Here is a 57,671-nt window from a genome sequence, read left to right as displayed (position 1 = left end):
ATGTCCAGGAATTCATCGGGCACGTCGGCAGGGAAGGACAGCACATTGGTCGCGTAATCTTTCTGACGCCAGGTGTGATTGAGTTCACGGCCTTCGGCTTCATCTACCAGACGAATGGTCATTTCCGAGTCGGCAGTACGCTGGCGCAAAGCCAGCTCGCACCACTGGCGGAACCGGGCTTCGGAGGGGGCTGCAGCCTCGGTGGCCAGTTGCAGGTCAAGCTCAAGCATCGTGGCGGTAATCCTTGGCAGCGGGCAGGGCGGCCAGCTTGTCAGCGGCTTCCTGTTCATAACGCCCGTAGGCTTCAACAATGCGCTGTACCAGCGGATGACGCACGACGTCTTTGGACTGGAAATGCGTGAAGCTGATGCCCGGCACATCCTTGAGCACTTCGATGACATGGTTCAGCCCGGACTTGGTGCCTTTCGGCAGGTCGATCTGGGTGATGTCACCGGTGATGACGGCAGTGGAGCCGAAGCCGATGCGGGTCAGGAACATCTTCATTTGCTCAACGGTGGTGTTCTGGCTTTCGTCGAGAATAATGAAGCTGTTGTTCAGGGTGCGACCGCGCATATAGGCCAGCGGAGCCACTTCGATGACCTGGCGTTCGATCAGCTTGGCCACGTACTCGAAGCCCAGCATCTCGTACAGCGCGTCGTAAAGCGGGCGCAGGTACGGGTCGATCTTCTGTGACAGGTCGCCGGGCAGGAAGCCGAGTTTTTCACCCGCTTCGACCGCCGGACGCACCAGCAGGATGCGGCGAATCTGCTCGCGTTCCAGGGCATCAACAGCGCACGCCACGGCCAGATAGGTTTTACCCGTACCGGCGGGGCCAATACCGAAGTTGATGTCGTTGCCCAGAATCTCTTTGACGTAGCGTTGCTGGTTGATACCGCGAGGGCGAATCATGCCCTTTTTGGTGCGCAACGAGACGCTGGCCTCAGCCACCGGATTGCTGGCGAGTTCTTCGACGGCAGATTCTTGCAGGAACAGGTGCACCATGTCCGGCGAAAGCTCAGTGGCTTTGGTTTCGCGGTACAGGCGACGCAGCAGGTTTTCTGCGGAGGTGGTGATTTTTGGGTCGCCGATCAGCTCGAATTGATTGCCGCGATTGCGGATTTCGATCGTCAGGCGCTGTTCGATCAAGCGCAAATGCTCGTCGAATTGCCCGCACAGATTGGCGAAACGGCGAGCCTCAAAGGGCTCGAGGAGAAAACGATGTGGTTCTATGGGTGCGTTCAAGGTCGTATTTAGCCGCCCTTAGGCAATTAAGATGAGTTGAAGGATAACGCTAGCAGACCATGCGTGAAAGGACTTACTGATACGTCATAAAACCTGTAGCCGCTGCCGCAGGCTGCGACCGCCCATGACGTGGGCGCACGCTGCAAGGCGCGTCAGATCCTGAGGATCTTATCGCAGCCTTCGGCAGCGGCTACAGGTTCTGCTCAATTCAGCAACGAGCCCCGCAGTGAATGGGGTTGTGCGGCATCGATATGCACATCGGAAAACTGTCCGATCAGCTGCGGGTTGTCGCAGCGGAAGTTAACAATCCGGTTGTTTTCGGTACGGCCTTGCAGCTCGCCGGGGTCTTTCTTCGAGTAGTCCGTGACCAGAATCCGCTGGGTGGAACCCACCATTTGACGGCTGATCTCGAAACCCTGCTGGTTGAGGCGATGTTGCAGCGCGTTCAGGCGTTCCTTCTTGCGCTCCTCGGGGGTGTCGTCGACCAGATCGGCTGCTGGTGTGCCCGGGCGCTGGCTGTAGACGAAGGAATACGAAAAGTCGAACCCGACGTCTTCGATCAGCTTCATGGTCTGCTCGAAGTCTTTTTCAGTTTCACCGGGGAAGCCGACGATAAAGTCCGAACTGATGCAGATTCCCGGAACGGCGGCGCGCAACTTGCGCAGCTTGGACTTGTACTCCAGTGCGGTGTGGTTGCGCTTCATCGCGGACAGAATGCGGTCCGAACCCGATTGCACCGGCAGGTGCAGGTGTTTCACCAGCTCAGGGACTTCAGCATGAGCCTGGATCAGGCTGTCGGAGAACTCCAGCGGGTGCGAAGTGGTGTAGCGGATACGCTCGATGCCATCTATCGCGGCCACTACCCGGATCAGCTCTGCCAGATCGGCCAGGCGCCCACCTTCAGTGAGACCTCGATAACCGTTCACGTTCTGGCCGAGCAAGGTCACTTCACGCACGCCGTTTTCGGCCAGGTGGATGATTTCTGCCAGCACGTCATCGAACGGACGGCTGACTTCTTCGCCGCGGGTATAAGGTACGACGCAGAACGTGCAGTACTTGCTGCAGCCTTCCATGACCGAGACGTAGGCGCTCGGGCCGTCGATGCGGGGTTCAGGCAGGTGATCGAATTTTTCGATCTCGGGGAACGACACGTCCACCTGCGGCAGCTTGGTGATGCGCGCGGCATCGATCATTTCAGGCAGGCGATGCAAGGTTTGCGGGCCGAACACCACGTCGACGTAAGGGGCGCGATCACGGATCGCCGCCCCTTCCTGGCTGGCAACACAACCCCCGACAGCAATCACCATCTCCGGGTTGGCCAGCTTCAGCTCGCGCCAGCGGCCCAGTTGCGAGTACACGCGATCCTGGGCACGTTCACGAATCGAGCAGGTGTTAAGCAGGATGACATCAGCGTCTTCAGCGCGCGCTGTGACCTCCAGGGCCTGATGTTCACCCAGCAGGTCGACCATGCGCGAGCTGTCGTACTCATTCATCTGGCAACCGTGGGTTTCGATGTAAAGCTTCTTGGCCATGGGTGTTCATCAAGTGATTCAAAGAACCGCGCATTATAGGGGGCATAGCCTTTGCTTCCTAGCGTTGTGCGCCTGACGGCTATGCTATAGTTCGCGCCCTCTTTTATATCTTCAGATGTTTACTCGCCCACCATGACCAAACGTGAAGCTCCAATCTACAAGGTGATTTTCCTTAATCAGGGCCAGGTGTTCGAAATGTACGCCAAGCAGATCTATCAAAGCGATCTGTGGGGCTTCCTGGAAGTGGAGGAATTCGTCTTCGGTGAGCGGACGCAAATGGTCGTTGATCCGAGCGAAGAAAAGCTCAAGGCGCAATTCGAAGGTGTGGTGCGCAGCTTTGTGCCGATGCATTCGATTGTGCGTATCGACGAAGTCGAGCGTCTGGGCACCCCGAAAATCAGCGAAGCCCGCGGCGTCAGCAATGTGATGCCGTTTCCGTTCCCGATGCCGGAGAAGTAAGGGCGCTGCCGATGTCAGTGCGCTCGCGCACTTGGCTGTCGAAGGATTAAGGGCGTTTTAAGACCGTTGGCTGCCGGCTTTGCTCAAGGCAGCGGCGAAAACGGCGAGCGTCCGTCCGCTGATTGAAGCTCCAGCAGGTATTTGCGGAAAATCTGCCCCAGGATCTGGGTAGCAGTTTCCAGCTGGTCGCGAGGCATTTGTTCGGCCACCAGGTCGGCGGTGTCGAGCGCGTCTTCGGCGCCATTGACGGCGGCCATCTTCAGCACGATATACGCCTGGATGTTGTTGGCCGGTACGCCTTCGCCCTTGAAGAACATGGTGCCGAGCTGGTACTGGGCCATGGCGTGGCCTTGCAGCGAAGCCTGCTCGAAATAGCTCAGGGCCAGATTGAGGTCGCGCGGGGTGTTTTTACCGTCGTAATAGAACTCGCCTAACTCGTATTCGGCTTCCGCATCCCCGGCTTTTGCAGCCTGCTCGCACAAGGCTAGCGCCTCTGCAAGGTTTTCTGGCTGAGTATTGAGGGTGCAGCGACCCATCGCTGGGATCAACAACGAGTTACCGCCTGCCTGGACAAGCAGCGGTTGTAGGAGCAACAGGCAGCCCAGAGCAAGGGCGCGGCCGGTGCGGTTCATGGGAATCGACGTACCTCTGAAAGGCGGGCAAGCCCGACCAAGGGATGTATAGGCGCGCATTATGAAATAAGCAGAGGCCACCTTACAAAGTCTTTACTCGTTTTTCTGCTGCGTGACCCGGATATCGATTGATTTAAGACGATTTTGGACGAGTCGTGTGGAGCAAGCGTGCATTCCGGGCATAAAAAACGGCAAGGGGCTTAATCCTTGCCGTTTTCAGGGATCACTTCAGGGCAGCAAAAGCGCGCTCTGCGGCATCCAGGGTCAGTTGCAACTCGGTTTCGCCATGGGCGATCGAGGTGAAACCGGCCTCAAATGCACTCGGTGCCAGATACACCCCGCCTTCCAGCATCAGGTGGAAGAAGCGCTTGAACAGGTCCGCATCGCTGGCCATCACGTCGTCAAAGGTGACGATGTCATCGGCACCGCTGAAATACAGGCCGAACATGCCGCCGGCCTGGGTGGTCACGAAGGGGATGCCAGCCGCATCCGCGCGCTGCTGCAGGCCATCCAGCAGGCGAGTGGTGTAATCGCTCAGCTCGGCATGGAAGCCCGGGCGGCTGATCAGGCGCAAGGTGGTCAGGCCGGCGGCCATCGCCAGCGGGTTACCGGACAGGGTGCCTGCCTGATAGACCGGGCCCAGTGGTGCGATGTGCTGCATGATTTCGCGCTTGCCGCCGAAACAGCCCACAGGCATGCCGCCGCCAATGATCTTGCCGAAGGTGCTCAGGTCTGGCGTAACGCCGTAGTGGGCTTGAGCGCCACCCAGGGCCACGCGGAAACCGGTCATCACTTCATCAAAAATCAATACCGCGCCATGTTTGTCGCACAGGCTGCGCAGGCCCTGGAGGAAGCCCGGTGCCGGGGGGACGCAGTTCATGTTGCCGGCGACCGGCTCAACGATGATGCAGGCGACGGTGTCACCCACTTCACTCAGCAGTTTTTCTACCGCCTCGAGGTCGTTGAAGGTGGTGGTCAGGGTGTGCTTGGCGAAGTCTGCCGGAACGCCGCCCGAGCTGGGTACGCCCTGGGTCAGTGCGCCAGAGCCGGCCTTGACCAGCAAGCTGTCGGAGTGACCGTGGTAGCAACCTTCAAACTTGAGGATGTTGTCGCGGCCAGTAAAGCCGCGGGCCAGACGAATGGCACTCATGGTGGCTTCGGTACCGGAGCTGACCATCCGCACCATCTCCATGGACGGCACGATGGCGCACACCAGGTCGGCCATCTCGGTTTCCATGGCTGTCGGCGCACCGTACGACAGGCCGTGTTCCAGCTGGGCCCGCACGGCGTCGAGCACGTCCGGGTGGCTGTGGCCCAGAATCATTGGCCCCCAGGAACCGACGTAATCGACGTAACGCTTGTCGTCTTCGTCCGTGACGTAGGCGCCTTCAGCGTGTTTGAAGAACAGTGGGGTGCCGCCGACGCTCTTGAACGCACGAACGGGGGAGTTCACACCGCCGGGGATGTGTTTTTGGGCATTGGCAAACAGGGTTTCGGAACGAGACATGATGGGCTCTCTCTGAATCAGGATTCGGTATTAAATGGACAGCAAGTCGTTGAAGGCACGGGCGCGGCGGGTGACTTCCTGGGAGCTCTCAGCGCCAAACAGGCCATGCACCACCGCCAGTAGATCGGCACCGTGGGCGACCAGTGGCGCGGCGTTCTCCAGCGTGATACCGCCAATCACACAAATGGGCAGGTTGAGGCGGGCCCGGGCCTGGTCGAGGATGTCGAGGGTCGCGGTAGGGGCGCCGGGTTTGGTGCTGGAGTTGAAAAAACGACCAAAGGCGACATAACTGGCACCTTCCCGGGCGGCCTGCTCGGCCAGGTCAATCTGGCTATGACACGTGGAGCCAATGATCGCCTGGCGGCCCAGCAGGGCGCGGGCCGGGGTCAGGGGGCCGTCGGTTTGCCCAAGGTGCAGCCCGACACCCAGGCGGGCTGCAAGCTCAGCATCATCGTTGATGATCAGGTGCGCCTTGTATCGCTCGCACAGACCGCGCAAAGCCTCAGCCTCGCGCAGCCGGCGGGCGTCGTCAGTGCTTTTGTCGCGGTATTGCAAAAGCGCCAGGCCGCCATCGAGGGCAGCCTCCACAAACGGAAGCAGTTTGCCGGCAAGCAGTTGGCTGTCAGTGATGGCATACAGGCCACGCAGCTTCATAGGTCGAACCTCATTCGTTACGAGCAGAAGTCCAGCGGCAATCGGCGGGGCACAAATTGTCCCTGACCCAGTTGCTCGGCATCCCGCAAGGTGCGCCACGTGTAATTAAGCGCGGTTTCTACAGCACTGACCAGACCTTCGCCGATGGCCAGGCGTCCGGCGAGGGTGCTCGCCAGTGTGCAGCCCGAACCGTGATAGCTGCCGGGCAAGCGATAGCAGGTGAAAGTGTGGCGGCTGCCGTCGCGGCTGTACAAGCGGTTGTGGACTTCGTGTTCATCGCCGTGACCGCCAGTAATGAGCAAGTGTTTGCAAAAGGGCAGGAGTTTTTCTGCGCATTCATCGGCGCTGCCTTCGGGCAGCTCGGCCAGGATTCGGGCTTCAGGCAGGTTGGGAGTGGCAATGGTGGCCAGAGGCAGCAGGCGCTCGCGCATGGCAAAGCCGACTTCGTCCTTGCCCAGTCGCCCGCCACCGCCCGCGCGCAGTACCGGGTCGCAGACCATCGGCAGGTGCGGGTGGGCTTGCAGCAGCTCGACCACGGTGTCGACCATTTCCAGCGAGCCAAGCATGCCCAGCTTGACGGCCGCAACGGTGGAATCGCTGAGTACGGCGTCGGCTTGAGCCAGCACCCAGTCTCGATCCAGGACGCGGAAATCGATGACATTGACAGTGTTCTGCACGGTCAAGGCGGTCACGACCGGGGCGGCGTGACAACCTTGAGCCAGCAGGGCTTCGATATCTGCCTGCAAGCCGGCACCCCCACTGGGGTCATGGCCGGAGAGACAGAGGACAACGGGGCGAGAACTGTAGATATTCATGGTGCGCGAGCTTACCACCAAACGGTTTTTTCGGGCGGTCTGCGCCATGTTGAGTTGCAGGTCGCTGATGCACCTGTGGCAAGTCCCGTGTTCCAAGGGTCTAGGAAACTAAAAATACCTTCTGTAATGCCCGATCTAGAGCCTTCCAAGAGAATATTTTGGTGGTGCTCATTTGCCATCAATGGCTATGCTAGAGTGACTTCAAATTAATAACGGGCAATCCGGTCGGCGCGGTCTCAAAGGGAATGGGGGATTGCGAACGTTATCGGCGGGGCCATGTTGGGGCTGTATGCGCTATTTGCTGATGTTTTTTTTGGGTTGGCTACCGATGCTGGCCAGCGCAGTGGCTTTCGATGAAACCACACAAAGTCTGCCCTTGGGCCGCGTGATGCAGGTTTACGAAGACGTAGGTGGGCAGGCGGTTCTGGCCGATGTCAGGGCGAACGATGAACTGTTTGTTCCGCACGATAAAGCCACGCTGAATGAGGGGTACTCGCACTCGGCATTCTGGCTCAAAATGGATTTGCGCTATCAGCCCAAACATCCCGAGGTCCATCGAACCTGGCTGCTGGAACTGGCCTACCCGCCACTGGACCATATCGAGTTGTACCTGGCAGACACGGCCGGCAACTATCGGTTGGTGCAGCGCACGGGGGATGCGCTGCCTTTTGACAGCCGGCAGATCAAAGAAAACAACTACCTCTTTGAACTCAATTTCAGCCCCGGCCAACAGCAAACGGTGTACCTGCGCCTGGCGAGCCAGGGCTCGATTCAGGCGCCGTTAACGCTGTGGTCTGCCCAGTCATACCTGGAGGCCCAGCCGGAACGCATTTATATCCTGGGCCTGATTTATGGCGTGTTGCTGGGGATGCTGGTTTACAACCTGTTCATCTACATCAGCGTCCGTGATACCAGCTACCTCTATTACATCTTCTACATCGCCTCGTTCGGGCTGTACCAACTGTCCGTCAATGGCGCCGCCGTGCAGTACTTCTGGCCAAACAACCCGTGGTGGGCAAATGCCGCCACCCCGTTCCTGATCGGTTCGGCGGCCTTTTTCGGTTGCCAGTTTGCCCGCACCTTTCTGCACATCGCGACCCACAGCCGCTGGTTGAACCGTGCCTTGATATTCCTGATGGCTGTCGGTGCGCTGGTGATGGTGCTGGCGTTGACCACCAGCTATGCGGTGTCGTTGCGCCTGGCCACGGGGCTGGCGCTAGCGTTTATCGTGACCATTTTTGTGGCGGGTATCGTGGCCTGGGTCCGGGGCCTGCGAGTGGCGCGCTATTTCGTGATCGCCTGGTCGGCCTTCTTGCTGGGCGGCCTGGTGAACACCCTGATGGTGCTGGGCTATCTGCCTAACGTGTTCTTGACCATGTACGCCAGCCAGATCGGCTCGGCCCTTGAAGTGGGGTTGCTGTCGCTGGCCCTGGCTGACCGGATCAACGCCATGCGTGACCTGCAGGCGCGGACGTTGCAGGAGTCCGGGCAAAAGCTGGCGGCGATGAACCAGCAACTGGCCCGCACCAATCAGCTCAAGGATGAGTTCCTGGCAACCGTTACCCATGAGTTGCGTACTCCGATGAACGGTGTGATTGGCTCCCTTGAGTTGATCAAGACCCTCGACATGAGCCCTGAGCTTGAGCAATACACTCAAACGGCAGAAGGCTCGGCCCGAGAAATGATGCATATGGTCAATGGCATCCTGACCCTGACAGAGTTGCAAGCCGGTCGCCTTCAAGCCCGTCCGCAACCGTTCAGCCTGAATGCCTTGATGGGTGATCTGGAGCGCCAGTTCGGACCCCGTGCACGCGCTCAGGGGCTTGAGTTTTCCTATGCAGTGGCCCACGACTTACCTGATCAGTGGATCGGCGATGTCGAAAAAATTCGCCAGTGCCTTGAGTGCCTGCTGGATAACGCGATCAAATTCACCCGCGTAGGCGGGGTGATTCTACGGGTCACCGGAAAGGTCGCAGGTTCCGGCCGCTGGGCGCTGGCCTTTAATGTCATCGACAGCGGGATTGGCTTTGTCCATCAGGAGGAAGGTGAGCTGTACCAGCATTTCTTCCAGGTTGATGGCTCCATGACCCGTCAATATGGGGGATTAGGCATCGGCTTGGCGATCTGCCGGCGCTTGGTCGAGCTGCTCGGTGGGCGGTTGACCCATCACTCGCAGCCGGGGCAGGGGTCGCAGTTTCAACTGTTGCTTGAGCTTGAATCACTGCTTCAGGTTCCGCAGCCTCCACCGGAGTCGACTGTGACGCCGGAGTTTTGCCGTGCGCCGAACGAATGCGTGGTGCTGCTGGTTGAAAGCAGCGATGCCAACCCTGTGGCGGTGCGTGGCATGTTGCTCAAAATGGGTTATCGCGTGCTCGGTGCCGACAATGGTCAGGCGGCGGTCGAAGCATTGCGTCGAGAACGGGTCGATGCGGTGTTGCTGGCGTGCCCGCTCACCCAGGTATCAGGGGCATCGATGGGTAACCAGCTGCTGACGTTGTCTGCGTGTGCGCAGTTGCCCGTTCTGGCGCTGTTCGAGTCGCAAGCTGAAGCGCAAAAGGCCCGTGAACAGGTGGATGGGATCACCGATTTTCTGATCAAACCGTTGCGCTTTGAAGACTTGGAGCGCGCGCTGTCACAGCGACTGTTGAAGCAGGAAGGTGCCAAAAACGCCGAGTTTTAGGCATTTATGCCACTTGTTAAGGTGGCGAGGCATGTTTCACTGAGTGCATTGGCCTGATCGACAGGAGCCTGTGCAATGAACCTGCATCAATACGCTGAAACCCACGCCGTCACCAATCAACCGCCGTCTCTGGACGGCGTAAACCTTTACCGCATCGACGTGCCGCTGCAGGAGTGGGGGCGGCGTTTTGGTGCGGGTTGGGCGCAGTCGCGGATTGACCGGTACGGGGCACTCGCAGGCGGCCCGCTGATGGCGGCGGGGTTTCTGGCCAACGAAAACAAACCGCAGTTTGTCAGCCATGACCGTTATGGCCACCGGATCGATCAGGTGGACTTTCATCCGGCCTACCATGAGCTGATGCGGACTGCGATAGAGCACGGCCTGCCGTCCTTGCCCTGGACGGATCCCCGGCCGGGTGCGCATGTCGCGCGGGCCTCCATGACCTACCTGCACAGTCAGGCTGAGGCCGGCAGTGGCTGCCCGTTGACCATGACGTTTGCCAGCGTACCGGCCTTGCGCCTGCAACCGGATATCGCCGAGCAATGGCTGCCGAAAATTCTTTCTACCGAATATGACCCGCGCAATGTCGACATCAGCCAAAAAGCCGGTGTCACCCTGGGCATGGCCATGACTGAAAAGCAGGGTGGCACTGATGTGCGGGCCAACACGACTCATGCGTATCCGGTAGGCGCCAGCGGTCCGGGCCAGCCCTATGAGTTGCTGGGGCACAAATGGTTTTGCTCGGCCCCGATGTGCGACGGGTTCCTGACCCTGGCGCAAACCGACAAGGGCCTGAGCTGCTTTTTATTGCCGCGTCATCGACCGGACGGGACCCGCAACGAATTCTATATCCAGCGTCTGAAGAACAAACTGGGCAACAGCTCGAATGCGTCCAGCGAGGTCGAGTTCCGCGGGGCGCTGGCCTGGATGATTGGCGAAGAAGGGCGTGGCGTACCCACGATCATTGAAATGGTCGCCATGACCCGCTTCGATTGCATGGTGGGTTCCAGCGCGTTGATGCGTCAGGCGCTGACCCAGGCCAGCCACCACTGCGCGCACCGTCGGGTCGGAGGGCGCGTGCTGGCCGAGCAGCCACTGATGCAAAACGTCCTCGCGGATCTGGCCCTGGAAAGCGAGGCCGCCCTGGCGTTGAGCCTGCGCATGGGGCGAGCGCTGGATCATCTGGATGACCCCCATGAGGCGAGGTTTTCACGCCTTGTCACGGCGGTGGGCAAGTACTGGATCTGCAAACGGGCCCCGGCGATGATCAACGAAGCCGCCGAGTGCATGGGGGGCGCGGGTTATGTCGAAGACAGTATCTTGCCGCGTCTTTATCGTGAGGCGCCGGTGAATTCCACCTGGGAAGGCTCGGGCAATGTGCAGTGCCTTGATGTATTGCGTGCCCTGTCCAAGGAGCCCGGGGTGCTCGATGCCTTGTTTGCCGAGCTGGGTGACGGGCATGGCGATGTGCGTTTGGCGCGGCACATCACCTCCTTGAAAGCGGCCCTCAATGACACGGACGACATTCAACTGCGTGCCCGGCAATTGACGGAGGACATTGCCCTGGGCTTGCAGGCCAGATTGCTGCTGGAAGCAGGTAACAGCGATGTCAGCGATGCTTTTATCGCCAGCCGGCTACAGGGCAGCGGCCGGGTTTATGGCACCTTGCCCCGAGGTCTGAACATCGCCGCCATCATCGCGCGCTCGACGCCCGATCTCGCATGAGTCAAGCCTCGACCGGTGGTCGAGGCGCCGTCACTGTCCTGAAATCCTCAACGCGTACCGTCTGCGCCAGAGGCTACAACACTCTGTGCATTGCTCAGCGATGCAGGCAAGATAAAGGCCTGCCAGTTCAGAAGACAGGATGCTTACCGTGACCGAAGCTTTTATCGTTGTTTCATCCGCTGAAGAGGCCGTCGACCGGCTCGCAGCCTTGCACGAGCGTGCAACCCTTGCATTGAGCCAGGCACTCAAGCGTTACCTCAAGGACCGAATCGAACCCACCGTTGAAGAGCGTGCCCTGTTCCGCTATCCGGAACTGCGCCTGACCAACAGCATTAATGGCGAAATCCCGACCATTACCCGGGCATATGCCAAGGTCCAGCTGCCGGGTACTTACAGCGTAACCGTGACCCACCCTGCGGCGTTCCGTAACTATCTGCTGGAGCAGTTGGTGCCCTTGATGCGCGACTTCACCGTCGAGGTCGAAGTCGGCGTCAGTCAGCAAAACATTCCTTACCCGTACGTGGTCGAGCAAGGCGATGAACTCGCCGGCTCTGGCGTCACTGCAGCGGCGCTGGCACGGGTTTTCCCGAGTACCGACCTGTCGGCGGCCACCGATGGCATTGCCGATGGCCTGTACGATTGGGCAAACACCGACCCGCTGCCACTGGCGTTGTTCGACGCGGCGCGGGTCGATTTCTCTCTGCGTCGCCTGGTGCACTACACCGGCAGCGACTGGCGTCACGTGCAGCCGTGGATCTTGCTGACCAACTACCATCGGTATGTCGACCAGTTCATCCTCCACGGCCTTGAGCAACTGCGCGATAACCCGCGCTTTGTGCGCATGGTATTGCCGGGCAACGTGCTGATCGAAAAAGGCATGGACTACGGCGAAGCTCAGGCCATTGCCGCCGGGGTGGTGTGGCACCGCTATCAAATGCCGGCGTATCACCTGCAGGCCAATGATGGTCATGGCGTCACGCTGGTGAATATCGGCGTTGGCCCGTCCAACGCGAAAAACATCACCGACCATCTGGCTGTGTTGCGTCCCCATTGCTGGCTGATGATTGGCCACTGCGGCGGTCTGCGTCAGTCGCAAACCATTGGCGACTACGTATTGGCCCACGCCTACATGCGTCGCGACGGGATTCTCGACCGGGTCGTACCGCCGAATATCCCGATTCCGGCGCTGGCCGAAGTGCAGCTGGCGCTGCAGGAGGCTGCGGCACAAGTCACCGGCGAGCGTGGCGACGAACTGAAAAAACGCCTGCGAACCGGCACCGTGCTGACCTACGACGACCGTAACTGGGAACTGCGCTGGGCTCAGGAACGTCCGCTGATCAACCTGTCCCGTGCCGTGGCCGTCGACATGGAAAGCGGGACGATTGCGGCCCAGGGCTATCGTTTGCGCGTGCCCTACGGCACCTTGCTCTGTGTCTCTGATAAACCGTTGCACAGCGAAATCAAGTTGCCGGGGTCGGCCAATGCGTTCTATGAGCGGGCCGTCAGCCAGCACTTGAAGATCGGTATTGCCGCCGTCGACCTGATGCGCAGCCAGCTCAACTCGCTGCACTCGCGCAAACTGCGCAGCTTCGACGAACCGCCATTCCGTTGACGGGATGGTCATTTAGCGATCAGGGCACTAGCATTGTCTGCCCTGATCGTTAGATGTTCTCTTTGCCATGTCCCGTCCTGTCCGTCCCGCCCCGCGTCATCCGGCCTCTAAAAAACCCCAGCCCCACGCAGCCGGTCGCCGGGTAGCCAAGGCTCCACCGTCCGAGCCCAAGCTGTTTTTGTTCAACAAACCGTTCGATGTACTGACCCAGTTCAGTGACGAAGGGGGGCGGGCGACGCTCAAGGACTTTATCCCGATCCCGGGTATTTACCCGGCCGGGCGCCTGGACCGGGACAGTGAAGGCTTGCTGCTGCTGACCAATGACGGCCAGTTGCAGGCACGCATTGCCGACCCCAAGCACAAATTGCCCAAGACCTATTGGGTGCAAGTGGAAGGCGAGCCTACGCCAGAACAACTGCAGCAGTTGCGTGAGGGGGTTGAACTCAATGACGGCAAGACCTTGCCCGCCGAAGCCCGTGCGCTCGAAGAACCGCAGCTATGGCCGCGTAACCCGCCGGTAAGGTTTCGCAAAAGCGTACCGACGGCGTGGCTCGAACTGGTCATCCGTGAAGGGCGCAATCGTCAGGTTCGGCGCATGACGGCCGCCGTTGGTTTGCCCACCCTGCGCCTGGTGCGGGTACGGATTGGCGACTGGACGCTCGAAGGGCTTGAGCAAGGACACTACAAGGAAGTGCCCGCCCGGCTATAGCGTGCCGGATTCAATCAGGCCGATGACCACGCTTTTGATGATGAAGGCAGCAACACCCAGTCCGAGCACGAAAAACAGAATGAATGAGCCAAAGCGCCCGGCCTTGGACTTCTTCGCCAGATCCCAGACGATAAAAGCCATGAAAATGATCAGGACGCTGACCAGAATCGTCATCATCCATTCTTCAAATACGGCAGGATCCATCGGTGTTCTCCAGCATCATCAGGGATAGAAGCCGGGGGAGTATACGCCAAGGCGCGGGGGCGAATACCCGCCGCCTTTGCTCGCAGCCCCGCGGATCAGCCGCGCAAATGCGTCAACGGCAGCTCTGTACTGTTCAAGACCTGATTGAGCACAAAGCTGGAACGCACGCTGGTCACGCCTTCGATTCTGGTGAGGTGGCCCAGCAGCAGTTTCTGGTAATGATCCATGTCGGCCACCACCACTTTCAATTGGTAGTCGGCATCCATGCCGGTCACCAGGCTGCACTCCAGCACTTGCGGCAGGCTGCGGATCGACGCTTCAAAGTTCTCGAAGCGTTCGGGTGTATGCCGGTCCATGCCGATCAACACGTAAGCCGTCAGGCTCAGCCCCAACAGTTTGCGATCGAGCAATGCCACCTGGCGCGTGATGTAGCCGTCATCTTCGAGCTGTTTGACCCGTCGCGAGCAGGGTGAAGGCGACAAACCAATGCGCTCGGCCAGCTCCTGGTTGGAGATGCGGGCGTCACGCTGCAGTTCCGCCAAAATACTGAGGTCATACCGGTCGAGTTTGCTCATGAAGACACCCTTTGTCATAACTATTGCGTGAAAGTATCCACTGGAAGTTAAAAATTGCGCAAGTGATGTTTTATTGAGCAATCTTCGCAATCGCCTGCTGCGCGCTCAGGCCTATTCTTAACACCAGAATCACTGCCCGGACACACAGTCCACTGCGGCCCGCCGAATCAGGCCAGCCGCGACCGCCAACCCCACAGGGTTGCCCCGGTCCCCGGGCTACGCACTGTCCAGAAGACGGAGCGAGGTGAGCCAACATCACGAGTGTTGAGCCAGGACAGAAAAATTCAAAGGGCGACCGACGGGTCGCCCTTTTTTATTGCCCGAAAACAGGTGGCTCAATGATGAGCCTGGTGAACGCTACGGGTCAGCTAGTGATCCGTGACACGTGGTTTGACCACTTCCTGTGGATCGGCGTGTACCAGCACTTCGGCCCGTGGATAGGCCTTCTCAATCGCTTCGGCGGCACGGTCACTCAGGGCGTGCGCCACGGACAGCGTCAGTTCCCCCGGTAACTCCAGATGCAATTGCACATACCAGATGTTGCCCGAGATCCGCGTGCGCAGATCATGGGCGCCGAGCACGCCAGGAACACTGCAAGCCAGTGTCAGCATGTTTTGGCTGACTTCCTGCGGCAGCTCTTGATCCATCAGCACCGAAAAGCTCTCGCGGGCGATCTGGATCGCGCTCCACAGGATGTAAGCCGCGATCCCGAGGCCAAACCAGGCATCCAGCTGCGGCCAGCCAAAGCTGGCCAGCACCAGTGCAACCAGAATGCTGCCGTTGAGCATCAGGTCGGAACGGTAATGCAGCGAGTCGGCCCGCACCGCGTTTGACCCGGTGGCCTTGACCACCCGGTGTTGCAGCACCAGCAGGGCAGCCGTCATCAGCAGCGAAAATACGATCACGCCGATCCCGATCCACGGCGCGCCTATCGGCTCGGGATTTTTCAGGCGGTCGACTGCCTGAACGGCGATCAACACCGCACTCACGGCAATAAACAACGCTTGCGCCATGCCGGCAAGCGACTCGGCCTTGCCATGCCCGTAACGGTGATCTTCATCGGCAGGGCGTAACGCGTAATGCACGGCCAGCAGGTTGAGAAACGACGCCATGCCATCGAGCAGCGAGTCGGTGAGTCCGGCGAGCATGCTGACCGAACCACTGAGCCACCAGGCGATGGCCTTGGTCACGATCAACAGACTCGCCACCGCCACCGACGCACGGGTGGCCAGGCGTAACAGACGGGCGTGTTCCGGGCTACTGGTCATGGACCTTCCTTGGTTCAGGCGGCGGGTTTCAAACCGTACATCGCCAATTGCTGGGCACTGCCTTTGTGCTGGATCAGGCGCGGGTCGTTCAACGGGAAACTGCGGCCCAATTCGCTTTCCAGAATGGCCTGCAGTTTGCTGTTGTCCACTTTGCCATCAGCGCCGACGGCTTCACGCAGTTTTTCCGGGGCGATCTGCGCGGTTTTGCCGGGCGGGAAGTAGATCGCACCGGTGGCGAAATCAACACCGAACGCGATCAGCCCGGGAATGACATAAAACAGCAGGCCCACAGCATCCAGCACAACGATCATGGGATCAATTTTGCCGTCGATCTGACCCCGGCGATCCGGGAAGAAAATACTGCCGCAGGCAGTCAGTTGGGTGAGCAGGGCCGCAACCACGACACCGCCAATGACACGAGAAGGCATACGCATACAAAAACCTCAAAGCTGCTTAAAGGGTCGTACCAGGCATTTAGCTTAATACCGAACTGATCGCCGTTATACTCGCCGCACTGTTCTGGAGCCACCATGATTTCTTTGCCGATCGATGAAGTTTTACCCGCGCTGCGCCAGGCCTTGCGCGAACGCCATGAAGCCGTGCTTGAAGCACCGCCCGGCGCCGGTAAAACCACCCGGGTGCCATTGGCCCTGCTGGATGAACCCTGGCTTGCGGGGCAGAAAATTCTGATGCTCGAGCCCAGGCGTCTGGCTGCCCGGGCTGCGGCCGAACGACTGGCCAGCGAACTGGGGGAAAAGGTCGGTGAAACCGTCGGCTATCGGATTCGTCTCGACAGCAAAGTCGGGCCCGATACCCGGATCGAGGTGGTGACCGAAGGCATTCTGACTCGACGTTTACAGCAAGACCCGGCACTGGACGGCGTGGGCTTGCTGATTTTCGATGAATTCCATGAGCGAAGCCTGGATGCCGATCTGGCACTGGCCTTGAGCCTCAATGGGCGCGAGCTGTTTCGTGACGAGCAGCCACTGAAAATCCTGTTGATGTCGGCAACCCTTGAGGGCGAACGGCTGGCCGGATTGCTTGGTGATGCGCCGGTGCTGCGCAGCGAGGGCCGGATGTACCCGGTGGCGATGCGTTGGGGGCGACCGTTTGTGCCCGGCGAGTTCATTGAGCCGCGGGTGGTGCAAGCGGTGCTTGATGCGATCAACGACGACAGCGGCAGCCTGCTGGTTTTCTTGCCGGGTCAGGCCGAGATTCGCAGGGTCAACCAGCAACTGGCTGACGCGCTGGAATCACGCAGTGACATCCTGCTGTGCCCGTTGCACGGCGAGCTGGATCTGGCGGCCCAGCGTGCCGCGATCGAACCCGCTCCCGGCGGGAAGCGCAAAGTGGTGTTGGCGACCAATATCGCCGAAACCAGCCTGACCATCGACGGCGTGCGTGTAGTGATTGATGCCGGATTGGCGCGGGTGCCCCGTTTTGACCCGGGCAGCGGCATGACCCGTCTGGATACCCAGCGCATCTCGCGCGCCAGCGCCACTCAGCGCGCTGGCCGTGCCGGTCGACTGGAGCCTGGCGTGTGTTATCGGCTGTGGTCCGAAGATCAGCACGCGCAACTGGCCGCGTATGGCAGTGCGGAAATCCTGCAGGCTGATTTGGCCGGGCTGGCGCTGCAACTGGCCCGCTGGGGCGTGACACCACACGAATTGATCTGGCTCGATGTCCCGCCGCCGGCAAGTTATGCACAGGCTCAGCAGTTGCTGGAGCGCTTGGGGGCCTTGCGTCCTCAGCCCGGGCAGGCATGGAAACTGACCGTTCATGGCGAAGCGATGGCAGAGCTCCCGGCCCATCCGCGCATTGCTCACCTGTTATTGCGGGGGCAAAGCCTGGGCCTGGCCGAGATGGCCTGTGATGTGGCAGCGCTGTTGGGCGAGCGCGATATCCTGCGCGGCGGCGGTGCCGACCTGCACAGCCGTCTCGCCTTGCTCAGCGGCGAAAGTCGCGGCGCACGGGGCGGGCAGGGCGGTGTGCAGCGCGCCAGGCAACTGGCCCGGCAATACCGCATCAACCTGCGTGGCAAAGCGACAGAGCCGGTTCCCGACCCTGACCATCCGCGCTGGCTCGGCGCCTTGCTGGCCCTGGCTTACCCCGATCGCGTGGCCCAGCAACGCAAGCCAGGCGGTGCGGAGTACCGTCTGGCCAATGGCCGGGCAGCCCTGTTCAGCGAAGCCGACAGCTTGATGAAACAGCCGTGGCTGGTGATTGCTGATCTTGGCAGTCGTCAGGGACAGCGTGAAGAGCGTATCTACCTGGCCGCGGAATTCGATCCGGCGTTGCTCGAGGGCGTGTTGAGCGAGCAGGTGAGCATTGTCGATCAACTGGATTGGGACGAGCGCGAAGGCGTCTTGCGTGCCGAGCGCCAGCGCAAGGTCGGCGAACTGGTGTTGAGCCGTGAACCTCTGACCGGGCTGGACGAAGCGGCGCGCACCCAGGCGTTGGTTAATCTGGTTCGACGAAAAGGTCTCGAACTGCTGCCGTGGACGCCGGAGTTGCGCCAGTGGCAGGCGCGGGTGGCGTTGCTGCGTCAGCTCGATCTCGACAAACAGGCCCAGAGCGAATGGCCGGACGTCAGCGATAAGGCGTTGTTGGGCACTCTGGAAGACTGGTTGGCACCGTACCTTGGACGTGTCTCGCGGCTGAGCCATTTTGCCAGCCTCGACCTGTCGAGCATTGTGCATAACCTGCTGAAGTGGCCACTGCCCCAACGACTTGACGAACTGGCGCCCCATCACATCAAAGTGCCGTCCGGCTCCTCGGTGCGGCTGGACTACAGTGAGCACCCGCCGATATTGGCGGTGCGCCTGCAAGAACTGTTCGGCCTGGCCGACACCCCGCGCATCGCCGGGGGCCGGCAAGTCGTCAAACTGCACCTGTTGTCACCTGCACGGCGCCCGGTGCAAGTCACCCAGGACCTGGCCAACTTTTGGCGCAGCACTTACGCCGAAGTGAAAAAGGACCTCAAGGGCCGCTATCCCAAACTATTCCATAAGTTGGACCCTTGGGTCGATTCGCTTAACAAGAAATGATTGACGCATTCAGGCTTCTGCTTCCACATAACGAGCAGCGTTGACTACGACGCGTTCACTGTCCCAGGTTGCTTGAGCTCTGGACGAGGAAGTAACTGCACTGAGTTGAGGTGAATCGAAAACGCGTACTCGCTAAGGTGGATTTTCCAACATCCACAGGTGAGCTATGCCATACAGCAACCCCTCTCATCGAAGTCGCCTGACCACGATTGCGCGTATTTCCGATCCCTTTTCAAACGTGTCAACGCTTGAAGCCGCTGGCGCCCGCGCGGAGCCTCTGACCGCAGACCAATCACTTGTCGTTTATGAGTTCAACTCGATCTGCGAACCGGGAAATTCAGAGCTATACCACCTTCCATTTTTGTTTCATGCCAACGGAGACCCTTGGCATGAGGCAAACTCATACGTGCTGAGTGTGATTCGTGATAGCCCAGTTAGGGTTAGCCGCACCGATGGGATAAGAAAGCTAGCAAGTAAGTTGTTAGATTATTTGAGGTTTTGCGAAGACAATGAACAAGAATGGCTCGACTTCTCGGGTACTAGGATGTCCATGCACCCAACTACCCGTTACTTTCATAGGCTGATAACGGAAGGTAAGAGAAGTAATTCTGTAATCAATCAATATACCGGGGCGGTATACGGTTTTTATCAATATGTCAGCGAGAACTGGCATCCATTAGATATGAATAAGGTTGATACGGTCAAGTACGTCAAAATGATGGTGGAGACGTCAACAGGTACCAAGTCATTCGAGGTAAGGAAAAGAGGGCAGACAAAAAAGGTGCCACGCAGGGCGATGCCGCAAATTGGATACATAAGAGAGGATGGCGAGGATTTGCGGCCTCTGCATAATTCTGAACTTCAGGTCTTGATGCTATCTCTGAGTGATGGTGAAGTTTGGTCTGCTGTAGAGCGGCTTATTGTGCATGTTTCTCTTCTTACTGGGGCAAGAAAACAAACAGTTTTGACATTGCGGCTTCGGCACCTGAAAAGATTTCGCCCTGAATTTCTGCAAAAAGATAATACTTATAAACTTTTTGCCGGGCCAGGAACCGGAATCGACACGAAAAATAACAAGCTGCAAGACCTCTATTTTCCTAGGCCGCTCGCCGAAGAATTATGCAGGTTAATTGCTAGCCCGTTGATGCTTGCCCGACAGAAAAAATTTCAAGCAAAGTTGGCAAAAGAATTTCCACAGGTGCAAATGACAGGCGATGAAATGTACGTATTTTTATCTGATCAGGGTAATAGCTATTACATGGCTAAGGATGATCCCCGGTATACCCTAGTGAAATCGCCTCAGTCCGGGCAGGTCGCAGATACGATTCGACGCAAAATAAGACGTCTTGATATTAAAAACTTTCCTTGCGATTTTACCTGCCACTGGCTGAGAGCAACATACGCCTATATTTTATATCAAAGGCTGAAAGCTCTCGTATCTAAAGAGTTGTTGCCGTCGGGGGATATCATCGATTTCATACAATCCAGAATGCATCATGAGGCAAGAGAGACTACGGAGAACTACTTAAAGCTCTTTACAATGACGCATGAGAAAGTGCTCGTACAGGAGTTTTGGGAGTATAGGTTGTTTGAAGGTGCGTACGAAATATCAGGCGGAGGCCTGTCCAATGCATGAGGATTACGTGCAGCGTGCAGACTTAATTCACATCCCACCGTCAGCGTTTCTGGAAGATTTTTCTGAGCCTGAGAGGCTTCTAGTTAGATTGACAAGGTCGGTCAAGAAAAAAGGCTTAGATTTTGGAAGTTTTGCGTATGCTGATACTCGGGCAGATTTGAATGTGCACGAGGATCGTGGCGAGTATGTTGTTCTTTCATCTTTTGTTGAATCTCGCCGGGAACTCATTCTTGCAATCATACAGAGCTTGTTTACTCTTCGTGAAGAAAGCGTGCTCCAAAACTTCGTACGCATACGGCTATTCATTCGATGGCTGAATAGAGAAGGCTTTGTGAGGCTGTTCGAAAGCGAGGAGGAAGCGCAAAGAGCGTATGTTGGATACACGGCTCACCTTATACATAGGCTTCATACTGGTGGGCTTAAGCCGCGTACTGCTGCACATTACCAAGAAGGTGCTTGTTCCGTTATTAAAGCAGCATTTCCCCAGACCTACCGACATGTCGTATCGGGAGTCACAAAAATTTCGGGAGTGACACAACCTGTTGCTCCTAGTGACGATCATATCCACTTTTATAGAGATGTATGTCTCGCTCTGGCTCGACAATGCAGTGAGTTCGTGTTGAACAAACGACCTTTCCCATGCGTGGTAAATATTCGCGATTATGAAGTGGTTGTTTTTCACTCTGTAGTAGGCGTTTCGAGCCCGTATAGACCTCCTATAGACGTTTATAATGCCGCGGAGCGGCGTATCGCTACGCTCGATGAATATAAGGCTAAATTGCTTGAGAAAAACATTGAAGTAAAAGACAGGATCCTTAAGCACGGCATAATGGATGCTCAAAAAACCTTGAGCAGAAATAACCGCGATGAACGATCTCGGCAGCGTCTTCGCATTGCATCCTTGGCAGTCAAGGCGTATGCGTGCCTTCTGCTCTTAATTACCGGGGCTACCCCTACGGAATTTTCTCAGTTTTTATACGCGGATGCCCTGCAAGTTAATAAATCGCCGTTAAAAAAAGAATTGTCGGCGGTGAAGTTTAGGGCAGGTGGGAAAGTTACAAATTATAATGTTGGTAGAAAAAATGGGCTGTCTATTCTCCAGGACTATCTCAAATTGCGGGAGTGGTTGCTAGACGGTCGGAGCTACGATAAGCTTTTTTTTACGGTCTCTGAACTGCGTAATCCATCCTACAAAGAGCTTGACGCTTTGAGGGATTTTCCAACTAGCGATGCGCTACAGACGTTCTATCGTACCCTTCATGCGGGGTTTATAGATCCTAGTATTCCAATCCTTACAGTGAGGGAGATGCGAAGACATAAGAGCGTCACCCAGCATATGGGGGGGTTTTCCGTATCTACAGTAGCGAATTCTCTGAATCATACAGAGACTATGAACCTAGGTCGGTATTCTGGAGGTACCCTCGAGCATCAAAAGTCAGAGCTTTCCAAATACTGGGAGGCTGTTCAAACGGCTGCTGCATCAATTAAAGAACAATCCGAGAAGGCGGATCAGCTGATACCTATCGCCAGCGGCCAATGCGAACAATTCGGCGCTGCTTCGCCAGCACCTCAATTTGCGTCGAGTATTTCCATACTACCGGACTGCCAAACCCAGCACGGATGCTTGTTTTGTGTTCACTATGTGTGTCACTCAGATGAGACTGACATAAATAAATTGATGAGTTTGCAGTACGTAGTAAATGCTGTACGTCGTTCTGCGCCAGATATGGAGCATGCTGAATTACTATACTCGGATTTGTCTGCAAGGATTGATTATATCCTTAACGCTCTTGCGGAACGCGGCGATTCGGTTGCGAAGATTGTTGAAAAAGTAAGAACTACTGTGCATGTCTATGGTGTATTAACCCCTTTTTGGGAAACGCGCTTGAGTCGCTTTGAAAGGCTAGGAGTTGTTTTTTGAATAAGAAGTTTTCATCCTCGGGCATATTATACGCAGCCAAAGGCTTGGATATGAAGAACAAGCCTGATGTTGCATGCGCAAGCGGTAAGGCACCAAGTAATTGTTTTGTTTTATGTCGAGATGGTGACGGCCTGGCCACCGCCGTGTATGGAAATAATATTTGGGATTTTAATCCGTACAGGCTGTCGGCGGTTCATATATGCAAGGTAAATTTTGCCAAGGTTTTCAAGGGCGAAGGCGAACACGAATTGCGCTTAATAGATGAGGCGAAATATATAATGTACTCATTGATTTATTACGGCGGAGGTGGACGGACCGGGGCTTTGAGCGCTACTACTCTTGGTTTGTATTGGGTGCATGTGCTGCGGGGAGCGCTGCGGTTTTGCTATGCTCAGCGCGCTAAACCCATGGTAGGGATTATCACACTGGGCGAGTTGTTTACTATTCCAGTTTATCTTGCTGCATTCTTGCGCGAATTGAACCCGTCCTATCACAAAGTTACATCTGCATTTCTAAGTCAAATGATAGGTGTCGGGGCGCGGCATCTGGGTTATGAAGTTGTTAATCCTCAAGCTCTTAAAATCGTCCGGCCGAAGAATAAACAACACCCCGTTATTCCCACAAGATTTTACCTTCAGATTATAAACGTTACCGGCGCTTTGCTCGATCAGATTTATCCGAATATTAAAGAGCTCGATACATTGATTTGTAAATTCTCCGATGAACATTACGGCATTGGGAGAGGTACACAGAAATCAAGGGGCTTAGGTGGGAAAAGACACTATCGTCCAGATTTGCACATGGCTATCAAGGAGCATGGTTTGCACGATTTGTTCAAGGGGGAATTTGAGTGTCAATCTCGGTTGGTATTTCAAAGAATCATTTTGAAACTTCAGTATGTTATGAAAACTGTAATCCAGTTGTATACCGGCATGCGGGAGCAGGAAGTCATGCGCATGTCATATAATTGTATAAGTGAGGTATCGTATCGTACTCCGTTTCAAGACCCGAAGCGTATCAGTACCGATCTTGGGCAATGCGTGAGCGTACTGTCTACGACGACCAAGTATTCTGGATATAAAATGGAAGGAAGGTGGCTTGCCCCCAAGGAAGTCACAAGGGCTGTGGAAGGCGCACAGGCCATTTGCAGAGGGTTGGCGACCTTATATGGAATAGACGTTGGTGATGAATGCCCACTGTTTCTTAGTCCTTCGGTGATCGGATTTATAAGAGGGGCGAAAAAAGTAGCAGTTGCTAACTTTGTATCAGAAAAGACCCAGCTTGCTGGCTTCTCTTCGATGCTTATTACCGCTGAGGATTTAGCTGAGCTCTCATTAACCGATCAGTCTCGTGACTTTTGGAATGAACCTGCTTACCAAGTTGGTCAGCCATGGCCGCTGACTGGACATCAATATAGACGCTCGCTAGCGTTTTATGGCAGTAGTAGCGGCTTCGTCTCTCTTCCAACGCTCAGATCTCAGTTTAAACATTTGTCTTTAGCAATGGCCCGATATTACGCTAACGGGTTTAATAAGTTGCGCACGATGTTCGGGTACTATGATCAAGGTAGAGGAGAGTTTGTCTTGCCGAAAAACCACATTGCATATGATTATCAGATGGCTATACCAATGTCAGTTGCTAATCAATTAATCGCAGACCTTCTGCATTCTGATGCCCCTCAGTTTGGCGGAGTCGGAACTTATGTGGAAAAGCAGCGTGGAAGAGTTCTCAGTGGTGAAATTAGTGTAGAGGAACTTCGAGCGGATACTCAGCGCAGAGTCAAGAACGGTGACATAAGCTTTCGCGAGACGCTCTTGGGTGGATGCACTAAGTTTGGTCGCTGCAATTCTTTTTTGCTCGGCGATTTTTTGAGTTGCCTAACGTGCGAGAGTGCGGTGATAAAGTTAGAAAGGATTGAAGTCGTGATATCGGATAGTCGTTCCGAATTGTTGATGTATCCACAGGCTTCTGGCGAGCGGCAGATAGTAGAGAAAGAAATTGAAAGACTATCCGACTTTTTGCGTCTAAAGACCACTGAGCGGGTTGGGGTAGAACTAGTATGAGTAAAGAACCCCAAAGCGGTTTATTACTTTGTTTTGAGGCGTTGGATCGATTGATTGCGGCGCAACCCGTAAAATCCAGATTTGTAGGGTTGTCTTTAAGTAAGCTTACGGCAAGTATAGTTAGCGAAGAGGCGGGGTATGATAGAGGATATCTTAAGCGCTCACGCGCCGCTCATCTTCCGCTACTGGCGAGAATTGATGCTTTACGCATGAGTGCGTCTAAAACTAAAACGTCATCAAGTGAGAGTACGCTGCAGTCATTGAAAAAAAAGGTACAGAATCTTGAGCAGCAGCTTATTGAAACCTCGTATCAGCGTGATCGGGCTCTGGCTCAAAATCTTAAACTTTGGGAGCGTATGAGGGTATTAGAGCAATCCAAGTCCGGCCGAATCGTGGCGCTGGGAGGTCCTAAAAGAGGTACTACCAATCGCTGATGTTCAAGTTGGCTGGGGTTGAGATTAGTAACGCGCTTTTCTTAGCCTCTGGCCATTTTTACTAGGTATCTGATAATAGAGTAGTAAGGATAAATGATCGATGTCGTGATTAATCGCCGTTGTATCCTCATCTTTATCTATTATGGTAGTTCAAAATTTCAGCGATTTCCACCTGGGATAGATTGCCAGATTTGCTCGATGGCGTATCTAAGAGGTGTGCCGGTCCCATGTTATCGGCTGTCAGGTAACAAGCATCTGGGATCACACCCTAGACTCTCCGCAATCTGATAGAGCTTCTCTACCGTAATGTTTGCCTCGCCCCGCTCAATCCGGCCCATATAGCTGCGATCAACTTTGCATACAAGTGCAAGCCCATCTTGGGATATGCCTTTTGCCTTCCTTGCTTCCCTCACTTTTTTCCCTAACGCCTTCGCCAAATCGCTCATAGCTGCCTCAATTCACTCGAGGCAGGACTATCGGGCGTTTACGGACGAATCAGCCACGGACTATAATCCGTATTTTGTCTGCGAAAGCTTGGTTCCCTGCATGAAACATGATTCATTCGAGTTTGACAGGCAGCTGTATGACCTCCTCTGCCATGAACACCATCAAAGTTTCACGATCCGGCAGCTCCGGGATGCCTACGTGCTGACTATGGAAGGAAGCCCGAAACTCGCTGCAGTTCGGATCTACGTGTATGAGCAGATCCGGCGGCTGGTGCGTGCCGGATGGGTGGCCAAGGCGCCTATGCTTCGTAAGCGTGGCCAAGTCTATCAAGTCTTAAGCAAGCCTCCTGGCATAGACCTCATGCTGGTTGCATCTCGCTTCCGATGTGCAGACATCTCAGACCCAGTTGTGGGGGGGCATCACGCAAGTGACAATACAATTGATCCATCAGATCCAATTTTGCCAATCGCTGATCCGGCGGTAGCCCATAGCCGCTTAGAGGAAATGCTGAAGGAGACTCGCCTAGACCTTCTTTCCTCAATGGGAGAAACAGAACGTTACAAGCAGCTCTTTGAGGAAATCCCCCATTTGAAAGGGCTTCTTGAAAACGCTTATTACGAGGTTCGAGACCGCTGCTCCCGCCTGTTGGGTCATCTCCGCGCGCTAGAGACGACACTCAAGGCTGTGACCGCGGTATGAGCATGGGACTTCGCACATGGCAGGATCAATGCAAAAACACGGCGTTGGCTCAATACCTTGAGACGCCCCATTTTTTCTGTCAGGCCACTCCCGGGGCCGGTAAGACCAGGATGGCGGCTGAACTTGCAAAAGCGCTGCTGGATCAGGGCAGAATTGACCTGGTTTTGTGTTTTGCTCCATCACGCCAAGTGGTTGAAGGCTTCCGGCGTACTTTTTCTGATGTGCTGTCGAGACGACTCGATGGGCTGATTGGCGCCGTCGGCGCTGTGTGCACCTACCAAGGGATGGAATACCGGGATGAGACCTTTTGGAAGCTGTTCGATGATTATCGTGTGTTCGCTGTGTTTGACGAAATTCATCATTGCGCTGGCCACGATGCACTCTTAAGCAATGCTTGGGGGCAGCGTATAATTCAGCGCGTCCAGGACAGGGCTGCGTACACGCTAGCGCTTTCTGGCACGCCTTGGAGGTCCGACCAAAAGGCGATAGTCCTGGCGCGCTACTCGACTCCAGAAGGCAACCTTATTTGTGACTACCGTTACGGTCTTGAAGAGGCGATCTCGGACGAGGTATGCCGATCACCGCGAATAGTTATTTTGGACAATACAATGGTCAGACTCACAGAGGCCATTGAGAGTGATAATACGGTTACTGTTTTCCCCAACATCGCTAGCTTGCTTACAGACTCGCCAGTTACCTATGAAAGCCTGCTGTTCCACGAAGATGTCCTGAGACAGCTTTTGCTATTAGGGTGCCGGAAGCTCAAGGAAATTCGTAACGTGAAACCGGACGCTGGCGGGCTTGTGGTGGCAACAAATATCGAACACGCTCACCAAGTCGCAGCGATGCTCCGACTTGAAGGTGAGAGCTGCGATGTAGTCACAAATAAAACCCCAAATGCTCAGCGAGTGATCAACGATTTCAGGCACAGCAATCGGCCGTGGATTGTGGCTGTTGGAATGATTAGTGAGGGTACTGACATTCCGAGGCTTCAAGTGTGCTGTCACCTAAGCAGGATCAGGACTGAGCTTTATTACAGACAGGTCTTGGGCCGGATTCTGCGTCGTTCCGCTAGTAATGACACAGAGGCCTGGCTGTACGTCTTGGCCGAGCCTTCGCTGCAGCAGTTTTCTGAGCGGGTTGCAGACGATCTTCCCCGCGACGTCGCGGTGCTGAACTATCTTCAGGGTGTCTCAGAGGAGGTCGCCGCTAGCCCAGTTGAGAACTCGGCTGACCAGTACAACTGTCACCCTGTGACGCCGTTCCAAGGCGAGTGCTTTGAGCGCGAAAGCCAACAGTTGCCGGATGAGATCTATAGCTACGATGTTGGCCGAACCTACGAGCTCAACTTCTCTCAGCATTACCGGACACAACTGCTTCGAGTTTGCTAACGCAAGGGGCCACCATGCCTTACCAATCTAGTCTTTTGGCACAGCAATGTGCCGGGGCGAGGCGTATTTTCGATGGGCCTCCCCCCTAGGCTGGATTCTACTCGGCTGCGTCGTAGTCAAAGACACATGTGAACAGTGCCTCTGTAGCCGCATAGTGCCCATAGTGCCCTTGGGGGCGTCCGCTCTCAGAAATCAAATGTAGATTCTTGCGGGCACGGGAACCTACGACGTAGAGGAGCTTGTTCGCGGCATCCAGGCTTGCTGCCTCGGTGAAATGAGGCACCATCCCCTGAAGAAGGCCGAACGCGATGACCACATCGTACTCGGCACCTTTTACCCCGTGGATCGTCGAAACGGTGATACCAGTCCGCTCGCGAAATACCTTCCTGAAGAAAGAGATATCGTTGATGTACGGGGCCCCGTCCTTTTGGAGCCTGTCGATCCGAGATAGTGAGCTGCGAAAGAACGCATCGCGGTGCTCCATTAATGCGGGGAAGCTATGAAGGGCTACCCCGAGTCGTTCAAGCAGCGCGGTGAAGGCTTGGTCAAGGTAGGCAATCCCATCCATTTCGGAGATTGAAATTGAGTTGCATTCCCTCAATAGGAGCCGCTGTGTCAGGCGCGATGTATCAACGCCCAAATCACCCAGGTCGCTGATCACATCTCTGGCCCATCGCATGCGACGAACAAGCATCTTCGGCGATGACTCAGTCAGGATGATTTTCGAAACCTTGAACCAGAAGTTGTCTATATCGTTACTAAAGGGGACTAGACCAGGGCCGTCAAACTGCTGATCCGGAAGCATCCTTACTAGATGCCGCGTCGTCGATGCCAATAAAATCCACCATGGGGCGAGCACGCAGATCTCCTCAGGAGGATGCCCGGCAGCAAGGCTTGCTTGGATCAGTCGTACTAGCTCGTCATGCAAATTGGTGAGTGTTACGTGCTGGTTGTACGAAACCTTGCTTGGAAACGACGCATCCGATCCCGCGCTCTCGATTGATGTCGGATAAACGCTGAAATTCGAGAAGTGGGAAATGATCCTATTACTCGAACGGTAATTCCGGGTAAGCGCCATTTCTCTTATCGGGATTCCAGCTTCGGCACGAAAATCAGCCACCGGAACTGCGTAGCCACCAAGCGAGCCGTAGATAGCTTGGTTTGGATCGCCTACGATGAAGGTCTTCGTTCGCCCCGCTCCGGCACGCAAAATAGCGGTAAGAAGGCCATATTGAATTTGTTTCGTGTCCTGATACTCGTCTACCAGAACATATGAGAAGACCGAAGCGAGAATTGATGCAATATGCTTTTGATCACTCATCAGGACCTGCGCATACCAAAGGATCAGCTCGAAATCGATCTGACGCGCTTCGCCGAGCTCGCGAAAATACTCACCAAGAATTTTATGTAGCGTTTCATGCTTCCAAGCATCTTTGCATCCTAGGTGATAGCCCGTTTTGCTGAAGTAATAATCGCAATCCCAGTGCGTGATCTTTGGGTAGGGCGCGCATAGCCTATCGAGCATGAGTTCGCGGTCGTGTCTGTCTAGGACTCGATAGCCGCGGGAAAGCTCTGGAAGGTAGATGCCATATGGCTTAATGATCCACTCGAGGCAAAATGAGTGAATGGTCCCGATCCACAGCTTTGACGTGTCAACACCGAGACCTTCAATGCGCTCCTGAATTTCATCTGCTGCGCGGTGCGTATAAGTAATCGCCACGACAATCCGCTTGTCCGTGGCCCGCGAAAGCTCATAAGCGATCTTATAGGTCAACGTCCGCGTTTTTCCGCTCCCAGGGCATGCGATGAGGAATACGCTCGAAGGCTCCTCGATTGCGGCAGACTGCTCGGCGTTCAATTCACGGGAATCCCAGGCGAACATCAGGCAATGCCAACCATGAACGAATTAATGGCATCGCCTGGTAGCGCGAGGGCGACAGCAGCTTTTAGGAAAACCAGATCGATTTCGCCGCGTTGGAAACGCTCAACCTCACCCCTCAGGAGTGTTAGTCGTGGCTGTGCTGAAGGATCGGCATGGATTTGGCGGGCAACTCGATACTGTAGGATTCTGGCGAGCAGCAGAGGGGACATGTGCCCATGCGCGAATTGAAGGGCCTGCAAGATGTAGGGAGGGATCGCTACCTGATGGTCCAGCTCTTCGGCGAGCATGATTGCAAACCAGCCTTTCCCCTCATACTCAGCCATCAACAGCGCACGAAAACCTACTAGGTGAGGTTGACCCGATCGAAGGGCTTCCACCGCCTCTTTGATAGTGTGCGGCGCTATATAGACCTTGCTCGCTGCTCGAGCGAACGCCTCTTCGTTGCCCGCTGATACGAGGTCAACTTCAAAGGTGTGTGGTGCATAGAAGGCCGAGATCCAAGGGTTTCCAGCGACAAAGGCATCGAGACCAACCTTGCGTTCGACGCCAGCTTTTTGGGAACCTATCGCCTTGCGTTTCTTGCTTGCCAGAAACTCATGATCAGTGGGCTGCGGCGTCACATCAAAGAAGGTGGTATCAAGGTCAGTAACTATCGCACAGCGCTTGCGGATTCGGAGGTCGTGAAAAAGGACTGCGACGTTTTTGAACCCCGTGCTGCGTATGTTGATGACACTAATACCCAACTCATCAACGCTCAGCCCAAGCACCTTTTTCACCAATATCGGGATCAGTATCTCCTCCGCATCGCCTTCAACGAGTAGTACGCTTTTAGCGAAGAGCAAATTACTGCGGACAGCATCCAGATATCTCTGGATGCTTCTCACCTCTGATGGCTCAAGCCCCGTAGCGGGTTGGTAAGCCTCGCAATATGAGCCTTGCCGCCCCAGAATGTTGACGTTAGTGACATTGCTCACTTCGGAGATGTGGGTCGAATGCGTTGTGTAGATAATCTGGGCATCGCTGTAGGAAATACGGTCGAACAGAGTCTTCTGGATATGGGTGTGAATGTGCGCTTCGGGCTCCTCGATCAGTAGAAAGTTGGCAATGGCAAGCTTCTCACGCTGATACTTGAACTCAAGAAGCTTCAGCGTCAGGTAGATGAGGTTTGCTCCGCCCAAGCTCAGCTCGTGAATACCACCCTCATACCCATCATCGGCCTCGCCTACAAAAAGGCGCAGGGACTGAAATAATTTTTCTGCCTCATCTGGTAGGTCAGATTTAATCGAAAGCGAAGCAGGCGAGTAGGTTTCTCCGGCCGCATCTTTGATCGTTTCGCGAATGTGGTTACGAACCGACTGCACATCTTCGAGTCCTTCGATAGAGGCATTCAGGTCTCTGACCATTTGGGTTATAGGAAGCATCGACACTGGATCTATCTCCCCACTCTTACTCTTGAGTAGCGCAAACAACGGGTTCGTTCGGTTGTTGTGAAACTCGGCAACGACGTCCCGGAGGGCTTGTATGAAGGTCAGTGACACTTCTTTCGTAACCGAGAGGAATCCAGGTACTTTAGCCCCGATCTGAGGGAATTCAGTTTCAGCACTGAAAGTACACGTTTCGAAATTACCCACAATCGACTGGTAGACGGAAGGGTCGCTGAAGTCGGCGCTGCTTCTTCCCGTGAACACAGTTTCGTAGTCATCGATCGTGATGGTACTGCGTATTTCCGCGAGCACCTCATCATCAAAAATATCTAGAGCAGCCAGCTTGAGCCGGATCTCCTTTTTCGGACGGAAGATGAGGTTATAGGTTGCCTTCGCTAGCGGTCCTTCTTCTAGCGCAGCGGTGCCGTGAAGAAATAGCGCCTGAACGGCTTCGTCGGCGCTGATCTGTTCAAACTCAACACTGATAATGATCCAGTGACCTCGCCATTCACCGAGCGATCGGCAGAAGTCGGACTCCTCCAGTCGATAGGCTGCACGCACCATGGTGTCATCCAATAGTAGACGGATTGCGCGCAGGATATTGGACTTACCTGAGCCATTTTCGCCGATGATGGTGTTGACGCCCCGCTGAAACTTTAGCGTTGTGTTGCTGAAGTTTCGGTAGTTCACCAAAGTCATTTTGGAAATGTGCATAATTCTCCAGAGCGCCAACGCTCATGAACAGTCTTGTCTGTTTGTGAACGATGGTAGCGTGAGGGAGCATCGTATTCCCACAGAAACCGCTCACAGGCGCCCACCAACAGGCGCAGGGATTGCGCTGTTCCGCAATAGCTTGATCTCATGGCTCAACCTCAGATGTTAACGAGGCAAATGTGATGCAAGACTCACGAGTTTTAGAACTCTTCTTTCGAGCCCCGGTCGAGTGCTGGAGTACAGATCGCCAGTTTGGATTTGGACATACAATCACGAGCGATCGAACATGGCCCTCGGAGGCATTCCCCCCCTAACAGAAGTTGGCCCTAGTAGCTTGATCTCTATTTCAGGCGAGTATCAAAAATGGGGGCATTATCAGGGGCAGTTTCATAAGGTTTTTTCCTTAAGGCTTAGTGGGTACAACCCGAGAGGTTCCGACGGCGCATTAAGCTGTAGGCTGCCGGTATGACAAACAGGGAAAGCAAGGGAGCAGTGACCATCCCGCCGACCATTGGCGCGGCGATGCGACTCATCACTTCACTACCGGTTCCGCTGCCCAACAGAATGGGCAACAGGCCGGCAATGATGACGGACACGGTCATGGCCTTGGGGCGAACGCGCTGTACAGCTCCTTCACGGATCGCCGCCACCAGCCCAACTTCCGTGTTGTCGCCGAGGTCTACACGTTCGACCCAAGCGTTCTTGAGGTAGAGCAGCATGATCACACCGAATTCGGCCGAAATTCCGGCCAGCGCGATAAAGCCGACCCCGGTTGCGACCGACAGGTTGTACCCCAATAGATAGAGGAACCATGCCCCGCCCGTGAGGGCGAATGGCAGAGTGGCCATGACCAAAAAGGCCTCATCGAAGCGGGCGAAAGTCATGTAGAGCAGCACGAAAATGATCAACAACGTGGCAGGCACAACTAGTTTTAGTCGGGCGTTGGCCCTTTCGAGAAATTCGAACTGCCCCGAGTAGCTCAGGCTCATACCTGGCTGCAACTTGACCTGTTCACTGACGACCCGGCGCAGATCGGCGACGACTGAGGCAATGTCCCGGCCCCGCACGTCGATATAAACCCAGCCCGAAGGCCGAGCATTTTCGCTCTTGAGCATCGGCGGGCCGTCGCTGACCTTAATCTTCGCCACAGTACCCAGGGTGATCTGGCTGCCTAACGGGGTGTAGATAGGTAATTGCTCCAAAGCACCGAGCGAGTCACGCCACTCCCGTGGGTAACGCACGTTGATTGGAAACCGTGCCAACCCCTCAATGGCCTCCCCAACGTTCTCTCCACCGATAGCACCGGCCACGATGGATTGCACATCGGCGATATTCAGGCCGTAGCGGGCGGCGGCCTTGCGATCGATATCCACATCGATATATCGGCCACCGGTCAGTCGCTCCGCCAGAGCCGAGCTGACACCAGGCACCCCCTTGGCCACGCGCTCGACCGCCTGAGTGACCGTATCAATTTCCATCAGATTGGTGCCGGCAACCTTCACCCCGATGGGGCTCTTGATCCCCGTAGCCAGCATGTCGATACGGTTGCGAATTGGCGGTATCCAGATATTGGTCAGCCCCGGAACTCGCACCACTCGATCCAATTCTTCCACCAGTTTTTCCGGTGTCATACCTTGACGCCATTGCTCGCGTGGTTTGAATTGAATGGTGGTTTCAAACATCTCCAGGGGAGCCGGATCGGTTGCGGTTTCGGCACGCCCTGCTTTACCGAAAACGTGTTCGACTTCAGGCACGGTTTTGATCAGACGGTCGGTTTGCTGCAGCAGCTGCGCGGCTTTGTGTGCCGATAACCCCGGAAGTGCAGAAGGCATGTAGAGCAGATCGCCTTCGTCCAGCGGTGGCAGAAACTCGCCCCCCAGGCGAGACATTGGCCATAGCGCACTGCAAAATACCAAGAGCGCCACCAGTAGCGTGACCTTGGGACGACGCAGTACTGCATCCAGGGCTGGCTGATAGAGTCGAATCAACCACCGGTTCAACGGGTTCTGTTGTTCATTGGGAATTCGACCTCGAATCCAGTAACCCATCAGCACTGGCACCAACGTCACTGACAGTCCCGCCGCTGCCGCCATGGCGTAGGTCTTGGTGAAAGCCAACGGGCCGAACAGCCGCCCTTCCTGGGCCTCAAGGGTAAATACCGGAATGAACGACAGGGTGATGATCAACAAGCAGAAGAACAGTGCCGGGCCTACCTCCGCAGCCGCTTCGGTCATCACGTGCCAATGACGCTCGCCGTTCAGTTCCTCCCCAGGGTTGGCAGCGTGCCAAGCCTCTATCTTCTTGTGGGCGTTCTCGATCATCACCACGGCGGCATCGACCATAGCGCCGATGGCGATGGCAATCCCGCCCAAGGACATGATGTTGGCGTTGATGCCTTGGTAGCGCATGACGATGAAGGCAATCAACACGCCCACCGGCAGCGAAATGATCGCCACTAGGGATGAGCGCAAGTGCCAGAGGAAGATCCCGCAGACCAGCGCGACGACGATGAACTCTTCGATGAGCTTGTGGCTGAGATTTTCCACCGCGCGATCGATCAGCTTGCTGCGGTCGTAGGTGGTGACGATTTCAACGCCGGCCGGCAAACTGGATTTCAGTTCGTCGAGTTTGGTCTTGACCGCCGCAATGGTCTCGCGGGCGTTCTTGCCGTTGCGCAAAATCACCACACCACCAACGGTCTCGCCTTCGCCGTCGAGTTCGGTGATGCCACGTCGCATTTCCGGGCCCAATTGGATGGTGGCGACATCGCCAAGGGTGACCGGCACTCCGGCCGCCCCCAGTTTTAGCGGGATGGCCCGAAAGTCATTGAGCGTCTTCAGGTAGCCGGAAGCTCGCACCATGTACTCAGTCTCGGCCATCTCCATCACGGCGCCGCCCGTCTCCTGGTTGGCCTTGCCGATAGCCTCGGTCACCTCCGCCTGTGTGATGCCCAGACTGGCCAACTTGAGCGGGTCAAGCTGCACCTGGTACTGCTTGACCATGCCTCCCACCGTAGCCACTTCAGCAACATTGGGCAGGGTCTTGAGTTCGAACTTGAGGAACCAGTCCTGAAGTGCGCGCAGCTGTGCCAAGTCGTGCCCACCCGTGCGATCCACCAGTGCGTACTGATAGATCCAGCCCACTCCCGTTGCATCCGGCCCCAACGCAGGTTTTGCACTGGCCGGCAATCGGTTTTGTATCTGACTCAGGTACTCCAGCACTCGCGAGCGGGCCCAGTACAAGTCCGTGCCGTCTTCGAACAGCACGTAAACGAAGCTGTCACCGAAGAAGGAATAACCACGTACCGTCTTGGCTCCCGGCACTGAGAGCATGGTGGTGGCCAGCGGATAGGTCACCTGGTTCTCGACAATCTGCGGCGCTTGTCCCGGATAAGGGGTGCGGATGATCACTTGCACATCTGAGAGATCCGGCAACGCATCGATCGGTGTGCTCTGTACCGACCAGATGCCCCAAGCAGTGACGAACAGCGTAGCCAGTAGCACCAGAAACCGGTTGGCCACCGACCAACGAATCAGTGCAGCAATCATGGCTGGCTCCCCGATTTGTCCAGGCGCTCGACACGCAAACCATCGTCAGTTTGGCTCACCGCGATCCGAACCTTGTCCCCCGCCTTGAGGCCCTGCATCAGCGCCGGACTGGCGAGAGGAAAAGTCATCGTCATGCCGGGCATGCCCAGCGTCTTGAAAGGACCATGGGCGAGCGTCACGTCTTTGTCGTTGATCTCAACAATCTGCCCATCGGCCTCATGAAAACTGGAGGCTGTTGCGCCGAGTGGTGAATCTTCCTCAGCGCTGGCAACAATGCCTTTAAGACTGGCTTCCGAGTCGAGCAGGAACTGGCCAGACGTAACCACTTTCTGTCCTTCTGTCAGACCTTTCACAATCGCCGTCTTGCCATCGCTTTCCTGCCCGAGTTGCACCTCCACCGGGCGATAGCGACCGGCGTCTTCAGCGAGCATCACCAGGGCGCGTCGGCCAGTGCGAATGACTGCTTCACTCGGCACCCACAACACACTTTCCCCGGTCGAATGACTCAGGCGCACCTGCGCCGTCAAACCGGGCCTGAGGTGCTCGTCCGGGTTGGGTAGTTCCACCCGCACCCGAAGAGTGCGGCTGTCCGGATTGGTCTCGGGCAAAATCGCGCTGACCTTGCCTCTGAACGTTGTCCCCGGGAAGGCTGGCAGACGCGCTTCGACCGCCTGCCCCACAGTGATGGCCCCGGCATCGGATTCTGGAACAGCCACGGCTAGCCATATACTGCTCAAGCCATTGACCCGTGCCAGAGTCTCGCCCGTCGCCACGGTCATGCCCGCGCGTACGTTCAGCTCTTGCAGCACACCGGCGATGGGACTGGTCAGGGTCAGATACGGTTGAACCTTACCGCTACGTTCAACCTGAGTAATCAGTGCTGCGGGCATCCCTGTGAGTCGCAGGCGCTGACGGGCCGCAACCAACAGATCGGCATCCCCGTTACGCCTCAGGGCCAGAAACTCTGTCTGAGCCGCGGCCCATTCCGGCACCAGAATATCCGCCAGGGCGGCATTGGCTTTGAGCACATCCCCTGGAGCAAGGGCATAGACCCGCTCCACAAAGCCGGCGGTACGGGCCTGAATCACCGCGACATCACGCTCGTTGAACGCCAAGACACCTGCCACATCTAGGCTGGAATCAAAGACTCCCCGGGTGACCGTCGCAAAACGCAAACCGAGGTTCTGGGTCAGGCTTGGATCGATACTGACGACCGCACGATCCCCTTCGCTGCTGGCGTATTGAGGCACCAACTGCATGTCCATAAAGGGGGACTTTCCGGGGTTATCAAACTTTTGCTGCGGGTACATGGGGTCGTACCAATACAGAGCCTTGCGTTCACCCGACGGGCTGACACCCCTCTCCTGGGCAGTACTGGATACTCCGTTCATCCGCTGCTGAGCGAACCAGTAACCACCGGCAACACCCAATGTCAGCGAGATGCCTACCAACAATGCCCCATTCCACTTTTTAAGGATCACTGGCTGGGCTCCCCATAGGCAAAGTACAGGCGCGCACTGGTCAGCGCCCGCTGCTCTTCCACCTCAATCTGTTTGAGACGCGCTTCGATGAGCTCACGCCGGGCCGCAACAACGGCATTTAAATCGCCTTTTCCGGCACGATAACTGGCCATGCTGAGTTCGACCTTTTCCTTGGCCAGAGGCAACAGACTGTCCTGGTTTCGGTGCACCGCACGATTCAGACGCTCATAGTCAGCCAGTTGGTTTTCCAGTTCCTGAGTGTGCTCGCGTGACAGGGCTTCACGCTCGGCCTCAAGCTGGCTGAGTTCAGCCTGCTTGGCTGCGATTTTGGGATTTTGGCGAGAGCCAGGAAACAGCGGCAGATCCCAGGAAAGCTGCACACTGACCATATCCCCAAACGCTCGGCCACGGTGCTGGTAATCCAGCTCCCAGCTCCAGTCTGACTGTTTCTCCGACACGGCTTCACGAACCTTGGCTTGCGCTTCTCGGGTCATCGGGGCAAACGCTGCCAGCTCGGGATGGTGCTGCAGGTTATGGGAGTAACCGGAGGTATCGACGGACCATTCAGGCAAGCGGCCCACAAGCTCGTCGTTGGCAGCGGGGCCAATCCAACGCTTGAGGGCAGCTCGGGCCTGCCTTCGCTGCTGAATCAGATCGTCCTGTTGCTCCGCTAGTCGAGCCGCTTCTTGCTTGGGTGTTACCGCATCGGCGGGTTGAGCCCGGCCACCGGCAATCTGAGCCAGGACGGTATTGCTCAGCAGGCGGTTCTCTTTGTAGAAGTCCTGGAACAGTGCATCTTTGCGCTCAACCGAGTAGCTACTGATCCAGGCCAACGCCGTGGATTGGCGTACGTTCAGACGTTCGACCCGCCGCTGCGCCGCGGCGCGTTCAACGGCCGCATCGGCGACCTCAATGCGCGCCTTGCGCTTGTCGCTGTTGGGCATTTCTTGCCTGACTCCAACCATTTGCATTGTCATGAAGTCTTGGTCGATGCTCCAGCGATCCGGGCCGCCAACAGGATAGTTCTGCACACCCAGCAGCAGTTTGGGGTCAGGCAACTCCCCCGCTGGAATGGCTGCGCTGCTGGCAGCCTGAATTTTGGCGTCTTGTGCGGTCAGCGACGGTGCATTGTTTTCGGCCAGCCGCAACGCTTCATCAAGCGTCAATCCACCCGCCAAGCTCGGCAATGCCAGAACGCTTACCGCCAGACCGGCCACGAGGGACCAGCCTATGCAATAGCACTTTGAGTTCATGTTTAGGATTCCTGTGATCATCCACTGCACGCATCAAAAGACATGCGCTCAGCTCTTGCATCCCGCCAATGCGGAATGAGGCTCAATATGGGACAGGAATCAAACGCGGGGCGGTCGCCACACCCTGGACGGGGTTTGTGCAGGCAAGGAATCACTAAAGAAGGAAAGTACTACGGGGCTAAACACGGCTACTGAAGGCTTGAAAGTCGAGACTTGCAATATGCCGCCTGCCTTGCATTCCTGTCCCGGTTTACATGGCTTTCCGTGCTCGGACAGGGTTTTCATATCGTTGCAGCAGTCCATGCCCATGTCGTCCATTATCGTCATGCCCATCGTCTTCATGGGGCACGGTTCTATCGATGCCTGAACTCCCGCCATCCCGCTGAGGGGAAGCGCCAAGCTAATCACGAAGATGATGCAAAACTGCACGTAGCGTTTCATTCGCTGGAGTGTAGTCGCTTCAAATGGTCGTTACAAATCGACTCATGTCATTAACACCCTGTCGCCAAGCTCCGACATATAGGTAATGAAGCCGACAAGGAATTAAGCCAACATTACGTTTAGAAAATAGACGCGGACGACGAGCTATCGATCCGCCTATATTTGAATTCATAGTGTTGATCTGAACTCAATCATGGATGAAATGGCTAGCCAACTGAGAAATCAAGCAGAAGCCGAGATGAAAAATTGGCGCGACAAAGACCTATCGGTCTACTAACATCTGATTCCGGGAAGTTTGGGTACAAATAATACGCGTATTCGCAGTACTGCTATTTTCTAGAGTGTGGGTGCCTTGGGGGAGCACAGGTCGCGTCCAAATAAGTGCTTTTCAGTTGCCTCTCTCCAAAACCGAAATCTCTTCTTGAGGAAGATTGACCCGTTGACGATCTTTTGAGTAGTTGCCGCATCCTTTCACCCGCATGGAGAGTCATATGAGCGCTGGTCATAGTCACGGTCAAGCTCGTGCAGGACACGAGAAAAAATTGTGGATCGCTCTGGCGTTAACGACAAGCTTCATGATCGCGGAGGTCATTGGGGCTTTCGTGACAGGCAGCTTGGCGTTGTTATCCGATGCGGCTCACATGCTAACTGATTCCACTGCCTTGGCTATTTCATTGATAGCTATTCAAATTGCCAAACGCGCTGCGGATAAAAAACGGACATTCGGCTATGCACGATTTGAGATCCTCGCAGCTGCTTTTAACGCGATTTTGTTGTTTATGGTGGCGGTGTACATCTTGTATGAAGCTTATCAGCGGTTTAAAGCCCCGACAGAAATCCAATCGACAGGGATGCTGATCGTCGCAGTGATCGGACTAGTTGTGAACCTTGTTTCAATGCGGTTGCTAATGTCTGCCAGTGCCGAAAGTCTTAACGTAAAAGGCGCGTACCTAGAAGTATGGAGCGACATGTTGGGCTCCATGGGCGTAATAGGGGCGGCATTGATCATTCGTTTTACCGGATTCACTTGGGTTGACTCGATCGTTGCCGCAGCTATCGGCCTGTGGGTGCTTCCCAGAACCTGGGTTTTGCTCAAAGAAAGCATGAACATCCTGTTGCAAGGGGTTCCGGATGGCATCGATATCGCTGAAGTGGAAGCGTGCATCAGGGCGGTTGAAGGCGTTGAGGATATCCATGACCTGCATATCTGGGCCCTGACCAGCGGCAAGAATGTCATGAGTGCTCACCTTGTAATCCTGCGTAGCTCCCGAACTGAGCAAGATATATTGGCTGAGGTGACTCGGCTGATGAGCGAGGTATTCCATATCAGCCATACGACTCTTCAATTGGAAAACTTACAGTTTCATGCAACGCTTGAAGAAAACGAAGGCATGCAGCACTAGAGCGGGATCTTGCAAACATCTCATGTCGGAGTAGGGGCTGCTGCGATGTACTCAGAACTCAGCGGACATTAAAAAACCTGACCACAGGCGCATATCCAGTGGTGCAGGGAGGGTTGCACAGGTTTGTTGCGGGAATTTACCCTTAAACCTTTCTAGCCTGTTGCCAAGTGGTCTGTCCGTCGAGGTTTGGGAAGCTCAGCCTGAAAACGGTCATGCTGCCAGGCATGCTTTGAACATCCGCAGTTCCCTGGTGGAGGCTCATGATCGATCGAACAATAGCTAAACCAAGACCAGTGCCACCCTCAGCACGCGAGCGACTTGTATCAATTCGATAAAAGCGGTCAAACAAGTGCAGCAGATGCTGAGGTTCGATTCCTGCTCCAGGGTTGCCTACAAGTAGCGATACCTGTTTGGCATAGTTTTCAATAACAATTGAAATAGATTGTCCCGCAGGGCAATGGCGTATTGCGTTGGACAATAGATTGGATATTGCTCGCTGTATCATTAACCTGTCGCCAATGGTCTTGCCATTTCCGGTAACATTCAGGGTGATACGTTTCTCTTCCGCAGACAGTGAAAACAGATCGACCACCTTAAATGCTTCATCTTCTAAGGTGATTATTTCGAACGGGACAAGTGCCGCGGGATGGCTGACCTGAGCTAAGAAGAGCATATCCGAGACAATTCGCGTGACACGGCCCAACTCCTCGGTGCATGACTCCAGCACAGCTTTGTATTCTTCTGCCGGACGCTCCCGAGAAAGGGTAACCTGGGCCTTGCCCATCAAATTGGTGATCGGGGATCGTAATTCATGGGCTAAGTCATCTGAAAATTGCGACAGCTGCTGAATACCGCTGTCGAGCCGGTGCAGCATGAAGTTGATGCCATGAGCCAACTCACTAAGCTCCTGAGGCATTTTAACAACAGAAAGTCGATGGTTGAGATCTTGAGCCGAGATCATGGCGGCGACCTTCCGGAACTCTCTCAGTGGAGAAAGTCCTTGTTGTACTACGGCCCAAGCACTTGCTCCGATGAGTATCAGTAAAAGCGGTAGTGCAATAACCGTCGACCTAAGGTACGCGCTGAGCAGCGCTTCATCGTTCGCACAATCCATCGACAGCAATACGGGAACACTTACACCATTCTTTAATGGGATGAGCTTGGATGCGGTAAGGAAGTGTCGACCTTCACCATCTGAATTGGTGGAATAGGAAACCTTGTCAACGGCAGCAGTCGCAGCTTTCAACTCAGTCCGCGGATCCGACAATCCAGGCCCAAATTTCAGTAAGGGCGCCCTGAGGTTTTTCAGGTCATAGATGGTCAGATTCAGATTGTCATGTCCCATGACTTGATCCAGTAACGAATGCGGTTTTGAATTTACGTCGGCCGTGTCATCGTATAGCGAGAGGCTATGTTCAACCTGCTCCATCTTATTGATCAGGCTGTTTTTTGCCAACTTATCCAGCTCATGCGTCAGCGCAAAAAAGGCCAAGACAGCCAAAAACACTACCAACAACGCCCCTAAAATACTTACTGTCAAGCCTAGTCGCATTGACAGGCTGACCGGCTTCATACACGCGCCTCTAATACGTAACCAACACCGCGAAGGGTGTGGATCAACTTGTTATCGAAGGGGTCATCTATTTTGGCCCTCAGCCTACGGATTGAAACCTCGACAACGTTAGTGTCGCAATCAAAATTCATATCCCAGACCAGTGAAATGATTTGGGTGCGAGAAAGCACTTCTCCAGTTTGGCGCATCAGCAAGTGCAGCAGCGCAAACTCCTTGGTTGTCAGATCTATGCGCTGCTCACCGCGAAAAGCACGATGACGTCCTTGGTCTAGTTCCAGGTCGGCTACTTTTAGTACCTGCGGGACAGGTATGTGCTCACTGCGACGCATCAGGGTTCGTACCCGTGCAAGTAACTCAGGAAATTCAAACGGTTTAACCAGATAATCATCGGCACCCAAATCTAGTCCGCGTATCTTGTCCGCTAGGCGCCCTCGGGCCGTCAACATCATGACCCGGGCATTACTGCTTTGTCGTAGACGTTCAAGAACACCCCAGCCATCAAGTTCGGGAAGATTAACGTCAAGTATCACCAAATCATAAACATGTTGGCGCGCCAGATGTAGTCCATCCGCGCCAGTTATCGCACGATCAACAATGTAGCCACTTTCAGTCAGTCCCTGATGTAAGTATTCGGCAGTTTTGAGCTCGTCCTCAACTACAAGGATTCGCATGACATTTCACCTTCTTAATGACTAGAGTTAAAGGGGGCTCAGAAAAATAATAACCGTATTAGTGTGGTTTTCTGATTGGTGCTATCTTTTAATAGGATTTTCAATCCTCATATGGTTTGAATAACTTACGAGATGACAGCCCTCATTCTAAAGCCTGTAGCTGCTTCAGGGTCAAGCCAAAGCTGCGGTTTTGAGGCGCCAAAGCTAGGGTTGCGACAATCTGTCGCGGGAAATAATCCAGGGGCTATGTAGCACATCGTGTGCTCATATGAATACCCCAATTCGACAAGTGCGCTTCGGCAGATAATTGCTGAATTTTTGTTTCATCATATTGCTGCCTTAAGTTTTTTCTTTTTTAACACCTCCTATATTAGAGCAAAATCTACAGTAGTAGAGCTGGATAACATATTTGTAATTCTTCAGTCACCTTGTTGATAAGTGAAGAACTCTACAGTTACTACGTTGAGAAAATTCGCTTTAAAGGAAATATAAAATTGCGTTGGCTTAGAAAGTTCATTACCCCCTTGCGTATCATAAAATCCATGTTGGTAATAGGCCTAAGTTGCACGCTTGCACTATCAGGCACGGCTTTTTCCGCTGGTTCGGCTTCACAGGCGCTGACAATGGATCAAGTTCTTCAAATGGCGTTTGCCAACAATCCTGACCTAGCGGCAGCACAGTGGGAAATTGGTATCACTCAGGGAGATCGGCAGCAGGCGAGCTTGATTCCCAATCCTGAGTTGTCTTGGGAGGCTGAGGATACCCGGCGAAATTCGCGCACTACGACGGTGATGATCAATCAGCCGATCGAGCTTGGCGGTAAGCGAGGCGCTAGGATCGAAGTGGCAAGTCGAGCGCAAGATGCAGCCGAGATTGAATTGGAGCGCAAGCGTAATGCTCTACGTGCCGATGTCATTCAGGCGTTTTACAACACATCTACGGCTCAGCAAAGGTTGCTGTTATCACGTCAATCACTTGAGCTCGCACAGCGTGGCTTGCATGTAGCTCAAGGTCGCATCAGTAGTGGCAAGTCATCGCCTGTTGAAGGTACGCGAGCAGAAGTCCAGTTGTCGGAGGTACGCCTAGAGCTGAAACGGGCAGAGCGAGATGAGGCAAATGCCTATCAACAACTCGCTCGAGTCATGGGTGTGCCTTTGCCGGCGTTTGCGTCTGTAAGTGATTCAAGTCAGCCAATGCCAACTGTACCGGAACCTTCGCTGCTCCTTAATCGCATAGGTCAGACTGCGGAGTTACGGTTGGCAAAGCTGCAAATTGACCAGCGTGAAGCCTCACTTGGCTTGGAGAAAGCCCAGCGCATTCCTGACCTAACCGTAAGTTTAGGTAGCCAATACGATGAACGGGAGCGTGAGCGCGTGAATGTCGTAGGGCTGTCGATGCCCATCCCATTATTCAATCGTAACCAGGGCAATGTGTTGGCAGCCGCCCGCCGAACTGATCAGGCCCGCGACCTTCGCAATGCCAGCGAGTTACGCCTGCGCACAGAAATTCAGACCACTCTAGCTCAGTGGAATACAGCGAACACTGAAATCACGTCGTTCAATCAAACCATCCTACCTGCCGCGCAAAGTGCTGTAGATACCGCTACCCGTGGTTTCGAAATGGGGAAATTCAACTTCCTAGATGTGCTAGATGCCCAGCGCACCTTAATCAGCGCACGCGGTCAGTACATCCAGGCCATTGCTGAGGCGACAGACGCCTGGGTGCGTATCGAGCGAATTTTCGGTGATGTCGACAAGCTCACTCATACCCCTTGAATTTCATATAACACTTTTTTAACCGCTACTCAGCATCGCAGTGCCACGGTAATCCGTGACTGCCCACTGAGCTGCGTAGGGAGTCCCATGGATAAAAAACAAATCCTTGTCACCGCACTGACCCTCACGGTGGGCATATGTGTTGGTTCGCTCTGGATGGGTAGCACGTCAACAGCGTCCACCGGCGTACAGACGCAAGAAGAACAGGGCCACGATGCTGATCACAGCAACGAGGGTGCGGCCAAGGAGTCAGTTGATGGCGGGCATGCAGAAGGGGAAGCAGAAGAAGGTCACCTGACTCTGAGCGACGATCAGATCAGATCTGCCGGCATTCAGTTAATCGAAGCTAAGGAACAGAGCATCAGCCTCTCATTGCCGTTTCCTGGAGAAGTCCGTTTCGATGAAGACCGTACTGCGCATGTGGTACCCCGGGTTCCTGGTGTCGTCGAGTCGGTACATGTCAATCTTGGCCAAACAGTGAAAAAAGGTCAGCTACTAGCCGTGATTGCCAGTCAACAAATTTCTGATCAGCGCAGTGAGCAAGCCGCAGCGCAACGTCGTCTAGAGTTGGCGCGCACTACCTACGAGCGTGAACGCCAGTTATGGCAGGACAAAATCTCTGCCGAACAGGATTTCCTTCAAGCCCGTCAGGCTCTGCAAGAGGCCGAAATCGCTGTCAGTAATGCCCGACAAAAAATCAGCGTACTTAGTGGCAGCTCGGTGACCAGTGGTGGCAACCGGTATGAGCTGCGTGCACCGTTCGATGGCGTTGTGGTCGAAAAGCACTTGGGCCTTGGTGAGGTTGTCAGTGAAACCAGCAATGCGTTCACACTCTCGGACTTGTCGCATGTTTGGGTGACTTTTGGCGTTTCCCCTAAGGATTTGAGCAAAGTCCTGGTGGGCAAGTCTGTCACGGTTAGTGCCGCTGAGTTGAATGCGGAAGTTACGGGTGCCGTGGCCTACGTTGGGAGTTTACTGGGTGAGCAGACTCGTACCGCCACTGTCCGTGTGTCCATAGCGAATCCGCAAGGAGCTTGGCGTCCCGGGCTGTTCGTAACCGTACTGGTTGATACCGATACCCGGCTGGCGAAAGTCGCAGTACCAGAAGCAGCAATCCAGACGGTCGAGGATAGGCCAACAGTTTTCGTGCGAACTGATGACGGGTTTAAGGCGCAAGCAGTAGTAATAGGTAGTCGTGCAGCAGGTCTGGCTGAGATCACAGAGGGCCTGGAGCCCGGAGCTCAAGTCGCTGCTGCCGGCAGCTTCATTCTGAAATCAGAACTGGGTAAAGCCTCGGCTGAACACGCCCACTGATCCGCCACTTCCACGAGAAGGTTCTCATGTTCGAACGCCTAATCCAATTTGCCATCGAGCAACGCATAATCGTCCTGCTCGCGGTTCTCCTCATGGCCGGACTCGGCATTGCTAGCTACCAGAAGCTGCCGATCGACGCCGTGCCCGACATCACCAACGTCCAGGTGCAAATCAATACTGGTGCCGCAGGTTTCTCGCCACTGGAGACTGAGCAGCGCATCACTTTCCCTATTGAAACCGCCATGGCAGGTCTGCCGGCACTTGAGCAGACGCGTTCACTCTCACGCTCGGGTCTTTCACAAGTTACGGTGATTTTCAAGGAAGGCACCGACCTATTCTTCGCCCGGCAATTGGTCAATGAACGATTGCAGATGGCAAAGGAACAATTGCCCGAAGGCGTGGAAGCTGTCATGGGGCCGATTTCTACCGGTTTGGGTGAGATTTTTCTGTGGACTGTCGAGGCCCGAGAAGACGCCGTAAAAGAGGATGGTAGCCCCTATACGCCGACCGACCTGAGGGTAATCCAAGATTGGATTATTAAACCTCAGCTGCGCAACGTTCCTGGGGTCGCCGAAATTAACACCATTGGCGGATTCGCCAAGGAATACCAGATTGCTCCGGATCCAAAACGCTTGGCCGCTTACAAGCTGACCCTGACAGACATTGTGACCGCGCTGGAAAGCAACAACGCTAACGTAGGAGCCGGCTACATTGAGCGCAGTGGCGAACAACTACTGATTCGTGCCCCTGGCCAAGTGGCGACCACCGACGACATCGCCAATATCGTGATCGCCAACGTCGATGGCACTCCTATACGTATTAAAAATGTGGCGACCGTGGATATTGGGCGTGAAATGCGTACCGGTGCGGCGACCGAAAACGGTCGTGAAGTCGTACTCGGCACGGTGTTCATGCTGATAGGCGAGAACAGCCGTACCGTCTCTCAGGCCGTTGCAGTCAAGCTAGAGCAAATCAACCGTTCACTGCCCAAAGGGGTGGTTGCGATCACTGTTTACGACCGTACTAACTTGGTAGACAAGGCTATTGCCACGGTCAAGAAGAATCTGATTGAAGGTGCAATCCTAGTAATCGCGATTTTGTTCCTATTCCTAGGCAATATTCGCGCAGCACTGATCACTGCCATGGTCATTCCTTTAGCCATGCTCTTTACCTTCACAGGCATGTTCACCAACAAAGTCAGCGCCAACCTGATGAGCCTGGGGGCTCTGGACTTCGGTATTATCGTCGACGGTGCAGTGGTTATTGTCGAAAATGCTATACGGCGCCTCGCCAATGCGCAGCACCATCACGGGCGCCTCCTAACTCGCTCCGAGCGCTTTCACGAAGTGTTTGCAGCAGCCAAGGAAGCCCGTCGACCACTGATTTTCGGGCAGTTGATCATCATGGTCGTTTATCTACCTATTTTTGCCCTGACCGGTGTCGAAGGGAAAATGTTCCACCCCATGGCGTTCACCGTCGTGATCGCCTTGCTAGGCGCGATGCTGCTGTCCGTAACCTTTGTTCCTGCGGCAATTGCCATGTTCGTGACGGGCAAAGTCAAGGAAGAAGAGAACGTGGTAATGCGAGGAGCGCGACGGGCTTATGCCCCCGCGCTGGATTGGGTCATGAGTCATCGATCGCTGGCATTTGCCATGGCATTAGGTGTCATCGCTGCGAGTGGCGTGGTCGCCAGTCGAATGGGCAGTGAGTTTGTACCTAGTCTCAGCGAAGGCGATTTTGCACTGCAAGCATTACGAGTACCCGGTACAAGTCTGACGCAATCGGTGGAAATGCAGCAGCGCCTAGAAAAGCTTGTGCTGGAAAAAGTGCCTGAAGTCGAACGGATGTTTGCTCGAACCGGTACTGCAGAGATTGCTTCCGATCCAATGCCGCCGAACATCTCTGATAGTTATGTGATGCTCAAACCGAAGGATCAATGGCCTGATCCAAGTAAATCCCGGGAGACGTTGACAGAAGAGATCCAGAAAGCAGCGGCTGCTATGCCCGGTAGCAACTATGAGCTTTCCCAGCCTATCCAACTACGTTTCAACGAGTTGATTTCAGGCGTGCGAAGTGATGTGGCGGTCAAGGTCTTCGGTGATGACATGGCAGTGCTTAACAGTACCGCTGCGAAAATTGCCGCGTCAATGCAGGGGGTCGATGGCGCCTCCGAGGTCAAAGTCGAACAGACAACGGGGCTACCTGTACTGACCATAAACATAGACCGCGACAAAGCCGCACGTTACGGTCTGAACGTTGGAGACGTTCAAGACACCATTGCGGTGGCTGTCGGTGGCCGCCAGGCCGGGACGATGTATGAGGGAGATCGCCGCTTCGACATAGTGGTGCGTTTATCCGACGCCATGCGTAAGGACGTTGAGGGGTTGTCCACACTGCTGATTCCAGTCCCGGCGCTGCTCAATGGCAATGCCGATCAGATCGGTTTTATTGCCCTTTCAGAAGTGGCGACCCTCGATCTTGTACTTGGCCCGAATCAGATCAGTCGTGAGAACGGTAAGCGTCTGGTCATTGTCAGCGCCAATGTACGTGGACGGGATATCGGCTCATTCGTTAAGGAGGCTAGCATCGCCATTGATCAGCAGGTAGAGATTCCGGCCGGTTATTGGGCTACCTGGGGTGGGCAGTTTGAACAACTTCAATCAGCTGCCAAACGCTTGCAGATAGTTGTCCCTGTGGCTCTGCTCTTGGTATTCACCCTGCTGTTCATGATGTTTAACAATCTCAAAGACGGCATGCTGGTATTCACCGGGATTCCATTCGCATTGACGGGTGGTGTTATGGCGTTGTGGCTACGTGATATCCCACTGTCGATCTCGGCGGGTGTTGGTTTCATTGCATTGTCGGGTGTGGCAGTGCTGAACGGTCTGGTGATGATTGCTTTTATCCGCAACCTTCGAGAAGAGGGACATTCGTTGAATTCTGCGATCAATGAAGGAGCGCTAACGCGGTTGCGCCCAGTATTAATGACAGCTTTGGTGGCATCCCTTGGCTTTATCCCCATGGCTCTAGCTACTGGAACAGGCGCGGAAGTCCAGCGGCCCCTAGCTACCGTTGTAATCGGGGGAATACTGTCCTCAACTGCGTTGACCCTACTTATACTTCCTGCGTTATATCACTGGGCACACCGTAAAGATGAAGAGGCAGGCAGCGAAAAACAAGAAATAGTATAGCAGTTTGTTTTTAAAGCCCGCTGCTGATCCTCATTAGCGGGCTACTTATATCAATGATGACGGATATGTAATCTTAGTGCCACCGTATTGATAGCTTCGTATTGATACTCTAATGCCAGTATTTAATATGAGGTGTCGAAATGAAAATCGCACAAATTTACGCTCTTGTAGGAGCATTGATTCTTTCTTCCACTGCATTGGCTGAGGGTGGTGGAGACCGGACTTTTTCTAGAGCTACTCAAGCTACCGAGCAGGCTATGGAGAAGTTTTTAGCCAAAGAGCTGAAAAAAACTCCTCCGAAAATGTCAGGCGGTGATAAGGGCCAGATTAGTAAGTAAATGTAGTGGTGCTACACATAAGCCCCGCCCCGATTCCGGTTGCGGGGTTTTTATTGACATGTGAGGTGCAAAAAGTGAAGACTATTAATTCTGTGATTTTTATTGTGGTCGCTGCGATCTCTTCAAGCGTATTTGCTAAAGATAGTGACAAGGTTTTTGAAAAAAGAATGAGTGCCAACTCCGTAGCTATGGAGCAGTATGCGATTAGGCATGGAAAAAATATTCCCGTAGCTAAGCAATATAAATACGGAATGAAATTAGATGTTGTGAATGTAGTTAGCATGGTGCGACCAGCGAAAGGGTGCGGGGTGATGCCCGCAGCTATGACATACGAAGACTCTGAAGGAGTACTGAATACAGTCAGATACACAGTGGCCGGAACATGCCGTAAAGGTGGTTAGCCTCTACGCTCTTGGCATAGGGGCTCATATTTTTGACGTGCGTCATAAGACATAAAATGTGGGGGGTGTTTACGGCAGATCGAGTAGGAGGCGGGGTTACCCCCGCCGTCCTCTCACACCACCGTACGTACGGTTCCGTATACGGCGGTTCCTGCCTACTGACAAACAACGTCAGCGAGCTTGGTTCCGTTGATGTGTCGCCTGTGGTATCTAAGCGCCCAGACCGGCCCTCGGAGCTTCCGGCTCCTACCTCCTGATGGTCTCGACCCCCGCTACGCGGAGTTTCTGCTTTACGCTCCAACAGAGATCACACCCGACTGTCCACTCATGGCAGGTTCAGCCCTTCATTGCTCCGGTTTCGAGCAACTACTACGGCCTCGGCTGACTTCTGTCGCCCATCCCGTCATCTCGCGATGCCGGTAGCACGTGGCAGGCTAAACAGATCTCCCAGGGTAATTCGCGCGACCTTCCTGCTTATGCCTGTCGGATCTACGTCGTAGCGTTCCGTGCAAGTATTGGGCTTTGACGATTTGCGCCGTCTTACCCCGCTACGCCGCCTAATCCGCTTCCTGTTCGTCAGGCCAGCATTTTGCCTAAGGCTTCCTTCAGATTCGCAGTCGCCCGCGACACCCTTGCCTTCGGCTAACACTTCCCCTTGCTGGGTGTGTAGAGGACTTGCACCTCCAAGTCACCAGCGTGGCCACCACAGCCAAGCTGATTGCGCTCACGCGCAACGCGCCATGCCTGGCGCACGCATAAAAAAGACGCCCCGAAGGGCGTCTTAAAATACATCGTATTTAGATGAGTGATCTAAAAGTGGATGCGGAGCTTCAACTTGACAGCAGTGAGTTTCAGGTTTTTGCAGGGTATTACTTACCTGTAGCAATCTGGCCAGATGCGCTAGCAGATTGCTATAAACTCCAGTTTACTATAAGTGACTTAAGCTAACAGGAAGATGATTGAAAAATTACATTTTTGAAATTTTTCAGCAAAAAAGTAATGTTCGTCTAGGATGATTCATCCTGCGCAGATCTTAAAGAATAGCTAATGGATACTCAATAATCACACGAACCTCATCCAGATCCGACTCAAATGTGGTTGCACGAGTATTAGCTTGCCGTAGGCGCAAAGACATATCTTTCAAGGTGCCTGTCTGAACGACATATTTTACTTCGATGTCACGCTCCCAACGTTTCTGGTCGGTAAGTGGGTTTCCATCCGCATCGCGTCTCATGTACGTCGTATTGGCGTTAGAGTAATCAGCATCAGTGCCACGACCGTAACGCGTCATAAACGACAAGCCAGGCACGCCATACGATGTCATGTCGAGGTCGTAGCGAACCATCCAAGAGCGTTCTTTAGGTGAGTTGAAATCACTGTACTGAATTGAGTTATCAAGAAAGATCGAGTCCGACTGACGCAGGTAATCGAAATCGTTATTGCCATTATTTCTCTGATGGGATAGTGCAAGTGTGTGTGCACCATACTTCACGCCTACTTTACCGCTCCATATGTTATTGTCGAAATCGCCAAGTAATTTTTTTCCTTCGTCGACGGCCTTATAATAGTTAAGGCCTCCGAATACGGAAAGCTCATTTGATAATGAGTAGTTTAGCCCGGTGCCAGCATAGTATTGATTCCATGCGTCCTTGAGGCGACTGGAGTAAAGACTAAGGGTGACGTTTTTGTTTAAGTTATAATCACCACCAAAGTAGCCTACCCAAGGCGAGTTAACAGGCCCAGCATAGAAGGTCGCAAAGTTGTCGCGCATGTTGCTCGAAACTGGCTGGCTCATGGCATGTAGGCGACCGCCCTGAACGGTCAAGCCTTCAATGCTAGTATTGGTTGCTGTGACGCCAGTGAAACTTTCCGGTAGTAGTCTTGAGTCGCCAGCAGCCACAACTGGGGTGGATGGGAATACGTCACCGACTTTTACTACGGTGTCAAAGGCGCGAATTTTTGCCGCACCTCCCACTTTTGTGTATTCGTCCCTTGCCTCTCCGTTGCTATTGACTGGAAGGACATCAAATGAACTACGGCCGCCATTACGGCCGCCACCCGTGTCGAGTTTTATTCCAATCATAGCAAACGCATCCACTCCGACACCGATTGTGCCCAGGGTAAATCCAGACTCGAATTTAGTAATAATCGCGTTTGCCCATGCTTCGGAATATCCATTGCCTGTAGGGCTTGACTCTCCGTTACGATGTTCGCGATTGAAGTAGTAGTTGCGGTTAAGGACGGTAAGGCTACTATCCTCTATAAAACCGCCATTTTTTTCTTCCGCAATCACCATTGGCGGCACAGAGCTGACAATCATTGCCATAGCGGCTATCGAAAACTTTGTATTGTTAATCATTAATCACTCCTTCGGTTCGGCAGAACTAGAAAGCACTTCGGCTGGAATTGTTGTTTTAAGGAAGCTGGTCGCGCTTCCTGTATCATCGCCGAGTTGTATCGTTGCAATCTGTAGATAACAGGGGCATGATTGAGAAATTACAATTTTGTAATATTCGGCGGCTTTCTTGAAATGTTGACGCGCGTACCGTGCGATCAGCCGTTTACGGATCTGAGTTTTTACAATGCTAGTTGCTACACAGTGCTCACTTAGCGACCAGAAATCTCTAATTCGCACGTGAGAGGTGCGGATGCGCGGTGCTCGACCAGCTATAAGTGCAGTGGTCAACTAATTCCGGACACGACGTTAAGTTTTTACTCGGCCTGAGCCGGTGGCAGCCCACCATTAAATTGGTGCGGTCGAATCCAGTTGTACCGGTGCATCAAAAAATGGCTGATATCCCGCTGAGCTTGTTGGGCCGTCGTGTAGCCCGTGGTCGGTATCCACTCGGTTTTCAGGCTCCTGAACACCCGCTCCATCGGCGCGTTATCCCAACAATTTCCTCGCCGGCTCATACTCTGACGCATGCGATATCGCCAAAGGCGCTGACGAAAACTCCGGCTTCCATATTGCGAGCCCTGGTCGGAGTGGAACAGCAGACCTTGAGGCTTCCCTCGCTGCTCGTAAGCCATGTCCAAGGCCTTGATGACCAAGTCGGCATCCGGCTTTCCCGACAACGCCCAGCCCACAACACGGCGGGCAAAAAAATCCAGCACAACCGCCAGATACTGCCATTTCCCTTGAGCCCAGATGTAAGTGATATCGCCACACCAGACGTGGTCAGGAGTGGGCACATCAAACTCCCGGTTCAAAATATTAGGAATGTCGGGCCGCTCGACCGTCGCCTTTTTGTAAGCATGCGATCCCGGTTGTTTGCTGACCAACTCTAGCTCGCGCATCAGGCTGCGCACTTTGAATCGCCCGATCTGCTCGCCGTCGTCCTGCATCATGGCCATGATGCTACGGCTACCGGGAGCACTGCGGCCTTGGGTGAACAACTCGTTCACCCGACTGCGCAATCGAAGGCGTTCTACATCCGGTGTGCGGCGCCTGAGACGCCGAGCGTAGTAGCACGAGCGGGTCACTTCAAACACCTTGCACAGCCAATCAATCGGCTCGTGGATGCTCAACTGGTCAATCAGCGCGAACGCTCGAGATCTTCCGACATCAAGAGCGCGGTAGCCTAATGAGATGGTCACCCCCACACCTTGCGAGGGCTAGGCTTTAGCAGGGTGATTTATTTTCGGAGGGCATCATCATGAGCGAGTCAGCGCTGATAGGTATTGATCTCGGTAAACATACGTTCCATCTGCACGGCCAGGATAAGTCAGGCCGGGAGGTGTTTCACAAAAAATGTTCACGGGCGCAAATGATGCAGTTTTTCGCCCGCTTGCCGAGCTGTGTCGTGGCAATGGAGGCCTGTGCGGGGTCACACTATGTTGCTCGTCAGTTGGCGGCAATGGGACACGCGGCCAAGCTGATTTCCCCGCAGTTCGTTAAGCCCTTCGTCAAGGGGAACAAAAACGACTTTGTCGACGCTGAGGCGATTTGCGAAGCCGCTTCTCGTCCTTCGATGCGTTTCGTTACGCCCAAGACTGAATCCCAGCAAACCCTGTCTGTACTCCATTGGATGCGCGAATCGTTGGTGCGTGATCGCACCAGAACCGCTAATCAAATGCACGGTTTTCTATTGGAGTTTGGCGTCAGCTTACCCAGAGGTTTGGCCATCATGAAGCGTCTGGCGGTTGTTTTGGCTGAGCATGAACTTCCCGTTCGTCTGACGGTGCTGCTGCAGCGTTTGCACAATCACTTCGTCTATCTGGATGAGCAAATCAAGGCAATGGATAAAGAGTTGGCATGCCAACTGGCCGACGATGATCTGGGAAGTCGTTTGCTGAGCATTCCATGTGTCGGCCCGATCACCGCCAGCCTGCTGGCTGTGGAGATGGGCGATGGCAAGCAGTACCGATGCAGCCGGGACTTTGCCGCATCAGTGGGCTTGGTACCCAAGCAATACAGCACCGGCGGCAAGGCCAACTTACTGGGGATCAGTAAACGCGGCGACAAGCACCTTCGACAGTTGTTGGTGCAATGTTCCAGGCTCTACATGCAGAGACTCGATCACCAGAAAGGAGCCTTGGCCGACTGGGTTCGCTCATTGCTGAGCCGACGCCACTCTAATGTCGTAGCCTGTGCCTTGGCTAACAAGCTGGCGCGTATCGCTTGGGCGATGGCCGCGCACCATACGCAATACGAAGCAGGGCCAGACGCCTTGAACGCCTGATTCTGCAGTTGTTGCTGTACCACGATTCACCTTTCAGGTTTTGCGATAGCTGAATAATGGATGACGTAAACGGCCTACCGGCCTGACGAAGAACCTGTTTTAAAAATTGGCTCAGCAAGAAGCCGTTAGCCTTTTCAGGATCGTCAGGCGCGACTCTCATCATGGCGCGGGTGAATCATCCGGTAATCCCCCCTGAAAAAAGTACGCATCAGAAGTAGAATTTTCTCCTGACCGGATCAAGGAAATTTTGCGTGAAGACATCGCGTTTTTCAGACAGTCAAATCATGGCCATTCTCAAGCAAGCAGAGGCTGGAACCCCAGCCCCAGAGCTATGCCGTGAGCACGGCATCAGTTCGGCCACGTTCTATAAGTGGCGTACCAAATTCGGTGGCATGGACGCCTCGCTAATGGCTCGTTTACGTGAGCTGGAGGAAGAAAACCGGCGGCTTAAAAAAATGTATGCCGAAGAGCGCCTCAAAGCCGAAATCATCCAGGAAGCCATGGCAAAAAAGTGGTGATGCCATCTCGGCGACGAGAGATGGCGCAGGAGGTGGTTCGCTCAGGTCGGTGCAGTATCAAGCTGGCGTGCTTGGCCTTCAGGGTCAGCACCACGTGCTATCGCTATCAGCCGCGTTTGGCGTATGAAAACGCCGAGATTGCCGATCATTTAATCCGCCTGACACACAACCAGCGAAACTGGGGCTTCGGCTTATGCTTTCTGTACCTGCGCAACGTCAAAGGCTATCGCTGGAACCACAAGCGGGTGTACCGGATTTACCGCGAGCTGGAACTGAATCTGCGTATCAAGCCGCGCAAACGTATTGTGCGCGAGAAGCCCGAGCCGCTGGCTGTTCCTGAAGTCAGCAACCACTGCTGGTCGATGGATTTCATGCACGACCAATTGGCGGACGGACGCAGCTTTCGAGTTTTCAATCTGATCGACGACTTCAACCGCGAAGCCCTGAGTATGGAAATTGATTTTTCGCTTCCGGCTGAACGTGTGGTGCGAGCGCTGGATCAGGTCATTGAGTGGCGCGGGAAGCCACAAGTCATCCGCAGTGACAACGGCCCGGAATTCATCAGTGCCAAACTCACGGGTTGGGCTGAAAAACGGGGCATTCGTTTGGACTATATTCAGCCGGGCAACCCGCAGCAAAACGCTTACGTCGAGCGCTATAACAGCACAGTACGTTACGACTGGCTGGGGCATTACTTGTTTGGATCGATAGCGGAAGTTCAGAATTACGGCACAAGCTGGATCTGGACATACAATCACGAGCGCCCGAATATGGCCCTCGGCGGCATAACCCCTAAACAGAAATTGGCCCTGGTGGCCTGACCTCTATTTTTGACGAGTATTAAAAATGGGGGGATTACCATTCACCCTTGGGTCTTCTTTGTTGGCTGCCACTAACCCCTATTCCGCGCTCATTTCCATTACCGGACTTAAGGTGCCTAGCCACGCGACGAGGCAAATTATGACGATCGCCATTGTAAATTCCAGCGTCATGCTGCGGCGCAATGCATTAACTGCAACAGAATATTCTCCGTTGCGAACTGACTTTTCTAGTACCGGGCTTAAGTGGAAGCGGTTGAGCGCGGCTAACACGATCATTCCGGCAAAGAGCAAGGTTTTCAAAAATAGAAGTTGGCCATAAGTACTGAGCATCACTTCATCGAGGTTTGGTCCAACGATAAATAGGTAATTGACTATTCCAGTGATGCTTATGATTGCCACAATCACTCCGCCGGCCGACTCAAAGCCAGTCAATACCCGAGCAAGAATTTGTGCTTCCTGCTCGCTTTTGAGCGATTTTAAACGCAGTAGTAGGGCAAATGCCGCTAGAGCACCTAACCATCCACCGGCGGCCAAAAGATGGAAAATATCACTGATAAAATGCCAGTAGCGTCGACTGCCCTCATCCATGGCACCGTGCCCTGTCCATGCTAACGTCGCCAACGCAATCGCTCCGCATACAGTCACCATCCAGAGACTGAGTGTCGGAAATCTTTTATTCAGCGCTACGCCAATAATTGCCATAACCAAGGCAGCTATGCGGACCATCCAGGTCAGTCCGACGTCAGTCCCCATGAGGACCATTTGGAAAATATGGTGATGTAGTTCCATGAACCCCGATACACCGCTCATTGCTTTCGCAAGCAACAACATTGCTGCAAGGGATAGAGCTACACCTACAACAGAAGTACCGTAAAGAAGCGACTCAAAATTCAAGACCGTGCCCGATACTCTTTCTATTCCCCTAAGGCTGTACAAGCCGAAAATTGCCAATCCGAATAACAGCATCAGGTCTAAATAAAGAGCAAAGCGAACCACAATATTTATTGAGTCGCTCATGAATCATTTCACTTTGAATGAGAAGTTACCGGTGATCGGATGAGTGTCCGAGGAGACAGCACGCCATTCGACTTTGTAGGTGCCTGTGCTCAAAGGTGCTGCCGGTGTAATCACCATCGTTTTCGGATCACTGCCACCAGCGACGCTGGCCTTAACACCCATCGGGGAGTTCGGCATCCCAGGCATATCGGTCATGATCAGTTTTGCACCTGAAAACTGAGTAGTTAGATTTTCAGAAAAGTGCAGCTCAATTTTCGAAGGGGCCGCCGCATCCGAGCCTTCTACCGGAGTAGAAGAAAGGAGCTTTGGATGTGCTTGAGCTACTGCACTCAGAAGCAAGCCCGCAGTAAGTGCAACAGCTACGGTCGTAGTTTTAAGGAATGACATGCAAGACTCCTCACAGCAAGAGCTGTTGATTCGAGGTTTGTTTGGGAATATCTAGTTTTTTACTTTTCGACGCTTGTTAAAACCACTGGCGAATACCTAGCAGGTTCAGTGTCCTATGGCGGAACGAACAGGAGGAGCTCACAAGAATCTCCACGTCACAGCGCAAGTACACGATGCCACATGAATGTAAACTGTTCGATTACATTTCAGTCAGCTTGGGGCGGTTTTTTGGCTATTGGATGGCGCGGATAAGGGGCCTAAATACGGCCCCTCTTCGCGGCGTATCACGAGCTCTAACTCATTCAAAAAGGGGCCTTTAAGCTAATCCCATACTGCGTGGTTTAATATGTGCAGCTTGTCTCAGGCCTTTTTTTCGTCTGCACTAGGAAGCTCTATATTGAATGCCGTTTTCCCACCAGATGACGTACACCATATCTTGCCGTCATGCGCCTCGATTATCGATCGGGTGATCGATAAACCTAGCCCGGCGTTGCTTGGGCTCCCTTCTCTACGCGCAGGGTCCACTCGATAAAATCGATCGAAAAGCTTTTCAAGATGCTCAGGCGCAATGGACTCTCCAGGATTTTCCACTACGACCAATACCGACGTTCCTTTTTGTTGGATATCGACATTGATGCACTTCCCTTCAGAGGTATACCTGAGCGCATTTGATAGCAGATTAGAGATGGCTCGGTGCAGCATTAGAACATCGCCTCGGACGCTACCCCGCCCTGAAACCGTGAGGCCAATCCCTCGCTCATCAGCTAGTAGAGAGTAGTACTCCTGTAATTTCTCCACTATCTCTACTAGGTCTATCGGTTTCTTCTCGTGTGAAATCAGACCGTTGTCTGATTTTGCCAGAAAAAGCATGTCATCAATCATCCGACTCATACGCTTCAAGTCATCAAGATTTGAATACAAATTGTCTTCGTAGTCCTCAATATTTCTTTTTCTAGAAAGCACTACTTCTGTGTGGGTCATCAAATTGCTGACCGGCGTCCGTAACTCGTGAGCGATGTCCGCGGAAAAATTCGATAAACGGACAAATGCATCATCCAGCCTGGATAACATTGCGTTGAACGACAGCACCATCTGCTGAAGTTCTTTAGGAACAGATGCTAAGGGAATGCGCTCCTTAAGGGATTTAGCTGACATTGAAGCAGTGACCCGAGTGACTTGACGTATAGGCCGCAGACCGCTGCTCGCGACCATCCAACCCAAGGCAGCACTGATCAGCGCGCTGATCACCAGCCCTATCCAAAACCACCGCTCAAGTGTCTCGAAGAAAGACATATGCTGAGTCACATCAAAGATCAACATAACGGTTAATGGCCTGTCTTGCCCCGTCACGATCACTTGTGCAGTCACTCCACGGAACATTTTCTCCTGCTCCCGCCACTCCCAGACGTTGCTGTTCGGGATCGTACGAAATTCCTCTGGAACATCGATCGAGCCGGGATCAGCAAACAGTAACTTCCCGTCACCATCGATTATTATGGCAGTCAAATCACGGTGAGCACCAAGCAGCGCCTCCAGCTCAGGCTTAACATCACTGAATTGATCGATGAATAGCCCCGGGTTTCGT

Annotated in this window: 44 protein-coding genes and 2 pseudogenes (1 of these 46 running past the window's edge); 21 read left to right on the top strand and 25 right to left on the bottom strand. The window is 54.3% G+C overall.

The genetic code is table 11. From position 1 onward, the window contains the following. The 3 genes from ybeY to miaB all read right to left on the bottom strand — a co-directional run. Window positions 1–230: the start of an rRNA maturation RNase YbeY gene (gene ybeY / locus AWM69_RS00225; RefSeq protein WP_048378344.1), read on the bottom strand. 232 nt of this gene lie to the left of the window's left edge; 230 of the gene's 462 nt are visible here — the first part of the coding sequence; the start codon lies at window positions 228–230; its stop codon lies beyond the left edge, outside the window. Further along, complete coding sequence (locus AWM69_RS00220) at window positions 223–1,242, bottom strand: PhoH family protein (RefSeq protein ID WP_131652096.1); 1,020 nt, start codon at window positions 1,240–1,242, stop codon at window positions 223–225. Before AWM69_RS00220 ends, ybeY begins: the two co-directional genes overlap by 8 nt. Window positions 1,243–1,445: 203 nt before the next feature. Beyond that, a complete protein-coding gene (miaB, locus tag AWM69_RS00215; RefSeq protein ID WP_218725523.1) occupies window positions 1,446–2,774 on the bottom strand; it encodes a tRNA (N6-isopentenyl adenosine(37)-C2)-methylthiotransferase MiaB in 1,329 nt (442 codons plus the stop codon). Window positions 2,775–2,906: 132 nt separating this feature from the next. Between miaB and AWM69_RS00210 the strand changes: the two genes are divergently transcribed. Next, window positions 2,907–3,233, top strand: a complete 327-nt coding sequence (locus tag AWM69_RS00210; protein ID WP_019411970.1) for a DUF1820 family protein — start codon at window positions 2,907–2,909, stop codon at window positions 3,231–3,233. Between the two features lie 83 nt (window positions 3,234–3,316). Here AWM69_RS00210 and AWM69_RS00205 read toward each other — a convergent pair whose 3' ends face one another. From AWM69_RS00205 to AWM69_RS00190, 4 genes are all read right to left on the bottom strand, one after another. Next, the gene (locus tag AWM69_RS00205) at window positions 3,317–3,865 is read right to left on the bottom strand and encodes a tetratricopeptide repeat protein (protein ID WP_048378341.1); all 549 of its coding nucleotides are present in this window, start codon (window positions 3,863–3,865) and stop codon (window positions 3,317–3,319) included. Between the two features lie 223 nt (window positions 3,866–4,088). Continuing rightward, the gene (hemL, locus tag AWM69_RS00200) at window positions 4,089–5,372 is read right to left on the bottom strand and encodes a glutamate-1-semialdehyde 2,1-aminomutase (protein WP_131652098.1); all 1,284 of its coding nucleotides are present in this window, start codon (window positions 5,370–5,372) and stop codon (window positions 4,089–4,091) included. A gap of 30 nt (window positions 5,373–5,402) precedes the next feature. Then, window positions 5,403–6,026, bottom strand: coding sequence for a thiamine phosphate synthase (gene thiE, locus AWM69_RS00195; protein ID WP_218725522.1), 624 nt, complete (start codon window positions 6,024–6,026; stop codon window positions 5,403–5,405). 17 nt (window positions 6,027–6,043) lie between these two features. Then, a complete protein-coding gene (locus AWM69_RS00190) occupies window positions 6,044–6,841 on the bottom strand; it encodes a hydroxymethylpyrimidine/phosphomethylpyrimidine kinase (RefSeq protein ID WP_218725521.1) in 798 nt (265 codons plus the stop codon). Window positions 6,842–7,130: 289 nt separating this feature from the next. Here AWM69_RS00190 and AWM69_RS00185 point away from each other — a divergent pair, with 289 nt between their 5' ends. The 4 genes from AWM69_RS00185 (at window position 7,131) to AWM69_RS00170 (ending at window position 13,567) form a co-directional block, all read left to right on the top strand. Further along, on the top strand, window positions 7,131–9,521 hold the full coding sequence (locus tag AWM69_RS00185) for a hybrid sensor histidine kinase/response regulator (protein ID WP_218725520.1): 2,391 nt from the start codon (window positions 7,131–7,133) through the stop codon (window positions 9,519–9,521). 75 nt (window positions 9,522–9,596) lie between these two features. Next, window positions 9,597–11,246: an acyl-CoA dehydrogenase family protein gene (locus AWM69_RS00180; RefSeq protein WP_218725519.1), complete on the top strand. Its 1,650-nt coding sequence runs from the start codon at window positions 9,597–9,599 to the stop codon at window positions 11,244–11,246. Between the two features lie 139 nt (window positions 11,247–11,385). Then, on the top strand, window positions 11,386–12,858 hold the full coding sequence (gene amn, locus AWM69_RS00175; RefSeq protein ID WP_162199340.1) for an AMP nucleosidase: 1,473 nt from the start codon (window positions 11,386–11,388) through the stop codon (window positions 12,856–12,858). A gap of 67 nt (window positions 12,859–12,925) precedes the next feature. After that, the gene (locus AWM69_RS00170; protein ID WP_131652102.1) at window positions 12,926–13,567 is read left to right on the top strand and encodes a pseudouridine synthase; all 642 of its coding nucleotides are present in this window, start codon (window positions 12,926–12,928) and stop codon (window positions 13,565–13,567) included. On the opposite strand, the gene AWM69_RS00165 is transcribed toward AWM69_RS00170, so the two are convergent. The 4 genes from AWM69_RS00165 to AWM69_RS00150 all read right to left on the bottom strand — a co-directional run bounded on the left by AWM69_RS00165 (window position 13,562) and on the right by AWM69_RS00150 (window position 16,048). After that, on the bottom strand, window positions 13,562–13,771 hold the full coding sequence (locus tag AWM69_RS00165; protein WP_048378333.1) for a DUF2788 domain-containing protein: 210 nt from the start codon (window positions 13,769–13,771) through the stop codon (window positions 13,562–13,564). The two genes, AWM69_RS00170 and AWM69_RS00165, sit on opposite strands and share 6 nt — an antisense overlap. A gap of 95 nt (window positions 13,772–13,866) precedes the next feature. Continuing rightward, a complete protein-coding gene (locus AWM69_RS00160) occupies window positions 13,867–14,346 on the bottom strand; it encodes an Lrp/AsnC family transcriptional regulator (RefSeq protein WP_048378332.1) in 480 nt (159 codons plus the stop codon). Between the two features lie 368 nt (window positions 14,347–14,714). Further along, window positions 14,715–15,614: a cation diffusion facilitator family transporter gene (locus AWM69_RS00155; protein ID WP_218725518.1), complete on the bottom strand. Its 900-nt coding sequence runs from the start codon at window positions 15,612–15,614 to the stop codon at window positions 14,715–14,717. A 14-nt stretch (window positions 15,615–15,628) separates the two neighbouring features. Continuing rightward, complete coding sequence (locus tag AWM69_RS00150; RefSeq protein WP_131652104.1) at window positions 15,629–16,048, bottom strand: polyribonucleotide nucleotidyltransferase; 420 nt, start codon at window positions 16,046–16,048, stop codon at window positions 15,629–15,631. Window positions 16,049–16,144: 96 nt separating this feature from the next. Between AWM69_RS00150 and hrpB the strand changes: the two genes are divergently transcribed. The 5 genes from hrpB (at window position 16,145) to AWM69_RS00125 (ending at window position 24,715) form a co-directional block, all read left to right on the top strand. Then, window positions 16,145–18,661, top strand: a complete 2,517-nt coding sequence (gene hrpB, locus AWM69_RS00145; protein WP_218725517.1) for an ATP-dependent helicase HrpB — start codon at window positions 16,145–16,147, stop codon at window positions 18,659–18,661. A 166-nt stretch (window positions 18,662–18,827) separates the two neighbouring features. Beyond that, window positions 18,828–20,297 carry a site-specific integrase gene (locus AWM69_RS00140; RefSeq protein WP_019824165.1) on the top strand — a complete coding sequence of 490 codons (1,470 nt, stop codon included), beginning with the start codon at window positions 18,828–18,830 and terminating at the stop codon, window positions 20,295–20,297. Next, the gene (locus tag AWM69_RS00135; protein ID WP_010655484.1) at window positions 20,290–22,218 is read left to right on the top strand and encodes a hypothetical protein; all 1,929 of its coding nucleotides are present in this window, start codon (window positions 20,290–20,292) and stop codon (window positions 22,216–22,218) included. Before AWM69_RS00140 ends, AWM69_RS00135 begins: the two co-directional genes overlap by 8 nt. Beyond that, window positions 22,215–24,281: a hypothetical protein gene (locus AWM69_RS00130; protein ID WP_010655485.1), complete on the top strand. Its 2,067-nt coding sequence runs from the start codon at window positions 22,215–22,217 to the stop codon at window positions 24,279–24,281. Before AWM69_RS00135 ends, AWM69_RS00130 begins: the two co-directional genes overlap by 4 nt. Then, complete coding sequence (locus tag AWM69_RS00125; RefSeq protein ID WP_010655486.1) at window positions 24,278–24,715, top strand: hypothetical protein; 438 nt, start codon at window positions 24,278–24,280, stop codon at window positions 24,713–24,715. The genes AWM69_RS00130 and AWM69_RS00125 overlap by 4 nt, the downstream gene beginning before the upstream one ends. Window positions 24,716–24,945: 230 nt before the next feature. Here AWM69_RS00125 and AWM69_RS00120 read toward each other — a convergent pair whose 3' ends face one another. Then, window positions 24,946–25,161 (bottom strand): helix-turn-helix domain-containing protein, encoded by a 216-nt coding sequence (locus AWM69_RS00120; RefSeq protein ID WP_010655487.1) that lies wholly within the window; start codon window positions 25,159–25,161, stop codon window positions 24,946–24,948. Window positions 25,162–25,261: 100 nt separating this feature from the next. Between AWM69_RS00120 and AWM69_RS00115 the strand changes: the two genes are divergently transcribed. Together AWM69_RS00115 and AWM69_RS00110 are read left to right on the top strand one after the other, a co-directional pair. Further along, window positions 25,262–25,861 carry a hypothetical protein gene (locus AWM69_RS00115; RefSeq protein ID WP_029612172.1) on the top strand — a complete coding sequence of 200 codons (600 nt, stop codon included), beginning with the start codon at window positions 25,262–25,264 and terminating at the stop codon, window positions 25,859–25,861. Next, window positions 25,858–27,252, top strand: a complete 1,395-nt coding sequence (locus AWM69_RS00110) for a DEAD/DEAH box helicase (RefSeq protein WP_010655489.1) — start codon at window positions 25,858–25,860, stop codon at window positions 27,250–27,252. Before AWM69_RS00115 ends, AWM69_RS00110 begins: the two co-directional genes overlap by 4 nt. A 97-nt stretch (window positions 27,253–27,349) precedes the next feature. On the opposite strand, the gene AWM69_RS00105 is transcribed toward AWM69_RS00110, so the two are convergent. The 6 genes from AWM69_RS00105 to AWM69_RS22750 form a co-directional block, all read right to left on the bottom strand. Beyond that, on the bottom strand, window positions 27,350–29,134 hold the full coding sequence (locus tag AWM69_RS00105; RefSeq protein ID WP_010655490.1) for a UvrD-helicase domain-containing protein: 1,785 nt from the start codon (window positions 29,132–29,134) through the stop codon (window positions 27,350–27,352). Beyond that, window positions 29,134–31,272, bottom strand: coding sequence for an ATP-dependent endonuclease (locus tag AWM69_RS00100; protein ID WP_010655491.1), 2,139 nt, complete (start codon window positions 31,270–31,272; stop codon window positions 29,134–29,136). The genes AWM69_RS00105 and AWM69_RS00100 overlap by 1 nt, the downstream gene beginning before the upstream one ends. Before the next feature lie 410 nt (window positions 31,273–31,682). Continuing rightward, window positions 31,683–34,820 carry an efflux RND transporter permease subunit gene (locus tag AWM69_RS00095; protein ID WP_010655492.1) on the bottom strand — a complete coding sequence of 1,046 codons (3,138 nt, stop codon included), beginning with the start codon at window positions 34,818–34,820 and terminating at the stop codon, window positions 31,683–31,685. After that, on the bottom strand, window positions 34,817–36,301 hold the full coding sequence (locus AWM69_RS00090; protein ID WP_010655493.1) for an efflux RND transporter periplasmic adaptor subunit: 1,485 nt from the start codon (window positions 36,299–36,301) through the stop codon (window positions 34,817–34,819). Before AWM69_RS00090 ends, AWM69_RS00095 begins: the two co-directional genes overlap by 4 nt. Continuing rightward, window positions 36,298–37,554, bottom strand: a complete 1,257-nt coding sequence (locus AWM69_RS00085) for a TolC family protein (protein WP_010655494.1) — start codon at window positions 37,552–37,554, stop codon at window positions 36,298–36,300. Before AWM69_RS00085 ends, AWM69_RS00090 begins: the two co-directional genes overlap by 4 nt. A 99-nt stretch (window positions 37,555–37,653) precedes the next feature. Next, window positions 37,654–37,995: a hypothetical protein gene (locus tag AWM69_RS22750; RefSeq protein ID WP_029612175.1), complete on the bottom strand. Its 342-nt coding sequence runs from the start codon at window positions 37,993–37,995 to the stop codon at window positions 37,654–37,656. 296 nt (window positions 37,996–38,291) lie between these two features. Here AWM69_RS22750 and AWM69_RS00080 point away from each other — a divergent pair. Both AWM69_RS00080 and AWM69_RS00075 read left to right on the top strand, forming a co-directional pair. Next, window positions 38,292–38,420, top strand: a pseudogene (locus tag AWM69_RS00080) (hypothetical protein); the annotation flags it as partial. Window positions 38,421–38,486: 66 nt separating this feature from the next. Beyond that, window positions 38,487–39,398 carry a cation diffusion facilitator family transporter gene (locus tag AWM69_RS00075; protein ID WP_010655496.1) on the top strand — a complete coding sequence of 304 codons (912 nt, stop codon included), beginning with the start codon at window positions 38,487–38,489 and terminating at the stop codon, window positions 39,396–39,398. Between the two features lie 142 nt (window positions 39,399–39,540). Here AWM69_RS00075 and AWM69_RS00070 read toward each other — a convergent pair whose 3' ends face one another. Together AWM69_RS00070 and AWM69_RS00065 are read right to left on the bottom strand one after the other, a co-directional pair. Then, on the bottom strand, window positions 39,541–40,971 hold the full coding sequence (locus tag AWM69_RS00070; protein ID WP_010655497.1) for a heavy metal sensor histidine kinase: 1,431 nt from the start codon (window positions 40,969–40,971) through the stop codon (window positions 39,541–39,543). Continuing rightward, window positions 40,968–41,642, bottom strand: a complete 675-nt coding sequence (locus AWM69_RS00065) for a heavy metal response regulator transcription factor (protein WP_010655498.1) — start codon at window positions 41,640–41,642, stop codon at window positions 40,968–40,970. Before AWM69_RS00065 ends, AWM69_RS00070 begins: the two co-directional genes overlap by 4 nt. Window positions 41,643–42,184: 542 nt before the next feature. Here AWM69_RS00065 and AWM69_RS00060 point away from each other — a divergent pair. The 5 genes from AWM69_RS00060 (at window position 42,185) to AWM69_RS00040 (ending at window position 48,661) form a co-directional block, all read left to right on the top strand. Further along, window positions 42,185–43,417 carry a TolC family protein gene (locus AWM69_RS00060; RefSeq protein ID WP_131690204.1) on the top strand — a complete coding sequence of 411 codons (1,233 nt, stop codon included), beginning with the start codon at window positions 42,185–42,187 and terminating at the stop codon, window positions 43,415–43,417. A gap of 87 nt (window positions 43,418–43,504) precedes the next feature. Further along, window positions 43,505–44,731 carry an efflux RND transporter periplasmic adaptor subunit gene (locus AWM69_RS00055; RefSeq protein WP_010655500.1) on the top strand — a complete coding sequence of 409 codons (1,227 nt, stop codon included), beginning with the start codon at window positions 43,505–43,507 and terminating at the stop codon, window positions 44,729–44,731. Between the two features lie 26 nt (window positions 44,732–44,757). Beyond that, entirely contained in the window at window positions 44,758–47,922 is a 3,165-nt protein-coding gene (locus tag AWM69_RS00050) for a CusA/CzcA family heavy metal efflux RND transporter (protein ID WP_019824158.1), read from the top strand. A 140-nt stretch (window positions 47,923–48,062) separates the two neighbouring features. Beyond that, the gene (locus AWM69_RS00045; RefSeq protein ID WP_010655502.1) at window positions 48,063–48,260 is read left to right on the top strand and encodes a co-regulatory protein PtrA N-terminal domain-containing protein; all 198 of its coding nucleotides are present in this window, start codon (window positions 48,063–48,065) and stop codon (window positions 48,258–48,260) included. Window positions 48,261–48,334: 74 nt separating this feature from the next. Then, window positions 48,335–48,661: a DUF2790 domain-containing protein gene (locus AWM69_RS00040; protein ID WP_010655503.1), complete on the top strand. Its 327-nt coding sequence runs from the start codon at window positions 48,335–48,337 to the stop codon at window positions 48,659–48,661. A gap of 1,033 nt (window positions 48,662–49,694) precedes the next feature. Here AWM69_RS00040 and AWM69_RS00035 read toward each other — a convergent pair. Beyond that, window positions 49,695–51,020 carry an OprD family porin gene (locus AWM69_RS00035; RefSeq protein ID WP_010655505.1) on the bottom strand — a complete coding sequence of 442 codons (1,326 nt, stop codon included), beginning with the start codon at window positions 51,018–51,020 and terminating at the stop codon, window positions 49,695–49,697. 353 nt (window positions 51,021–51,373) lie between these two features. Then, window positions 51,374–52,243, bottom strand: a pseudogene (locus AWM69_RS00030) (IS3 family transposase); the annotation flags it as partial. A 74-nt stretch (window positions 52,244–52,317) separates the two neighbouring features. On the opposite strand from AWM69_RS00030, the gene AWM69_RS00025 reads away from it, so the two are divergent. After that, window positions 52,318–53,343 (top strand): IS110 family transposase, encoded by a 1,026-nt coding sequence (locus AWM69_RS00025; protein ID WP_010655507.1) that lies wholly within the window; start codon window positions 52,318–52,320, stop codon window positions 53,341–53,343. A 251-nt stretch (window positions 53,344–53,594) separates the two neighbouring features. Then, a protein-coding gene (locus AWM69_RS00020) for an IS3 family transposase (protein ID WP_085985548.1) occupies window positions 53,595–54,682 on the top strand; the annotation gives its coding sequence in 2 pieces (ribosomal slippage) (window positions 53,595–53,847 and window positions 53,847–54,682; 1,089 coding nt in all). A gap of 78 nt (window positions 54,683–54,760) precedes the next feature. Here the strand turns inward: AWM69_RS00020 and copD are convergent. From copD to AWM69_RS00005, 3 genes are all read right to left on the bottom strand, one after another. Beyond that, window positions 54,761–55,699, bottom strand: coding sequence for a copper homeostasis membrane protein CopD (copD, locus tag AWM69_RS00015; RefSeq protein ID WP_010655510.1), 939 nt, complete (start codon window positions 55,697–55,699; stop codon window positions 54,761–54,763). A gap of 3 nt (window positions 55,700–55,702) precedes the next feature. Then, window positions 55,703–56,086: a copper homeostasis periplasmic binding protein CopC gene (gene copC / locus AWM69_RS00010; RefSeq protein ID WP_010655511.1), complete on the bottom strand. Its 384-nt coding sequence runs from the start codon at window positions 56,084–56,086 to the stop codon at window positions 55,703–55,705. 360 nt (window positions 56,087–56,446) lie between these two features. After that, window positions 56,447–57,671, bottom strand: a 1,225-nt coding sequence (locus tag AWM69_RS00005) for a heavy metal sensor histidine kinase (RefSeq protein ID WP_218725516.1), incomplete at its 5' end; no start/stop codon positions are given.

This window comes from Pseudomonas sp. D1HM (assembly GCF_019266105.1).
GTDB classification, from domain to species: Bacteria; Pseudomonadota; Gammaproteobacteria; order Pseudomonadales; family Pseudomonadaceae; genus Aquipseudomonas; species Aquipseudomonas taetrolens.
The sequence above is the reverse complement of the archived record's forward strand: the minus strand, read 5'-3'. Positions and strand labels throughout refer to the sequence as shown.

What these genes read in the sequence shown, in the direction of transcription:
- AWM69_RS00075 (WP_010655496.1), top strand. Translation starts at nt 38,487, where the DNA reads ATGAGCGCTGGTCATAGTCACGGTCAAGCTCGTGCAGGACACGAGAAA.
- AWM69_RS00165 (WP_048378333.1), bottom strand. Translation starts at nt 13,771, where the DNA reads ATGGATCCTGCCGTATTTGAAGAATGGATGATGACGATTCTGGTCAGC.
- AWM69_RS00190 (WP_218725521.1), bottom strand. Translation starts at nt 6,841, where the DNA reads ATGAATATCTACAGTTCTCGCCCCGTTGTCCTCTGTCTCTCCGGCCAT.
- hrpB (WP_218725517.1), top strand. Translation starts at nt 16,145, where the DNA reads ATGATTTCTTTGCCGATCGATGAAGTTTTACCCGCGCTGCGCCAGGCC.
- AWM69_RS00035 (WP_010655505.1), bottom strand. Translation starts at nt 51,020, where the DNA reads ATGATTAACAATACAAAGTTTTCGATAGCCGCTATGGCAATGATTGTC.
- AWM69_RS00100 (WP_010655491.1), bottom strand. Translation starts at nt 31,272, where the DNA reads ATGCACATTTCCAAAATGACTTTGGTGAACTACCGAAACTTCAGCAAC.
- copD (WP_010655510.1), bottom strand. Translation starts at nt 55,699, where the DNA reads ATGAGCGACTCAATAAATATTGTGGTTCGCTTTGCTCTTTATTTAGAC.
- AWM69_RS00160 (WP_048378332.1), bottom strand. Translation starts at nt 14,346, where the DNA reads ATGAGCAAACTCGACCGGTATGACCTCAGTATTTTGGCGGAACTGCAG.
- AWM69_RS00045 (WP_010655502.1), top strand. Translation starts at nt 48,063, where the DNA reads ATGAAAATCGCACAAATTTACGCTCTTGTAGGAGCATTGATTCTTTCT.
- AWM69_RS00180 (WP_218725519.1), top strand. Translation starts at nt 9,597, where the DNA reads ATGAACCTGCATCAATACGCTGAAACCCACGCCGTCACCAATCAACCG.
- AWM69_RS00170 (WP_131652102.1), top strand. Translation starts at nt 12,926, where the DNA reads ATGTCCCGTCCTGTCCGTCCCGCCCCGCGTCATCCGGCCTCTAAAAAA.
- AWM69_RS00135 (WP_010655484.1), top strand. Translation starts at nt 20,290, where the DNA reads ATGCATGAGGATTACGTGCAGCGTGCAGACTTAATTCACATCCCACCG.
- AWM69_RS00065 (WP_010655498.1), bottom strand. Translation starts at nt 41,642, where the DNA reads ATGCGAATCCTTGTAGTTGAGGACGAGCTCAAAACTGCCGAATACTTA.
- AWM69_RS00150 (WP_131652104.1), bottom strand. Translation starts at nt 16,048, where the DNA reads ATGCGTATGCCTTCTCGTGTCATTGGCGGTGTCGTGGTTGCGGCCCTG.
- AWM69_RS00205 (WP_048378341.1), bottom strand. Translation starts at nt 3,865, where the DNA reads ATGAACCGCACCGGCCGCGCCCTTGCTCTGGGCTGCCTGTTGCTCCTA.
- copC (WP_010655511.1), bottom strand. Translation starts at nt 56,086, where the DNA reads ATGTCATTCCTTAAAACTACGACCGTAGCTGTTGCACTTACTGCGGGC.
- AWM69_RS00060 (WP_131690204.1), top strand. Translation starts at nt 42,185, where the DNA reads ATGTTGGTAATAGGCCTAAGTTGCACGCTTGCACTATCAGGCACGGCT.
- AWM69_RS22750 (WP_029612175.1), bottom strand. Translation starts at nt 37,995, where the DNA reads ATGAAACGCTACGTGCAGTTTTGCATCATCTTCGTGATTAGCTTGGCG.
- AWM69_RS00105 (WP_010655490.1), bottom strand. Translation starts at nt 29,134, where the DNA reads ATGTTCGCCTGGGATTCCCGTGAATTGAACGCCGAGCAGTCTGCCGCA.
- hemL (WP_131652098.1), bottom strand. Translation starts at nt 5,372, where the DNA reads ATGTCTCGTTCCGAAACCCTGTTTGCCAATGCCCAAAAACACATCCCC.
- AWM69_RS00115 (WP_029612172.1), top strand. Translation starts at nt 25,262, where the DNA reads ATGAAACATGATTCATTCGAGTTTGACAGGCAGCTGTATGACCTCCTC.
- AWM69_RS00085 (WP_010655494.1), bottom strand. Translation starts at nt 37,554, where the DNA reads ATGAACTCAAAGTGCTATTGCATAGGCTGGTCCCTCGTGGCCGGTCTG.
- AWM69_RS00185 (WP_218725520.1), top strand. Translation starts at nt 7,131, where the DNA reads ATGCGCTATTTGCTGATGTTTTTTTTGGGTTGGCTACCGATGCTGGCC.
- AWM69_RS00110 (WP_010655489.1), top strand. Translation starts at nt 25,858, where the DNA reads ATGAGCATGGGACTTCGCACATGGCAGGATCAATGCAAAAACACGGCG.
- AWM69_RS00055 (WP_010655500.1), top strand. Translation starts at nt 43,505, where the DNA reads ATGGATAAAAAACAAATCCTTGTCACCGCACTGACCCTCACGGTGGGC.
- AWM69_RS00125 (WP_010655486.1), top strand. Translation starts at nt 24,278, where the DNA reads ATGAGTAAAGAACCCCAAAGCGGTTTATTACTTTGTTTTGAGGCGTTG.
- AWM69_RS00140 (WP_019824165.1), top strand. Translation starts at nt 18,828, where the DNA reads ATGCCATACAGCAACCCCTCTCATCGAAGTCGCCTGACCACGATTGCG.
- AWM69_RS00210 (WP_019411970.1), top strand. Translation starts at nt 2,907, where the DNA reads ATGACCAAACGTGAAGCTCCAATCTACAAGGTGATTTTCCTTAATCAG.
- AWM69_RS00070 (WP_010655497.1), bottom strand. Translation starts at nt 40,971, where the DNA reads ATGAAGCCGGTCAGCCTGTCAATGCGACTAGGCTTGACAGTAAGTATT.
- AWM69_RS00120 (WP_010655487.1), bottom strand. Translation starts at nt 25,161, where the DNA reads ATGAGCGATTTGGCGAAGGCGTTAGGGAAAAAAGTGAGGGAAGCAAGG.
- thiE (WP_218725522.1), bottom strand. Translation starts at nt 6,026, where the DNA reads ATGAAGCTGCGTGGCCTGTATGCCATCACTGACAGCCAACTGCTTGCC.
- AWM69_RS00025 (WP_010655507.1), top strand. Translation starts at nt 52,318, where the DNA reads ATGAGCGAGTCAGCGCTGATAGGTATTGATCTCGGTAAACATACGTTC.
- amn (WP_162199340.1), top strand. Translation starts at nt 11,386, where the DNA reads ATGCTTACCGTGACCGAAGCTTTTATCGTTGTTTCATCCGCTGAAGAG.
- miaB (WP_218725523.1), bottom strand. Translation starts at nt 2,774, where the DNA reads ATGGCCAAGAAGCTTTACATCGAAACCCACGGTTGCCAGATGAATGAG.
- AWM69_RS00050 (WP_019824158.1), top strand. Translation starts at nt 44,758, where the DNA reads ATGTTCGAACGCCTAATCCAATTTGCCATCGAGCAACGCATAATCGTC.
- AWM69_RS00095 (WP_010655492.1), bottom strand. Translation starts at nt 34,820, where the DNA reads ATGATTGCTGCACTGATTCGTTGGTCGGTGGCCAACCGGTTTCTGGTG.
- AWM69_RS00155 (WP_218725518.1), bottom strand. Translation starts at nt 15,614, where the DNA reads ATGACCAGTAGCCCGGAACACGCCCGTCTGTTACGCCTGGCCACCCGT.